67 protein-coding genes, 1 pseudogene and 2 riboswitches are annotated in these 49,196 nt (G+C 41.9%); of the genes and pseudogenes, 55 read left to right on the top strand and 13 right to left on the bottom strand.

Annotated elements, in window-relative coordinates; genetic code table 11:
* Positions 1 to 18: 18 nt before the first annotated feature.
* Positions 19 to 1,006 (bottom strand): annotated as a pseudogene (locus CHI10_RS19340) (IS1595 family transposase).
* Positions 1,007 to 1,375: 369 nt separating this feature from the next.
* On the opposite strand from CHI10_RS19340, the gene CHI10_RS22150 reads away from it, so the two are divergent.
* The 8 genes from CHI10_RS22150 to CHI10_RS19300 all read left to right on the top strand — a co-directional run bounded on the left by CHI10_RS22150 (position 1,376) and on the right by CHI10_RS19300 (position 7,326).
* Positions 1,376 to 1,516, top strand: a complete 141-nt coding sequence (locus CHI10_RS22150) for a cytochrome c oxidase subunit 2A (RefSeq protein WP_142301785.1) — start codon at positions 1,376 to 1,378, stop codon at positions 1,514 to 1,516.
* A gap of 12 nt (positions 1,517 to 1,528) precedes the next feature.
* The gene (locus tag CHI10_RS19330) at positions 1,529 to 1,993 is read left to right on the top strand and encodes a cytochrome c oxidase subunit II (RefSeq protein WP_061793109.1); all 465 of its coding nucleotides are present in this window, start codon (positions 1,529 to 1,531) and stop codon (positions 1,991 to 1,993) included.
* 14 nt (positions 1,994 to 2,007) lie between these two features.
* The gene (locus CHI10_RS19325) at positions 2,008 to 3,702 is read left to right on the top strand and encodes a cbb3-type cytochrome c oxidase subunit I (RefSeq protein ID WP_095245813.1); all 1,695 of its coding nucleotides are present in this window, start codon (positions 2,008 to 2,010) and stop codon (positions 3,700 to 3,702) included.
* A 60-nt stretch (positions 3,703 to 3,762) separates the two neighbouring features.
* Entirely contained in the window at positions 3,763 to 4,395 is a 633-nt protein-coding gene (locus CHI10_RS19320; RefSeq protein WP_095245812.1) for an SCO family protein, read from the top strand.
* Positions 4,392 to 4,952: a hypothetical protein gene (locus CHI10_RS19315; RefSeq protein ID WP_095245811.1), complete on the top strand. Its 561-nt coding sequence runs from the start codon at positions 4,392 to 4,394 to the stop codon at positions 4,950 to 4,952. The genes CHI10_RS19320 and CHI10_RS19315 overlap by 4 nt, the downstream gene beginning before the upstream one ends.
* 128 nt (positions 4,953 to 5,080) lie before the next feature.
* The gene (locus CHI10_RS19310; protein WP_095245810.1) at positions 5,081 to 5,875 is read left to right on the top strand and encodes a DUF2935 domain-containing protein; all 795 of its coding nucleotides are present in this window, start codon (positions 5,081 to 5,083) and stop codon (positions 5,873 to 5,875) included.
* A gap of 208 nt (positions 5,876 to 6,083) precedes the next feature.
* Positions 6,084 to 6,953, top strand: coding sequence for a cation diffusion facilitator family transporter (locus tag CHI10_RS19305; RefSeq protein WP_095245809.1), 870 nt, complete (start codon positions 6,084 to 6,086; stop codon positions 6,951 to 6,953).
* Positions 6,954 to 7,050: 97 nt separating this feature from the next.
* Positions 7,051 to 7,326 carry a hypothetical protein gene (locus CHI10_RS19300; RefSeq protein WP_095245808.1) on the top strand — a complete coding sequence of 92 codons (276 nt, stop codon included), beginning with the start codon at positions 7,051 to 7,053 and terminating at the stop codon, positions 7,324 to 7,326.
* A gap of 190 nt (positions 7,327 to 7,516) precedes the next feature.
* Here CHI10_RS19300 and CHI10_RS19295 read toward each other — a convergent pair whose 3' ends face one another.
* On the bottom strand, positions 7,517 to 7,936 hold the full coding sequence (locus CHI10_RS19295) for a hypothetical protein (protein WP_095245820.1): 420 nt from the start codon (positions 7,934 to 7,936) through the stop codon (positions 7,517 to 7,519).
* Between the two features lie 222 nt (positions 7,937 to 8,158).
* Here CHI10_RS19295 and CHI10_RS19290 point away from each other — a divergent pair, with 222 nt between their 5' ends.
* Positions 8,159 to 8,695 carry a DUF3267 domain-containing protein gene (locus tag CHI10_RS19290; protein WP_095245807.1) on the top strand — a complete coding sequence of 179 codons (537 nt, stop codon included), beginning with the start codon at positions 8,159 to 8,161 and terminating at the stop codon, positions 8,693 to 8,695.
* 6 nt (positions 8,696 to 8,701) lie between these two features.
* On the opposite strand, the gene CHI10_RS19285 is transcribed toward CHI10_RS19290, so the two are convergent.
* On the bottom strand, positions 8,702 to 8,935 hold the full coding sequence (locus tag CHI10_RS19285; RefSeq protein WP_095245806.1) for a hypothetical protein: 234 nt from the start codon (positions 8,933 to 8,935) through the stop codon (positions 8,702 to 8,704).
* 105 nt (positions 8,936 to 9,040) lie between these two features.
* The gene (locus tag CHI10_RS19280) at positions 9,041 to 10,660 is read right to left on the bottom strand and encodes a bifunctional metallophosphatase/5'-nucleotidase (RefSeq protein ID WP_095245805.1); all 1,620 of its coding nucleotides are present in this window, start codon (positions 10,658 to 10,660) and stop codon (positions 9,041 to 9,043) included.
* A gap of 136 nt (positions 10,661 to 10,796) precedes the next feature.
* On the opposite strand from CHI10_RS19280, the gene CHI10_RS19275 reads away from it, so the two are divergent.
* From CHI10_RS19275 to CHI10_RS19235, 9 genes are all read left to right on the top strand, one after another.
* Complete coding sequence (locus CHI10_RS19275) at positions 10,797 to 11,081, top strand: hypothetical protein (RefSeq protein WP_095245804.1); 285 nt, start codon at positions 10,797 to 10,799, stop codon at positions 11,079 to 11,081.
* A gap of 454 nt (positions 11,082 to 11,535) precedes the next feature.
* A complete protein-coding gene (locus CHI10_RS19270) occupies positions 11,536 to 12,315 on the top strand; it encodes a nitroreductase family protein (RefSeq protein ID WP_095245803.1) in 780 nt (259 codons plus the stop codon).
* Between the two features lie 237 nt (positions 12,316 to 12,552).
* Positions 12,553 to 12,667: riboswitch (TPP riboswitch) on the top strand.
* Positions 12,668 to 12,793: 126 nt separating this feature from the next.
* Positions 12,794 to 14,575: a phosphomethylpyrimidine synthase ThiC gene (thiC, locus tag CHI10_RS19265; protein WP_095245802.1), complete on the top strand. Its 1,782-nt coding sequence runs from the start codon at positions 12,794 to 12,796 to the stop codon at positions 14,573 to 14,575.
* Between the two features lie 22 nt (positions 14,576 to 14,597).
* Positions 14,598 to 14,708: riboswitch (TPP riboswitch) on the top strand.
* An 85-nt stretch (positions 14,709 to 14,793) separates the two neighbouring features.
* Positions 14,794 to 15,402, top strand: a complete 609-nt coding sequence (gene tenI, locus CHI10_RS19260) for a thiazole tautomerase TenI (RefSeq protein WP_095245801.1) — start codon at positions 14,794 to 14,796, stop codon at positions 15,400 to 15,402.
* Positions 15,402 to 16,523, top strand: coding sequence for a glycine oxidase ThiO (gene thiO / locus CHI10_RS19255; protein ID WP_095245800.1), 1,122 nt, complete (start codon positions 15,402 to 15,404; stop codon positions 16,521 to 16,523). Before tenI ends, thiO begins: the two co-directional genes overlap by 1 nt.
* Before the next feature lie 15 nt (positions 16,524 to 16,538).
* Positions 16,539 to 16,742, top strand: a complete 204-nt coding sequence (gene thiS, locus CHI10_RS19250) for a sulfur carrier protein ThiS (RefSeq protein ID WP_095245799.1) — start codon at positions 16,539 to 16,541, stop codon at positions 16,740 to 16,742.
* Position 16,743: 1 nt separating this feature from the next.
* Positions 16,744 to 17,511: a thiazole synthase gene (locus tag CHI10_RS19245; RefSeq protein WP_095245798.1), complete on the top strand. Its 768-nt coding sequence runs from the start codon at positions 16,744 to 16,746 to the stop codon at positions 17,509 to 17,511.
* Positions 17,508 to 18,527 carry a MoeB/ThiF family adenylyltransferase gene (locus CHI10_RS19240; protein ID WP_095245797.1) on the top strand — a complete coding sequence of 340 codons (1,020 nt, stop codon included), beginning with the start codon at positions 17,508 to 17,510 and terminating at the stop codon, positions 18,525 to 18,527. The genes CHI10_RS19245 and CHI10_RS19240 overlap by 4 nt, the downstream gene beginning before the upstream one ends.
* Before the next feature lie 154 nt (positions 18,528 to 18,681).
* Entirely contained in the window at positions 18,682 to 19,038 is a 357-nt protein-coding gene (locus tag CHI10_RS19235) for a hypothetical protein (RefSeq protein ID WP_095245796.1), read from the top strand.
* Between the two features lie 25 nt (positions 19,039 to 19,063).
* Here CHI10_RS19235 and CHI10_RS22810 read toward each other — a convergent pair whose 3' ends face one another.
* The gene (locus CHI10_RS22810) at positions 19,064 to 19,195 is read right to left on the bottom strand and encodes a hypothetical protein (protein WP_286137496.1); all 132 of its coding nucleotides are present in this window, start codon (positions 19,193 to 19,195) and stop codon (positions 19,064 to 19,066) included.
* A gap of 290 nt (positions 19,196 to 19,485) precedes the next feature.
* Here CHI10_RS22810 and CHI10_RS19230 point away from each other — a divergent pair, with 290 nt between their 5' ends.
* The 3 genes from CHI10_RS19230 to CHI10_RS19220 all read left to right on the top strand — a co-directional run bounded on the left by CHI10_RS19230 (position 19,486) and on the right by CHI10_RS19220 (position 22,712).
* Positions 19,486 to 20,583: a serine hydrolase gene (locus tag CHI10_RS19230; protein ID WP_286137500.1), complete on the top strand. Its 1,098-nt coding sequence runs from the start codon at positions 19,486 to 19,488 to the stop codon at positions 20,581 to 20,583.
* A 102-nt stretch (positions 20,584 to 20,685) separates the two neighbouring features.
* A complete protein-coding gene (locus tag CHI10_RS19225; protein ID WP_095245795.1) occupies positions 20,686 to 21,354 on the top strand; it encodes a response regulator transcription factor in 669 nt (222 codons plus the stop codon).
* Entirely contained in the window at positions 21,351 to 22,712 is a 1,362-nt protein-coding gene (locus CHI10_RS19220; RefSeq protein ID WP_095245794.1) for a sensor histidine kinase, read from the top strand. Before CHI10_RS19225 ends, CHI10_RS19220 begins: the two co-directional genes overlap by 4 nt.
* A gap of 18 nt (positions 22,713 to 22,730) precedes the next feature.
* Here CHI10_RS19220 and CHI10_RS19215 read toward each other — a convergent pair whose 3' ends face one another.
* Complete coding sequence (locus tag CHI10_RS19215) at positions 22,731 to 22,910, bottom strand: hypothetical protein (protein ID WP_095245793.1); 180 nt, start codon at positions 22,908 to 22,910, stop codon at positions 22,731 to 22,733.
* 131 nt (positions 22,911 to 23,041) lie between these two features.
* On the opposite strand from CHI10_RS19215, the gene CHI10_RS19210 reads away from it, so the two are divergent.
* The 12 genes from CHI10_RS19210 to CHI10_RS19155 all read left to right on the top strand — a co-directional run bounded on the left by CHI10_RS19210 (position 23,042) and on the right by CHI10_RS19155 (position 33,389).
* The gene (locus tag CHI10_RS19210) at positions 23,042 to 23,953 is read left to right on the top strand and encodes an ABC transporter ATP-binding protein (RefSeq protein WP_095245792.1); all 912 of its coding nucleotides are present in this window, start codon (positions 23,042 to 23,044) and stop codon (positions 23,951 to 23,953) included.
* The gene (locus CHI10_RS19205) at positions 23,950 to 24,660 is read left to right on the top strand and encodes an ABC transporter permease (protein WP_095245791.1); all 711 of its coding nucleotides are present in this window, start codon (positions 23,950 to 23,952) and stop codon (positions 24,658 to 24,660) included. The genes CHI10_RS19210 and CHI10_RS19205 overlap by 4 nt, the downstream gene beginning before the upstream one ends.
* Positions 24,661 to 25,392 (top strand): ABC transporter permease, encoded by a 732-nt coding sequence (locus CHI10_RS19200; RefSeq protein ID WP_095245790.1) that lies wholly within the window; start codon positions 24,661 to 24,663, stop codon positions 25,390 to 25,392.
* Between the two features lie 159 nt (positions 25,393 to 25,551).
* On the top strand, positions 25,552 to 26,883 hold the full coding sequence (locus CHI10_RS19195) for a polysaccharide deacetylase family protein (RefSeq protein ID WP_095245789.1): 1,332 nt from the start codon (positions 25,552 to 25,554) through the stop codon (positions 26,881 to 26,883).
* Between the two features lie 130 nt (positions 26,884 to 27,013).
* Positions 27,014 to 27,679, top strand: a complete 666-nt coding sequence (yknW, locus tag CHI10_RS19190) for a YknW family membrane protein (RefSeq protein ID WP_095245788.1) — start codon at positions 27,014 to 27,016, stop codon at positions 27,677 to 27,679.
* Complete coding sequence (locus CHI10_RS19185) at positions 27,680 to 28,798, top strand: efflux RND transporter periplasmic adaptor subunit (RefSeq protein ID WP_095245787.1); 1,119 nt, start codon at positions 27,680 to 27,682, stop codon at positions 28,796 to 28,798.
* Complete coding sequence (locus CHI10_RS19180; protein WP_095245786.1) at positions 28,795 to 29,487, top strand: ABC transporter ATP-binding protein; 693 nt, start codon at positions 28,795 to 28,797, stop codon at positions 29,485 to 29,487. The genes CHI10_RS19185 and CHI10_RS19180 overlap by 4 nt, the downstream gene beginning before the upstream one ends.
* On the top strand, positions 29,484 to 30,677 hold the full coding sequence (locus CHI10_RS19175) for an ABC transporter permease (RefSeq protein ID WP_095245785.1): 1,194 nt from the start codon (positions 29,484 to 29,486) through the stop codon (positions 30,675 to 30,677). Before CHI10_RS19180 ends, CHI10_RS19175 begins: the two co-directional genes overlap by 4 nt.
* 60 nt (positions 30,678 to 30,737) lie before the next feature.
* On the top strand, positions 30,738 to 31,439 hold the full coding sequence (locus tag CHI10_RS19170) for a tubby C-terminal domain-like protein (protein ID WP_095245784.1): 702 nt from the start codon (positions 30,738 to 30,740) through the stop codon (positions 31,437 to 31,439).
* Between the two features lie 75 nt (positions 31,440 to 31,514).
* A complete protein-coding gene (locus CHI10_RS19165) occupies positions 31,515 to 32,516 on the top strand; it encodes an EAL domain-containing protein (protein ID WP_095245783.1) in 1,002 nt (333 codons plus the stop codon).
* A gap of 144 nt (positions 32,517 to 32,660) precedes the next feature.
* On the top strand, positions 32,661 to 33,176 hold the full coding sequence (locus CHI10_RS19160) for a GNAT family N-acetyltransferase (RefSeq protein ID WP_095245782.1): 516 nt from the start codon (positions 32,661 to 32,663) through the stop codon (positions 33,174 to 33,176).
* A 57-nt stretch (positions 33,177 to 33,233) separates the two neighbouring features.
* Positions 33,234 to 33,389, top strand: coding sequence for a DUF1540 domain-containing protein (locus CHI10_RS19155; RefSeq protein ID WP_095245781.1), 156 nt, complete (start codon positions 33,234 to 33,236; stop codon positions 33,387 to 33,389).
* Positions 33,390 to 33,465: 76 nt separating this feature from the next.
* Here the strand turns inward: CHI10_RS19155 and CHI10_RS19150 are convergent, their stop codons facing one another.
* On the bottom strand, positions 33,466 to 33,735 hold the full coding sequence (locus CHI10_RS19150) for a hypothetical protein (RefSeq protein WP_095245780.1): 270 nt from the start codon (positions 33,733 to 33,735) through the stop codon (positions 33,466 to 33,468).
* Between the two features lie 259 nt (positions 33,736 to 33,994).
* On the opposite strand from CHI10_RS19150, the gene CHI10_RS19145 reads away from it, so the two are divergent.
* From CHI10_RS19145 to CHI10_RS22485, 3 genes are all read left to right on the top strand, one after another.
* The gene (locus tag CHI10_RS19145) at positions 33,995 to 34,447 is read left to right on the top strand and encodes a GNAT family N-acetyltransferase (protein ID WP_095245779.1); all 453 of its coding nucleotides are present in this window, start codon (positions 33,995 to 33,997) and stop codon (positions 34,445 to 34,447) included.
* Between the two features lie 66 nt (positions 34,448 to 34,513).
* Entirely contained in the window at positions 34,514 to 34,675 is a 162-nt protein-coding gene (locus CHI10_RS22490) for a hypothetical protein (protein WP_179289088.1), read from the top strand.
* A 101-nt stretch (positions 34,676 to 34,776) separates the two neighbouring features.
* Entirely contained in the window at positions 34,777 to 34,920 is a 144-nt protein-coding gene (locus tag CHI10_RS22485; protein WP_179289087.1) for a hypothetical protein, read from the top strand.
* Positions 34,921 to 34,976: 56 nt separating this feature from the next.
* Here CHI10_RS22485 and CHI10_RS19140 read toward each other — a convergent pair whose 3' ends face one another.
* The 3 genes from CHI10_RS19140 to CHI10_RS19130 are packed head-to-tail and all read right to left on the bottom strand — an operon-like array spanning position 34,977 to position 36,399.
* The gene (locus tag CHI10_RS19140) at positions 34,977 to 35,276 is read right to left on the bottom strand and encodes a putative quinol monooxygenase (protein WP_095245778.1); all 300 of its coding nucleotides are present in this window, start codon (positions 35,274 to 35,276) and stop codon (positions 34,977 to 34,979) included.
* 21 nt (positions 35,277 to 35,297) lie between these two features.
* On the bottom strand, positions 35,298 to 35,933 hold the full coding sequence (locus CHI10_RS19135; protein ID WP_095245777.1) for a nitroreductase family protein: 636 nt from the start codon (positions 35,931 to 35,933) through the stop codon (positions 35,298 to 35,300).
* Between the two features lie 37 nt (positions 35,934 to 35,970).
* On the bottom strand, positions 35,971 to 36,399 hold the full coding sequence (locus CHI10_RS19130; RefSeq protein WP_095245776.1) for a MarR family winged helix-turn-helix transcriptional regulator: 429 nt from the start codon (positions 36,397 to 36,399) through the stop codon (positions 35,971 to 35,973).
* Between the two features lie 379 nt (positions 36,400 to 36,778).
* Here CHI10_RS19130 and CHI10_RS19125 point away from each other — a divergent pair, with 379 nt between their 5' ends.
* Complete coding sequence (locus CHI10_RS19125; RefSeq protein ID WP_142301784.1) at positions 36,779 to 37,156, top strand: hypothetical protein; 378 nt, start codon at positions 36,779 to 36,781, stop codon at positions 37,154 to 37,156.
* A gap of 50 nt (positions 37,157 to 37,206) precedes the next feature.
* Here CHI10_RS19125 and CHI10_RS19120 read toward each other — a convergent pair whose 3' ends face one another.
* The gene (locus CHI10_RS19120; protein ID WP_061793142.1) at positions 37,207 to 37,461 is read right to left on the bottom strand and encodes a YiaA/YiaB family inner membrane protein; all 255 of its coding nucleotides are present in this window, start codon (positions 37,459 to 37,461) and stop codon (positions 37,207 to 37,209) included.
* A gap of 290 nt (positions 37,462 to 37,751) precedes the next feature.
* Between CHI10_RS19120 and CHI10_RS19115 the strand changes: the two genes are divergently transcribed.
* The 6 genes from CHI10_RS19115 (at position 37,752) to CHI10_RS19090 (ending at position 41,307) form a co-directional block, all read left to right on the top strand.
* Complete coding sequence (locus tag CHI10_RS19115; RefSeq protein ID WP_095245774.1) at positions 37,752 to 38,018, top strand: hypothetical protein; 267 nt, start codon at positions 37,752 to 37,754, stop codon at positions 38,016 to 38,018.
* An 88-nt stretch (positions 38,019 to 38,106) separates the two neighbouring features.
* Positions 38,107 to 39,081, top strand: a complete 975-nt coding sequence (locus tag CHI10_RS19110) for a DUF2268 domain-containing putative Zn-dependent protease (protein WP_286137495.1) — start codon at positions 38,107 to 38,109, stop codon at positions 39,079 to 39,081.
* 15 nt (positions 39,082 to 39,096) lie between these two features.
* Entirely contained in the window at positions 39,097 to 39,225 is a 129-nt protein-coding gene (locus tag CHI10_RS22805; protein WP_286137494.1) for a hypothetical protein, read from the top strand.
* 283 nt (positions 39,226 to 39,508) lie between these two features.
* On the top strand, positions 39,509 to 40,126 hold the full coding sequence (locus CHI10_RS19100; protein ID WP_286137493.1) for a DUF6518 family protein: 618 nt from the start codon (positions 39,509 to 39,511) through the stop codon (positions 40,124 to 40,126).
* A 32-nt stretch (positions 40,127 to 40,158) separates the two neighbouring features.
* Positions 40,159 to 40,530, top strand: coding sequence for a hypothetical protein (locus CHI10_RS19095; protein ID WP_095245772.1), 372 nt, complete (start codon positions 40,159 to 40,161; stop codon positions 40,528 to 40,530).
* Positions 40,531 to 40,599: 69 nt separating this feature from the next.
* On the top strand, positions 40,600 to 41,307 hold the full coding sequence (locus CHI10_RS19090) for a DNA alkylation repair protein (RefSeq protein WP_095245771.1): 708 nt from the start codon (positions 40,600 to 40,602) through the stop codon (positions 41,305 to 41,307).
* Positions 41,308 to 41,428: 121 nt separating this feature from the next.
* Here the strand turns inward: CHI10_RS19090 and CHI10_RS19085 are convergent, their stop codons facing one another.
* The gene (locus CHI10_RS19085) at positions 41,429 to 41,884 is read right to left on the bottom strand and encodes a YusW family protein (RefSeq protein WP_179289086.1); all 456 of its coding nucleotides are present in this window, start codon (positions 41,882 to 41,884) and stop codon (positions 41,429 to 41,431) included.
* A 152-nt stretch (positions 41,885 to 42,036) separates the two neighbouring features.
* On the opposite strand from CHI10_RS19085, the gene CHI10_RS19080 reads away from it, so the two are divergent.
* From CHI10_RS19080 to CHI10_RS19070, 3 genes are all read left to right on the top strand, one after another.
* Positions 42,037 to 42,438, top strand: a complete 402-nt coding sequence (locus CHI10_RS19080; RefSeq protein WP_179289085.1) for a DUF4181 domain-containing protein — start codon at positions 42,037 to 42,039, stop codon at positions 42,436 to 42,438.
* A 19-nt stretch (positions 42,439 to 42,457) separates the two neighbouring features.
* Positions 42,458 to 42,877 (top strand): RDD family protein, encoded by a 420-nt coding sequence (locus tag CHI10_RS19075; protein WP_095245768.1) that lies wholly within the window; start codon positions 42,458 to 42,460, stop codon positions 42,875 to 42,877.
* A gap of 91 nt (positions 42,878 to 42,968) precedes the next feature.
* Positions 42,969 to 43,193: a hypothetical protein gene (locus CHI10_RS19070; RefSeq protein ID WP_095245767.1), complete on the top strand. Its 225-nt coding sequence runs from the start codon at positions 42,969 to 42,971 to the stop codon at positions 43,191 to 43,193.
* Positions 43,194 to 43,332: 139 nt separating this feature from the next.
* Here CHI10_RS19070 and CHI10_RS19065 read toward each other — a convergent pair whose 3' ends face one another.
* The gene (locus CHI10_RS19065) at positions 43,333 to 43,809 is read right to left on the bottom strand and encodes a VanZ family protein (protein WP_095245766.1); all 477 of its coding nucleotides are present in this window, start codon (positions 43,807 to 43,809) and stop codon (positions 43,333 to 43,335) included.
* A 316-nt stretch (positions 43,810 to 44,125) separates the two neighbouring features.
* Between CHI10_RS19065 and CHI10_RS19060 the strand changes: the two genes are divergently transcribed.
* The 9 genes from CHI10_RS19060 to CHI10_RS19020 all read left to right on the top strand — a co-directional run bounded on the left by CHI10_RS19060 (position 44,126) and on the right by CHI10_RS19020 (position 49,170).
* On the top strand, positions 44,126 to 44,308 hold the full coding sequence (locus CHI10_RS19060; protein ID WP_286137499.1) for a hypothetical protein: 183 nt from the start codon (positions 44,126 to 44,128) through the stop codon (positions 44,306 to 44,308).
* Between the two features lie 286 nt (positions 44,309 to 44,594).
* Positions 44,595 to 45,053, top strand: coding sequence for a LytTR family DNA-binding domain-containing protein (locus CHI10_RS19055; protein WP_095245764.1), 459 nt, complete (start codon positions 44,595 to 44,597; stop codon positions 45,051 to 45,053).
* Positions 45,050 to 45,463, top strand: coding sequence for a DUF3021 domain-containing protein (locus tag CHI10_RS19050; protein WP_095245763.1), 414 nt, complete (start codon positions 45,050 to 45,052; stop codon positions 45,461 to 45,463). Before CHI10_RS19055 ends, CHI10_RS19050 begins: the two co-directional genes overlap by 4 nt.
* A gap of 18 nt (positions 45,464 to 45,481) precedes the next feature.
* Positions 45,482 to 46,393, top strand: coding sequence for an ABC transporter ATP-binding protein (locus tag CHI10_RS19045; protein WP_095245762.1), 912 nt, complete (start codon positions 45,482 to 45,484; stop codon positions 46,391 to 46,393).
* Complete coding sequence (locus CHI10_RS19040; RefSeq protein WP_095245761.1) at positions 46,390 to 47,130, top strand: ABC transporter permease; 741 nt, start codon at positions 46,390 to 46,392, stop codon at positions 47,128 to 47,130. Before CHI10_RS19045 ends, CHI10_RS19040 begins: the two co-directional genes overlap by 4 nt.
* 91 nt (positions 47,131 to 47,221) lie before the next feature.
* Positions 47,222 to 47,668 (top strand): GNAT family N-acetyltransferase, encoded by a 447-nt coding sequence (locus CHI10_RS19035; RefSeq protein ID WP_095245816.1) that lies wholly within the window; start codon positions 47,222 to 47,224, stop codon positions 47,666 to 47,668.
* 194 nt (positions 47,669 to 47,862) lie between these two features.
* Positions 47,863 to 48,258, top strand: a complete 396-nt coding sequence (gene spxA, locus CHI10_RS19030) for a transcriptional regulator SpxA (protein WP_095245815.1) — start codon at positions 47,863 to 47,865, stop codon at positions 48,256 to 48,258.
* An 85-nt stretch (positions 48,259 to 48,343) separates the two neighbouring features.
* Entirely contained in the window at positions 48,344 to 48,757 is a 414-nt protein-coding gene (locus CHI10_RS19025) for an RrF2 family transcriptional regulator (RefSeq protein WP_095245760.1), read from the top strand.
* Between the two features lie 83 nt (positions 48,758 to 48,840).
* Positions 48,841 to 49,170 carry an IDEAL domain-containing protein gene (locus CHI10_RS19020; protein ID WP_095245759.1) on the top strand — a complete coding sequence of 110 codons (330 nt, stop codon included), beginning with the start codon at positions 48,841 to 48,843 and terminating at the stop codon, positions 49,168 to 49,170.
* Positions 49,171 to 49,196 lie beyond the last annotated feature (26 nt).

The raw sequence follows: 49,196 nt of genomic DNA, 5'->3' as shown, positions 1-49,196 counted from the left end.
TGAACAAGAAAATAATGCTTAAATCGTGAATTTAGATAACCTTAGTGTATCATATGTTTCCATATTTTGTATTAAATTCCCTTTAATCATCAAGTCATTTATAGTAACAGCATTCCTTTGATGTTGAATGGATTCTAACACTTGAAACCAAGCTAAGTAATTGTTCAGATATTTAGTTGCAACTCCATTAAAACGTTGTATCCATCCTTTAAGCCTACGGTGCTAATTGTTTACGTTCTGGAATTGATAAATATCCATCCCTTTTTCAGCAGCATATGTTTTAAAGACTCGCCAAGAATCGGTACATAAAACATTCGATAGCTTTGTCTAACTGCTCTTTTGTTAATCGACCCATTCCCAATGTTTGCGTAAAAGTCATCTTTTCACGGTCTCTTGCGACTAAAACACATACTTGTTCGTTGCTTATGCCCCGTTTCTTAGCGGAACCACCACGTTTGCGGGGTTTTCTGTCTTTAATTATTCTTTGTCCCTTTTCGGAGTATAGGAAATAGGTATCGTCCAATTCGACGATACCTTCAAAATTAGATTTTTCCATTTGTTTTAATGATGATAAGAGTTTGTGCCTCCAGTAGAACAATGTAACGTGAGTAACATTACCAACTAATTCAGCAGATTTACGAAGAGAATATCCTTCTATCATACATTCAACGAATTTAATCCATTGATTTAGATGGCGTGTTCGATAAAGAGGAGTATTTGTTAGGTCAGTAAATGTCTTTTTACACGCTTTACAACGATAACGTTGTTTTTCTACTTCATCTCCATCAACTCTTGTTGAGTATGTGCCATACCGAACGATATGCTCTGAATCACAATCAGGGCAATGATAACCGCGTTTATTTTTGCGTTCAGATATTTCTTGTAGAACAGTTCCTGTCGAGGGAGATGCAGTAAGAGCATCAATTAAATACTCTCGTAGTCGGTGTTTTTCTGCTGGATTTAGTTTTTGAATGGCTTTAAGAATATCAGTTGCTCTCACAGACATCACCACTTTTATATAGTTAAAACCATTACAGAACATATGTTCCTGTATATCAACAACAGCCTTTAACAAAGCCTTGTTTTTAGAAACTTTTTTAACGGCTCTCTCAAAGAGGAACAGGCTAGTCTACTGTAAATGCATATAACGAATGTGGAAGCGATGAGCTAAGTTGATACTTTGTGAATACTTTGTGAACCGTTATGCTTCCCAGAGCACCATTCCGTGGGGAAAACCCTTGATACTACAGAGTTTTAGCCAAAATTGCCCCCCTTTTGCCTTTGAGGAAATATGAAGAAAGTGTGATTCATTTCACTTTTATGAAAACCCTTCTCAACTATGATGTAAGTAACAAAGTAAAGGAGCTGATGGAAGGTGAATACACAAAAAGTGGACCAAAGCAGTTCAAAAGAACAAAACTCACTAAAGGGTACGTTCTTCTCAGTTACAGTTGTAGGCCTTGGGATCTTTGTTACGTATTTAATCTTGTACGGCCTGTATATGGCCAGAATATAGGGGGGATAAACAATGATGCATCGTTCTGAAAAGGTATGGCTTATTTTAAGCTTTGGAATGATTATTGGATTCATGTTAATCGCAGGCTACCAGGCATTCGCCTTTGAAATGGGGCCGCCAAGCTATGGAGAGCGAATTGATCCTCAGAAAGTGGATGAAACAGCACCGTTCGATAAGCCAGGAATTAAGAAAATTGGTGAGAATGAATATGAAGTAGTTATGACTCTTCAAGTGTTCAGTTTTACTCCGAGTGAGATAGAAGTGCCTGCAGGATCAACAGTTCATTTTACATTGACGTCAAAAGATGTCGTTCACGGGTTCCAGGTTGCCGAAACTAACTTAAATGCTATGGTTGTGCCTGGTTATGTACAAAAAATCACTCAGAAATTTGATAAGCCGGGCGAATATTTGGTTCTATGCAATGAGTACTGCGGTGCGGGTCATCAAATGATGAGCACGACCATTACAGTGAAATAAAGGGGGGATAGACAGTGGAAACAGTTATTAAGCAATCAGGAAAAACACAAGTTTTTAAGGATAAAGCAAATAAAGTTATGGGAATTAGCCTCGAGGATGCAAAATTAACGAAATCATATTTATCTGTTGCTTTCTTGGCCATCCTTCTGGGCGGAATACTCGGACTGGTGCAAGGCCTGAACCGGGCTGGAATGCTCGAATTGCCGGCATGGCTGAATTATTATCAGGTTCTGACAGCTCATGGTCTTCTGCTGGTAGTCGTATTGTCAGCGTTCTTCACAATTGGATACTTCTATGCTGGGTTATCCCATACACTGGGCGGCCTGCTTCCTAAGGTCAGAAAGATGGCATGGATAGGCTTCTGGATGAAGATTTTCGGATTTGTCCTAGCGGTAATCCCGATTTTAATGAATGAAGCATCTGTTATGTATACTTTCTATCCGCCAATGGCTGCTTCACCTATTTTCTATATCGGCTTAGTATTTATCGTATTGGGTGTATGGATGTGTGCCTTTGGTGCCTTTATCAATGTGGCCAGCTGGAGAAAGAGAAATCCCGGCAAGCATATCCCGATTCTTTCTTTCTTTGCAACCGGCGTTTTTGTTCTCTTATTCTTCGGAAGCATACCTGTAGCAATCGAGGTTTTTACTATAATTCCTTGGGCTTTTGGATGGGTTGAGACAATAAATGTTATGGTTGCACGTACGCTGTTCTGGGCGTTCGGCCATACGCTGGTTAACATCTGGTATTTAACGGCAGTCTCTGCCTGGTATGTCATCGTGCCGAAAATTATTGGCGGCCGAAGATGGAATGATCTCTTAACAAGAATTGTGGTTATTGCATTAGTAATTATGAATATTACCGGTGGCTTCCACCATCAAATTATTGACCCAGGTATCTCTGAATCTGTGAAATACATGCACGTGTTTATGAGTTTGGCAATTGGCTTCCCTTCATTAATGACTGCTTATGCAATGTTTGCGGTCTTTGAACGCACTGCGAGAAGGAAAGGCGGAAAAGGCATTGTTGGCTGGTATAAAAAGCTTCCTTGGGGAGATGTCAGATTCCTTGCGCCATTTATCGCAATGGCTGCTTTTATCCCTGCAGGGGCAGGCGGTATTGCTCAAACTACAAACCAATTGAACCAAGTAGTCCATAACACGATGTGGGTCGTTGGCCATTTCCACTTAACACTTGGCATGTCAGTAGTTATGACGTTCTTCGGCCTAAGCTATTGGCTCATTCCTTATGTATCTAAAAGAGTGCTGACACCGCAGATCAACAAACTTGGGGTTATTCAAACGATTATATGGACAATCGGTATGATCATCATGTCAGGTGCAATGCACTGGGTCGGCCTGCTGGGATCACCAAGAAGAACTTCTTATTCAACTTACTTTGACAATGCAACTGCCCTAAGCTGGGATCCATACCTGTTCTTCCTGGCTATTGGAGGAACACTTCTGATGATCGGAGTGTTAATGCAGGTATACGCAGTATTCTACCTAATGTTCTTTGCACCAAAAGGAAACACAGAGTTCCCTATTGCAGAAGTGGAAGAAGATGAAGCACCAACACCTAGATGGACAGAACGCTGGGGATTGTGGGTTGTGTGTATGATTGTCCTTGTCGGCATGGCATATGTCATTCCATTGGTCGATTTCATTGTCAATGCGCCTCCAGGTTCACCTCCATTTAAAACCTGGTAAGGAAAGAGAGATAGCTCGGCTGCTGGGCTGTCTCTTTCTTTTAAAAGGAAGTGATGAATCATGTTTCCAAAAAATAGAACGGTTTTATCAAGCTTGCTTGTACTGATGTTTGGCGTAGTCCTATTTTACATTGGCACAGATGGGTTTCAGGCTTTTACTGCTGAAAAAGCCAGGGTTAATCAGTTAATGGATGAAAAGCCCCAGTTCCCGGACGTAACACTTGAAGATAATAATGGAAGGACCTACTCTTTCTCGGAATTTGAAGGGAAGTATGTTTTTATTACTTTTTTATATACTTCATGCGGTACGGTTTGCCCTGAGCTTGAGGTTAATATGTCTGAAGTATATAAACGAATTCCGGAAGATTATATTGGTCACGACATTCAATTCCTTAGCATCAGTTTTGATCCGGAGAGGGATGATCCAAAAACATTGGATACGTACCGTCAGGCTTTCGGCAGTGACGGAGAAACATGGAGAATGGCAAGGATCCCGGATCAAAAGGAGCTTGAATCTTTGCTGGACCGATTTGGCGTTATTGTCATACCGGATGAATACGGCAACTTTGCCCATAACTCGGCTTTTTATCTGGTGAACCCAAAAGGACAGTTAATCGAAGTCATGGACTATACCTTGATTGAAGAAGCGGCTGATCGGGTAACGGAGATTCTGCACAGCGGGAGGGAAGAATGATGAAGTCACCAGTTTACGGATTGCTTCTGCTTCTTGCATTGATGCTCCCGCCAGTAGCTAATTTGCTGGAGTCCATTATGATTACCCATATGCACATGCAAATGCCCCTGCTCATGATCTCCGGATTATTCATGGCGAAGTTCTTTCAGAATCGTTTTCCGGAGTTTTTCTCAAAATGGAATGAAAATGGAGTGCCGGGTCTATTGCTGTTTTCAATCATTATGGTGTATTGGTCTCTGCCAAGGACGATGGATGAAGCTTTGACGCTTACAAGTGTAGAAGTCTTTAAGTTTATCTCACTGCCATTTTTGGCTGGGGTGCCATTGCGGGACAGCTGGCCAAAGCTAAGTTCATTTTGGAAGCATGCTCTCATTATATTCTTTACCATTCTTTTTCTAGCTTTGGGATGGCTATATATCTGGTCTCCTGTACAGCTTTGCAATAACTATTTGGTTATCGAGCAGATTACGCTAGGCTGGGGTTTCATCTCAACCGCGTTTGCGATGGTGGTTTACTTGATTTATAGCTATTTTATGGATTTTTCAAAATATGAATAAAAGAATGACTGCTTCCTCCTTGGGAGCAGTTTTTAAATTTTCAGCTGATTAATCTGGCTAATGAACATGGAATAACTCAGAAAATCAAAAATATATTTGAAGGAGTGAGTAATTAAGGAGGGGAAGACATGGCGGATCCAATTGTCGCTAGATCATTGGACGAAATTAAATTTTGGTCCAGGATTATGAAAGAACATTCCTTATTTTTAAGTTTGGGATTTACATATGAACAGAAACAGCTAATAACCGAAGCACAGCAGTTTATTGCTTTGTTTGAAAGAATCGAGGAAAAGCTGGCTAGGTTTAATGTAAACTCGGAACTTGGCCAGGTGCAAGCTTTTAATAACGAGGTTTATCAGGCTGCTGCCGCAATCTGGAGTTATAAAAGAAAGGTATTGGGTTTGACATTAAGATGCGAAATTCGTTCAAATAATTACCCTTTATTGATTGACCATATCAGCAGAGAAGCAGCTTATTTTGCTAATCGCTTAAAAGAGCTTAATTCAGGGGTGCTTGCTCCAAAGCCTGAAGCCATTATAGAGGAGAATGTATTTTTCCTGAAGATTATGGCTGATCATGCTAAGTTTATCGGCCATCTATTAGACCCATCTGAAAGAAAGCTGGTTGAACAGGCCAGGGAGTTCAGCCATGATTTCGATCAATTGCTATTCCAGGCTGTGGATCTGGAATCTATGCAGCCGCAATCTGAAACGAAACCGATTCTGAGCCAATTCTTAAACCAGAATAAAGTATCGGTTGCTTCATTAAGAGATTTTAAGAAAACTGCCAGAGAATTAATAGAGGCATGCCGGATCAAAAGCAATATTCATCCTCTTCTGGCTGACCATACATTTAGGGAAGCAGAGCGGTTTTTGGAAATAATCGATATGTTTGAGGCGAATCTCAAGAGGGCTTCGATTTGATTAGAAGGATGTTCAAATTCTATTTCCATTCTTTTTACACATTAAGGTGATGCAAATCAAGCCAGCCTTTTACGGGATGGCTTGATTTTTCATTGGTGCAACTTAATTGCACTTTGCTTATTTATTTAATAAAAGACAAAAAGATTGCTCTAGACCCACCCGAATGCCGCTTGGTAATATAAGCAAGGGTAATGTAGGAGGCTAGGGCATGGAAGAAGAAAAGTATCGAAACCTTAAGTTGGGTGAGCGTGCTGCGGTTATTAGCATTGCAGCTTATATATGTCTTTCTGTACTAAAATTAACAATTGGATATGTGAGTGATTCTGCCGCTTTGAAAGCGGATGGATTGAATAATACGACGGATATTATTGCTTCAATTGCAGTGCTTATAGGCCTTAGGGTTTCCCAGCGTCCACCTGATAAAAATCATGGGTATGGCCACTGGAAGAGTGAAACCATTGCTTCTATGGTAGCTTCCTTTATTATGGCTGCTGTAGGTATTCAAGTCCTGCTGAATGCTGTTTCATCCATGTTTGAAGGTGTTAATGAATCTCCTGATGTTTTTGCGGCATATACGGGAGTTTTTTCTGGAGCTGCAATGTACTATGTGTACCGCTACAACAAAAAATTAGCCATTAAAATTAACAGTAAGGCCGTAATGGCAGCGGCAAAGGACAATATCTCAGACGCCTGGGTGAGTATAGGCACAGCCATCGGGATATTTGGATCACAGCTGAACATGCCATGGCTTGATCCGTTAACAGCCATTATTGTCGGGCTTTTAATATGCAAAACGGCTTGGGATATTTTTATACAAGCTTCCCATGAGCTTTCAGATGGATTTGATGAAAAAAAGATTAAAGAATATCAGGATGTCATCAAAAAAGTAAACGGGGTTAAAGGCATAAAAGATATTAAAGGAAGAAGCTACGGCAATAATGAGGTGATCGATGTGGTCATCTTGGTTAATTCCACACTTGATATTAAGGAAGCCCATGATATTGCGACACATGTGGAAAAAGTGATGATGCATGATCATGGTGTTTATGATGTTCATGTCCATGTTGAACCAAATTGAGTCAAATGAAACTATCCAGAAATTAACTCTGATTAAAACGAATACGGTTCTTTTATTACTGAATCACGCGTATCCATAGAAAGAAGGAGTGGATGCGATGGAAATGCAGCAGGGAAAGATGGAGAGCAATGGAATGGCCGTAGCTTCACTGGTTCTTGGCATATGTGGGATTGTATTAGGCTTGATACCGTTTATTGGATGGTTTCTTCTTCCCGCCTGGATCCTCGCCATTGTTTTTGGTGCAGTGGGGCTAAAAAAGGGGCAGAGCAAAGGAATGTGCTGGACGGGACTTATACTGGGAATTGGAACATTTATATACAAGTTTGGCTTTTGGATATTGGTTGCCATCGGATCATCATCAGGAAGCGTATAGAAAGGACAGCGGAAGCTGTTCTTTTTTGTGCAAAGTTTTTGTCTCTAAACTACTCCTTCCAATGTTCTTGTACTGGTGTTTGCGGGCATTTATGACTTTTGCAAAAAAGGAAGAAGTATAAAGTTTTAGGGAACCTAGTGAATTAGAGGTTCCCATTATTATTAATAAAATCAAGATTTAAAAATCTTTTTTAACTGAACTCTTTAACCAATTCCCTAAAATGATCATAGGCATTGACCAGATGTTCAGGTACTATCTTTCTTCCGTAATCCCAGGAGTTTTTTTCGATTTCAGCCATGAGCTGTTCTTTCTCGTCATCTTCTCCATACATAAGCGTTCTGATGTCGTGTTTGTTTTTTTTGAAATCAAGGTAATAGCCGATTTCATGGTAAAGCATTAATTTTACCAGGTTCTCATCCGTCTCTTTTATTTTAAAATTGATTTTGGCTATGTAGCCGTTTACCTTCAGGTAGTTAAATTTTATTGTATTCGTTGAGACATTGTAGCTCATAGGCGAAGCGAGTGTATTGCTGAACTCGTAATTTATATTGAGGCGTTGTTCGTTCAATGTATGTAAAATGATTTTTTCAATATCCCAGATATACAGCACTTTTCTTATCACAGTCCTTTCATTTTTTCTTGCCTTGATTATACAAGTCTATCAGTGACGGTAACAGTGTTTTTCGCTACTTTAGGTCCATTTGGGCAGAAACTGTACATTATGAAAAAATGAGACTGAGGCAAAAGAAGGAGAGGAAATGGGAAAATCTGAAACTTCGCTGTTGCTTGATCCGTAGATATGGGTATTGACCAATTCTGATGGGGTGAAAAATTGGATAATAAAAAAGCAACAGTTGTTTCTGTTTCGATGATGAAGCTGCAGATTTATTTGTTTTTTGCAACGATGGCACTTATATTTGGGGTCTACTTTCTACATGCTGTGATTTATGGCGGCGGGGAAATAACTATTGATCTTATGGGTATGCTATTATTTTTAGCTGGCATGGTCGTTATCGTTATTTTGCATGAATCCATTCATTTGGCGGGTTTTCACTATATTGGCGGTGTTCCATGGAAGGAAATGTCCTGGGGAGTCAACTTGAAAATGGGTATAGCTTATGCTCATGCCAAACAGCCTGTGACGGTACAGCAAATGAAAAAGGTGTTAATGCTGCCATTTATTCCGACTGGCTTATTACCGCTTATTCTGGGGGTTGTGTTTAACATGCCTGGATTATCGTTCTTGGGAGCGATATTGACAGCTGGTTGTTTGGGAGATCTTGTTTTGTATCAAAAGCTATTAAAATTTCCGAATGAGGCTCTTGTCATTGACCATCCGACGAAACCGCAATTTACGGTATACGAATAGATTAAACTAGCTTCTGTATTTGCTGTCCCATATAATAAATAGCTGTGTGAAAAAGAAAGCAGCGAGGGCTGCCAGTGCTGATATAAGGAGGTTTCTCATGGAATCCAGACCATAAAGGCGGATCCCGATTAATTTAGAAGAAGTGGTGCACAATCTCCAGTTTTCATACACTATTGCTGTCTTATGGAATAATGGAAAGAAGACGCCGAACAGCATGAGAAAATAAATATATTTTTTCATTATCCTATTCCTTTCTTTCTGAATCTAATAGAAAGATATGAGGTTAATCCTGCTATTAGTATCAAATGGACAAGAAAAAAGGACAGTCGCGTGAGGCTGTCCTTTTTAGTCTATTCTCTTTATCCGACCATCAATTGCAGAACTAAACGGCTGGGGGATATTCTGTATATATTTCTCCAGTGCTTCAGTATCCATTGGTCCCGTCACTCTATTTATACCACTTCGGAATACAGTGAAAATATCTCCGCCATCAGCGAGATAGGTATTTACGGCAACTGAATATTTCTTATCCGAATCAAGCTTTGTTCCATCGGGCAGATAGATTTCTTGAATTTTACTGCCGGCAGGCTGTCTGTCATCCCAGCTGTATGTAAAGCCGGAGATCTGAAGAAATCTGGCAGTGTCAGGCTGCCATTGCTGATTGAGGACATCACGGATTTGGCTGCCTGTCAGGTTCATTTTAACCAATTGATTACTGAAAGGAAGGACGACATATAAGTTTCCCCATGTAATACGGCCGGCGTCAATGTCTGCGCGGATTCCTCCTGGATTGATGAAAGCAAAATCAGTGTTCATCGCTGCCCGTTCGGAATCGGCAATAAGGTTGCCCAGGGCGGACTCCCCGCTTCTGTTTCGGGCAGCTGTGATAGGTATAGCAGCAGTGCCAATATATCTGTTCACAGCAGGCTCTACTTTCCTTTCATATCGTTCGATCATCCTGGTTATGTCTCTGTCGGGCTGGATATTCTCTTGAAAAACATTCACTATTTCCGCGTGCTTGCGGACAATATCCTTTGTCCGGGGATCTATCTCGATATCCACATCAGAAAAGGCAGTGCCATATGAATAGGCCTGCACCAACAGCTTCCCATCCACCAAACTGTTCAGATAAGAATGGCTGTGGCCTCCAAACATAATATCCACTTCGTCATCCACTTGATGGGCCAATTCTATTAGCTGGCCCGTGGCTAGTTCTCCATTTGGTTTTGATTTGCCGGGAACATGGGCCAGTACCACAATGGCTCTTACTCCTTGCTTTTTAAGTTCCCGGGTATACGTATTGATTGCTTCTGCTTCATCCGTGAATGTAAGACCCTTCACATTATTTGGCATGGATAACCTTGGTGTTTCTTTCATGATCACACCGATAAACCCTATTGGGATCCCGCTGACATTTAATGTCTTATATGGGGGGAGAATGTGCTTGCCTGACTTCTGGCTGATAACATTGGCTGCAATCCATGGAAAGCGGGAACCGGGGTAACTCTTTACAGCGGAAGGGCTTCCGCCATTTAGTAAGCGAAGCAGTTCATCCAGGCCCCTGTCGAATTCATGGTTACCGATGGTGCCAATATCAAACCCCATCTTATTCAAAAACTCAATGGTCGGTTCATCCTTCAGGAGGGCAGATACAGGAGGACTGGCTCCTATCATGTCTCCAGTATGAAGCAGGATGGTATTTTCATTTTCTGCCGCACGCTCACGCAAATAGGCAGCGAGATAATCCGCACGTCCTGCGGGTCTGCCGTTAATCTGCCGGGTCACATTCAGCTGGCCATGGAAATCATTGATTCCAAGCAGCTGCACTTTCTTGTATGGCCCCTCTGAGCGATCTTCAATATGGCCATGATAATCTTCAGAGAGGCCCTGCCTATCCCATTGATCTTTCTCTCCCAGAGGCAATCCCAGGAAGCTAAATAATATAAGGGAGATAAGTACTTTCATCAATCAACCTCCAGTAATTGTGGCAGGGATAGTATTTGCAGATATTGGGGATTTAATCGTAGGAACAGTTTATCCAATTTAATAAAGGGTAAGGGTCATAATAGAAACATAATACTGCCAAAGGAGATGACAACAAATGAAATATAAGAAGCTTTTGCTTTCAGTCCCATTGGGTGCAGGATTATTGTTGGCAGGGTGCGGAACAGATGAACAGGAGCCGCCGCCGGAAACGGAAGATGTAGAATTGGAAGATAATCAAATGGAAGAAAACAATAATGGTGATAGTGAAATGCAGGATCCGGGAACATCAGAGGAGTCTGATATGGAGGAGCCTGGCATGAATGAAGAATCACCACAGGATGAAGAGAACATGGGTGAAAGTGATATGGATATGAACGATGAGGAGTCTGAAGAGAATTAGGAATGCTGATACACATCTAAAGCATGGAAAAAACGTCTGTTTATAGCAGGCGTTTTTCTGTGCTGTCTGTAAAATTAGTGATTTCGAGCCACGGCGGAACCGTCTCAGTGTTCTGAATAAAGGAGCAGGAATGGTCAAAAAGGAATTTTAGATTGCTTTGTTGAATGTATCGAAAAGCATATTTCGCTAGGAGCATAGAATCCAGGAGAATAGTGATATTACATACGAGGGAATATATCAAGGTAAAAGGCTCGCCGCAGTAACAGATACCGTTATCGTGCAAATGGGCGGCCACACTAGAAAATCCACACTGCTTTCACCTGAAAAAATAGAGCAATTAAAGCAATTTTCAGTTGGAATTCAATAAAACTATATTAACAAACTAGTGGTGGGTTCAAGTGTTTGAACCAGCGGAACTTGCTTATTTCTATAACAGATAGTGGGAGTGATTGTTTTGGAATTGAATGATGTGATACAGGGGCACAGATCCATTCGAGAATATGAAGATAGAGAAGTAAGTCAAGAATTGCTGGATCAAATTTTAGAGGCGGGTATTCGTGCCTCCTCAAGTGGTAATATGCAATCTTATTCGATTATCGTCACAAGAGACAAAGAACTAAAGAAAAAATTATACACTGCTCATATGGAGCAATCGATGGTTGTTGATGGACCTATTCTCTTAACTTTTTGCGCTGATTTTAATAGAATGCGAAAATGGCTTGCACTCAACGATGCACCTATACATTTTGATAATTACATGAGCTTTATGATCGGTGCCATTGATGCCACTTTGGCGTCACAAAACTGTGCACTGGCAGCTGAAAATGCGGGACTCGGCATTTGCTATATGGGCTCTACGCTTGCAAACTGTGACCAAATTGGCGAACTATTAAACTTACCCCCAAATGTCGTACCCGTTGTAGGTTATTCATTAGGATATCCCGCAGAAAACCCTGCCCCACGTGATCGATTGCCAAAGCATGGACTTGTTCACTACGAGCAGTATCGTGATTATTCGGATGAAGATATTCTGGAAATTTATAAAGATCGAAATGAAAAAGGATGGAACCGCTATATGGCCGTCCCAAAACTTAAAGAAATGACAGAACAATTAGGATTAAAAAATCTTGCCCAAATCTATACCAAAGCAAAGTATACGAAGGAATCACACCTTCAATTTTCACAAACAGTGCTGAATTACTTAGAGAGACAAAACTTTATGAATAATGAATGAAATTTCATGAAGGGGGGTTCTTCTGCTTCATGAGTGGTACCGACACAATATCGTGAAACACGGGAACTGTCCCTTATACAATCTCTTATTCCGCAATACCAGCTTCCAGGCTTTATAATAAAGTATCAAACATTGATTTTTATCCACATTTTTGAGCTGGAAAGCCTGCTTTAGGTGACAATTGAAAAACATCTTTCATTTATTTTCAGAATTATGTATACTGATAGTGAATTAAATAGCAATAACTAGGGGTGCCCAATAGCTTGGGCTGAGAAAGAAACGCGCTAAAGTTTCTTGACTCTTTGGACCTGATCTGGATTATACCAGCGTGGGGAAGTTAGATGTGCAAAGGTTTCTTTGTGCATAGACATCTACGGTTAAGCCGGTCCATCATTATGTGGACCGGCTTTTTTACATATCTTGCACTACCTCGGTTCCAGGTCTCGTCCTTATATTTTTAATAAGGGAGAGATGATCAATGACTGCAAGTTCTTTAAATCAGGAGAGTATTTCTATTATGCCGAGCTTTACTGGCAGCAAAAAAATCTATGTGGAAGGATCCAGACCGGATATCAAGGTTCCAATGCGGGAGATAGAATTAAGTCCCACCACCGGTACTTTTGGAGAAGAAATCAATGAGCCGGTTCGCGTATATGATACGAGCGGGCCTTATACGGATCCTCAATACACGTCCGATCTAAAAACAGGGCTTCCCGCTCTGAAAAGCCGGTGGATTCAGGAACGCGGGGATGTTGAAGAGTATGATGGGCGGGAAATTAAGCCCGAGGATAACGGGTTCCGCGATGAACATGATCCGCGTGCTAATCATAAAGTCTTTCCTGGCTTATCCCGCAAGCCATTGAGAGCGATTAAGGGGAAGAATGTCACCCAGCTTCACTATGCAAAAAAGGGAATCATTACTCCAGAGATGGAGTTTATAGCCATTCGGGAAAATATGGAACCTGAATTTGTCCGGTCTGAAGTAGCGAGGGGCCGGGCAATCATTCCTTCCAATATCAATCATCCTGAGACAGAGCCAATGATCATCGGAAGGAATTTTCATGTGAAAATTAATGCGAACATTGGAAACTCGGCTGTTTCATCCTCTATTGAAGAAGAGGTCGAGAAAATGACCTGGGCTACCCGCTGGGGAGCAGATACAATTATGGATCTGTCTACAGGCAAGAATATTCATACTACACGCGAATGGATTATTAGAAACTCCGCCGTTCCGGTCGGTACTGTTCCCATTTATCAGGCACTTGAAAAGGTTAATGGCATTGCCGAGGATCTTACGTGGGAAGTATACAGGGATACCTTAATTGAACAGGCAGAGCAGGGGGTTGACTACTTTACCATTCATGCCGGTGTCCTTTTACGTTATGTACCGCTTACTGCCAAAAGGCTGACCGGAATTGTTTCGAGAGGCGGATCCATTATGGCACAGTGGTGCCTGCATCATCATCAAGAGAACTTTTTATATACACACTTTGAAGAAATCTGCGAGATCATGAAAGCTTATGATGTGGCCTTCTCCCTGGGGGATGGACTGCGGCCGGGATCGATTGCAGATGCAAATGATGAGGCTCAATTTGCGGAGCTTGAAACACTAGGGGAGCTGACGAAAATTGCCTGGGAACATGATGTACAGGTAATGGTCGAGGGACCTGGCCATGTTCCAATGCATTTAATCAAAGAGAATATGGATAAACAATTAGAAATCTGTAAAGAAGCACCATTCTACACACTCGGACCCCTTACGACTGATATAGCTCCGGGGTATGACCATATTACCTCTGCAATCGGGGCTGCCATGATAGGCTGGTATGGGACGGCGATGCTTTGCTATGTTACCCCTAAAGAACATTTGGGTTTGCCAAATAGAGATGATGTGCGCGAGGGTGTCATCACGTATAAAATTGCAGCCCATGCTGCAGATCTGGCAAAGGGACATCCAGGAGCACAAAAAAGGGATGACGCCCTGTCAAAAGCCCGTTTTGAATTCCGCTGGAGAGATCAATTCAATCTCTCATTGGATCCTGAGCGCGCTTTGGAATTCCATGATGAAACCCTGCCGGCTGAAGGGGCAAAAACCGCTCATTTCTGTTCCATGTGCGGACCAAAATTCTGCAGCATGAGAATTTCTCAGGATATCCGGAAATATGCAATAGAGAATAAGCTTGACACGGATGAAGCGATACAGAAAGGCATGGAAGAAAAAGCTGAGGAATTTAAAAAGTCCGGGACCATTTATCAGTAAATGAATAGTAGCTTAATAGTTATGTATCCGCTGGGGGTGCCTGTTTGCAGGCTGAGATTAAAGCAAAAGCTTTAAGACCCTTGGAACCTGATCTGGCATGAATACCAGCGTAGGGAAGTGGGGATTGGGTCTGAATTCTATGGCCACATACCTCCGCTTTCTATTTAGAAGGTGGTTTTTTATTGCAGAAAATCTAAAAAAGCTTGGGGGCAGCCGCTATGAAAAAACAGCTTCATGTTATATCAGATGGAAAGCTTTCTCCAGAGTCCTTCGCTGAATTAGCAGTTGAATTGGAACCCTTTACAGATAGATTCCACTTACGGGAAAAACATCGAACCTCAAGAGAGATATATGAAGGAGTTCAGCTGCTTCTTAATAAGGGAGTTCCTGTTCATAAAATCGTTATAAATGATCGTGTGGATGTTGCCTGGGCGTTTAGAACGGGTGTGCATCTTGCTTTTCACAGCCTTCCAGTCCATGTTGTCAAAATTCATTTTCCAGATATACCCATAGGATGTTCCGTACATTCTCTTGAAGAAGCAAAAGAGGCTGCAAAACAAGGGGCTGATTATATCCTGTTTGGGCACATATTTGAAACCGATTCAAAGAAGGGAGTTCCGCCAAGGGGCACTGGGTCACTGGAGGCTCTTAAAAAGGCAGTAGATATTCCTGTATTGGCAATTGGGGGCATGGAACCAGAGAAAGTACCGGAGGTTTTGAAGGCGGGGGCAGACGGCATTGCTGTAATGTCGGCGATTTTGCAGGCAAAGGACCCTGTAGAAGAAGCAAAGCTTTTTGCAAAAAAATTAAATGAGGAGGGGAAATGATGAGGAAAATGTTTGATGCCGTTATAGTCGGAGGCGGCATTAACGGAAGCTCCATTGCTTTTCAACTGGCTAAAAGAGGGTATAAAGCGGCCGTTTTGGATATGGGGAAAATAGCCGGCAAAGCTTCAGGAGCAGCAGCTGGAATTTTAGGAGCCCAAACGGAACTGATAGAAGACGGCCCGCTATTTCAGCTGGCATGCAAAAGCCGCTCCATGTACCGGAGCCTGATTCCTGAACTGGAAGATTTATCACAGGTGCATATTGGCTATCAAAATAAGGGTGTATATAAAGTGGCGGCTAGTAAAGAAGAAGAGCAGGCATTAAAAAGATTGATAGAAAGACAGCAAACCGCGGATGAGCAGGCCGAATGGCTTTCGATTGATGACCTGATCAAACGTGAACCCTTCGTATCAAACAAATTGAGGGGATCCATGTATATACCGAATGACGGACAGGTACAGGCATATGAATTGTCTCTTGCTATTGCAAAAGCTGCAATAGCCCTCGGCGCAGAAATTTATGAGTATACACATGTAACAGATTTTATTTTAAAAGATGAAAAGGTTTATGGGGTGAGAACCAGCCAGGGAGAATTTCTTGCAGATTCCGTTATTGTTGCTTCGGGGGCCTGGAGCAGGGGGATTCTTGAGAGAACGGGCCTAACGCTCCCCATTAATCCCGTTAAAGGCGAGTGCTTCTCGGTCAAAATTGAAAAACCGCTTGTACAGGGGACGATCTTTTCACACGGATGCTATATCGTTCCTAAGAAATCCGGGAGGCTGGTAGTTGGAGCGACGGTTAAAGTTAATTCATTTGATGAGAAGGTGACCCTTGAGGGGATATCCTCGCTGATGGAAAAGGCGAAAAAACTGGTCCCGGATATAGTGAAGGCTGAATGGGAGCGTGCCTGGACAGGGATTCGACCCCAATCGGCTGATGGGCAGCCTTTTTTGGGAGAACATCCTGCTTATAGGGGGCTATATATTGCTGCGGGCCATTTTCGGAATGGGATCCTCCTTGCCCCGGCAACTGGAGTGCTGATGGCAGACATCCTCGAAGGCAAGACGGAGCAGTTTAATCCGTTTAAGCTGTCCCGCCTTGAATCTTTAGTTCACACGTAAACAAGGGGTGATATTATGAATGTTGTCATTAACGGAGATCCTATGGTGCTGCCGGCAGCAGTTAATTCTGTTTCAGCTCTGCTTAAGCATTTCAATTTGGAGCAAAAGGTAGTTATTGTCGAACTGAACCAGCATATTTTGGATAAAGCAGCGCATGCAATAACCATTCTGTCAGATGGGGATCGAATCGAAATTGTACACTTTGTAGGAGGCGGATGACTTGTTGAAAATTGGACCATATGAATTTAGCTCACGGCTATTGCTCGGAACAGGAAAATATCCAAACTTTGATGTGCAAAGCGAAGCTGTAGAAGCGTCGGGAACTGAGGTGCTTACGTTTGCTGTGCGCCGTATGAACATTTTTGAAGCGAACCAGCCCAACTTTTTGGAAAAGCTTGATTTAAAGAAATATAAATTACTCCCTAATACGGCAGGAGCAAGTACAGCCGATGAGGCTGTCCGAATTGCCAGGCTATCCAAAGCTTCAGGCTTATGCGACATGATTAAGGTTGAGGTGATTGGATGCAGCAAAACGCTTCTTCCCGATCCAATAGAAACTATAAAAGCAGCGGAAATCCTATTAGACGAGGGTTTTATTGTTCTCCCCTATACTTCTGATGATGTCGTGCTTGCTCGAAAACTTGAAGAACTAGGATGCCATGCTGTCATGCCATGTGCTTCTCCGATTGGCTCAGGACAGGGAATCATTAATCCTATTAATCTTCAATTTATTACAGAACAGGCTGATGTGCCGGTTATTGTTGATGCTGGAATTGGGAGCCCGGCAGATGTGGCATTGGCAATGGAGCTGGGAGCTGATGGAGTACTATTGAATACAGCCGTTTCCTCTGCTGATGATCCTGTTAAAATGGCAAAAGCAATGAAACTCGCCATTGAAGCAGGGAGGATGGGCTATGAAGCAGGCCGGATGCCGAAAAAACGGTATGCATCAGCAAGCAGCCCGGCGGAAGGAATGGTTTTTAGTTGAGTGAGCGATACTCCCGCCAGATGTTATTTCCCCCGATTGGCAAAGAAGGACAAAAAAAGCTGAGGGGAAAACACGCTTTGATTATAGGGGCTGGTGCATTAGGGGCTGCAAATGCTGAAACTCTCACAAGGGCAGGCGTCGGCAAATTAACCATTGCCGATCGGGATTATGTGGAGTGGAGCAACCTGCAGCGTCAGCAGCTTTATTGTGAAGAAGATGCTGTACGAAAAGTGCCAAAAGCGATAGCAGCGGCTAAACGCCTAAAAGCCATCAATTCAGAGGTGCAAATTTTCGCACGTATTATGGATGTAGGTGTACAGGAAATGGAAGAGCTGATTGAGGATGTTGATTTAATCATCGATTCAACCGATAATTTTGACATTCGCTTTCTGATCAATGATATTTCTCAAAAGCACCGGATTCCCTGGATATATGGAGGCTGTGTAGGGAGCTATGGTTTAAGCTATACCATCTTGCCCGGGGTGTCACCGTGCCTGAATTGCCTGATGGACAAATTGCCAATGGGGGGAATAACCTGCGATACGGCTGGTGTTATTCAGCCAGCTATTCAAATGGTTGCGGCTCACCAGTCTGTTGAGGCATTAAAGATATTGGCAGAAGACATGGAATCCTTACGCGCGACACTTGTTTCTTTTGATGTATGGAAAAATCAATTTAGTTCTGTGAATGTTTCTTCCTTAAAAGATCCTGAGTGCTTAACCTGTGGGACTAATCCAGCTTATCCCTTCCTGGCTTATGAAAATCAGACAAAAACAGCGCTGTTATGCGGAAGGGATACCGTTCAAATCAGGCCCCCAGCCCTTCAAAAAATGGATATTGCATATCTGGAAAAATTTCTGGTATCTCAAGGAATCAACGTAGAGAGCAATCCTTATTTGCTTTCATTTTCGATCGATGGCACCAGAGTGGCTGTATTCAAGGATGGAAGAGTGCTGGTGCATGGGGTAAGAGACATTCTACAGGCAAAGAACCTTTATCATCGTTTCCTTGGATAATGGGTTTTGCCTGTCCGCATAGCATTTGAAGGCTAAAAGAAAATAGACCTGTCCATTCTTTATTTGAAGGGCAGGTCTTTTTGGGTAATGGCAGGTTCGCTTGAATTTACTTCAGATTGGGGATAATTACTGTAAACATTGAGAGGAGAGAATTATGAACATTGATTCCATAAGGTTCACCGATCCTCCTGTCCATCATCAATTCCCGCCATTATATGAGAACCTGGGACTTCCTGAAGCATCTTCCTTTATTGAACAGAAATATGAATTTGATTTTACAATTGGAAAAACAAAAAGAACTGGGTATGGAAGTATTCGAATGTATAAGCAATATGGAGAGTATAAGGTGAGAATTTCTGAAAAATTAACCGGATTCGGGCCGAAAAGGCTTGAAAGGCTGGAGAGCCTGCTGATGGAGGAGGTTAAGGAACGATTTATCAGCAATATAAAATCTGAAACAAAAACGCGTAAAGTATACCACTTGCATTTTGGCCGTAAAGAGGGTGAATAGGGACAGTTTTCCTGTCCCATATAGCTTACTTGGTGTTATCTCTTTGCGCTTTTAAAGCAATTCTTTCAAGGCCATTTTCTCTATCACCCGCATATTCTGTTTCCTTTGGAAGTGCATTATTCTTATGATCTGATTTACTTTTCTTATTCTTTGCCACGATTTCACCCCCTTTTAGTCATTAGCATTGTGTTTAGTTTGCATTCTTTTTATGAGGCTATGCCTAAGTTTTTGAACCCATAAAATTCAATCAAACGTTTGATTGAATTGCAATATACAGCAAAAGAGTCACTCTACTCTTTTTTGTTAATTGACTTGCGGGAACATCTGAATGAGGATTTGCGGTTTGCTTTTTACAAAAATAAGTTTTTTTACCTTGATAATGAAACTTCCATGATTATCTTTCGTAATTTAAAGTACAAGATATTCATGGAGGTATCCTTTTTGAAGATGGTTTGGATCAGTACGGGAGTCATTCTAATGTTAGCAGCTGTTTTAGCTGGGTTTATGTATCTCAAGAGTAAGAGCAGCGGGGATCCTGAGTCAGTAATTGATTATGTGCAAAAACACAGAGGAACAGAAAATATGGCTTTGGTTATTCGCCATAACGATGAGGACTGGGTCAGCATCAATAAGGACGTGCCGCTGCCTTTGGCAAGTACGGTTAAGATCATAGTGGCAATCGAATACGCGCGGCAGGCAGCAGAGGGAAAAATAGACCCGCAGCAAAAAGTGGATTTAAAAACACTGGAAAAGTATCATGTTCCTAATACAGATGGTGGAGCCCACGAGGCTTGGATTAATGGCCTTGCAGATGATGCGGAAAATGTGCCATTGAGCGAAGTGGCTAATGGGGTGATCGCCTACAGTTCGAATGCCAATACCGATTATCTGTTACAAATTCTGGGGATTGAAAATGTGAATAAGCTCTCTGAGGATCTGCAGCTTTCCAGTCATGAGGAGATGTATCCGATTGTCAGTGCCCTATTTATCCCGATGGAGCTTATGGAGGATAAGGGATTGTCAAAAGAGGAAGCACTTAAGGAATTGAAGAGTATGAGTCTTGAAGAGTATCGAAAGAGATCGGGAAAAATTCATCAAAAGTGGGGAAGTAGCCCGCCGCAAGAAAAGGATAAGGAAGAAGTGCTGAAGGTTCTGGATATGGAATTTCAAAAGGTATGGTCTGACAGGCTTCCGCGTGCTTCTGCTGGTGATTATGCAGAGCTTATGAAGCTATTAAACAGTAAAAGCTATTTTTCCAAGGAAGTCCATTCTTATTTGGATCCCGTGGTGGAACAGCTGATGAAAAATCCGAGTAACCGGGAGTGGCTTCAGCATGCAGGGCAAAAGAGCGGCTCAACAGCCTTTGTTTTTACCATTAGCATGTATGCAGCCGACAAAGAGGGCAATCGTACAGAAATGACATTCCTTGCAAATGATTTGAGCGATAGGGAATTTAAGGAGCTTTCAAGGAATATGAACAGTTTTCAGCTTGAATTTATGAAAAACAGCGAATTCCGGGACTCTGTAAAAGAGAAACTGCATTAAGAGTATAGAAGAAGCATTCGTATATAAGGGCGGATGTTTTTTTGCCTAGCAAAATCTCCTGAAATAGCAGGTTAATAAAAGATAAGTTTAAGGGTGGAGAGTATGGCGCGAATCTTATACATAGAAGATGAAAGCGATATTGGCAGCTGGCTGAAAAATGATTTAGGGGAAAGAGGCCATGAGGTGTTCTGGCTGCAGTCCGGGGAAGGGATGGAAAGGTATCTTTCTGAAGCGGATATTGCGATTTTGGATGTGATGCTTCCCGGGCTTGACGGGTTTTCGATAGGGAAGCGGATTAAGAAAGTAAAGAATGACATGCCGGTACTTATGCTGTCGGCAAGGACGGCGGTGGAGGATAAGCTGGAGGGCCTGAGCTTTGCGGATGATTACTTGACAAAGCCTTTCCAGCCGGATGAGCTTGCTGCAAGGATTGAAGTATTGTTAAGGCGATTTCAAAAGAATGATCAGGTGCTGGAGCTTCATCACCTGCAGGTACATACAAAGGATATGCGGATTATCGACAGGGAGGCAGATGGTGAAATTCCATTGACAGGCAAGCAGTATCAGCTCTTTCAGTTCTTCATTCGCCATCTGAATCAGATTCTGACAAAAGAGCAGCTTTATGAAGGGGTTTGGGGAGAACAATACATGGAGGGTGACAAAACCCTGATGGTTCATATCCGCTATCTTCGTGAAAAGCTTGAGAAGAATCCATCGCGTCCTGAGATCATTGAGACCATTCGGGGAATCGGCTACAGGGTGAAAATATGAAAAGGTTTTTCCAATCGCTGCAGGCGAGGTATATGGCAATAATTCTGGTTGCCTTATTTCTGTTTCAGGCTGCTTATTTACTCGTGGCTATGCTGGCTATGGGTCTTCAGGAAGACCTTTCAGGGGAACATAACCAAAATGAAACGGATCCTAAGCAGATTGAAGAAAAATGGCATGCGGATGCAAAAGCACTGGAAAATAGCTCAAGAGAATCCATAAGCAGTCTGTTTGCTGAATGGAAAAAGACGTATCCTGATGCTTCGATGTTTTGGGTAGATGAAATGGGAAATCTGATGGAGGAGCGGGATGTGAAGGCGAATCTGCCTGCTCAGTGGACGCCTGCCTATACAGCGAAGTTTATTAAGGAGAGGTATGGGGGAGATCCTTATACAGTCATTAGCTTTATTGGCGGTGATGAAAAAAATGGTTTTATCGTTCTGGAAATACCACGGAATTTGTTTCTTCCGCCGCTGGTGAAGGCAGCAGAAAAATACGGAATCTTCCTAGGAGCGGGTCTGCTTTTGATCATTACCCTGTTTATCATCGTCTCCTTTTTATTTTTCCGGGGCATTCGCAAAAGGCTGCTTCATCTCCAGGAGGCAATGGAAAGACGGGATATGGACAGCCTGCCGATCGGTATTGATGTGCAAAAGAATGATGAAATCGGCCAGCTGGAGAAGACCTTTAATGAGATGGTCGAGGAACTTAAAGAAAGCAAGCGGCGTGAGCAGGAGGAAGAGCAGCTGAGGAGGGAGCTGATTGCCAATCTGTCACATGATCTGCGCACGCCATTGACAAAAATCAATGCGCACACCTACTCGATCGGAAAGGAGGATCTTTCTCCTGAAGGGAAACAGGCTGTCAAAACACTGGAAACCTCCATCGTCAATATTGATAGACTGATAGAAAATTTAATGAGCTACACGCTTTTAATGGCGAGCAAGCATAAGCAGGAACTGATCGAGCTGGACGCGGTCCGGTTTGTTCGTGAAAATATGGCGTCCTGGTATCCTGTCTTTGAGATGGAAGGCTTTGAAGTGAACATCGAGTTAGAGCCGTTTGAGAAGAAATGGCAGGCAGATCCCATGTGGCTTGGCCGTATTTTTGATAACATTCTGCAAAATGTGCTGCGGCATGCGAAGGATGGACTTTACCTTGAAGTGGCGACAGTATCCACCGGAGAGTGTGATGCTATTGTTTTTATCGATCATGGAAAAGGGCTGAAAAACAGTTCCAATGAAAAAGGAGCGGGGATTGGCTTATCCATTGTGGATATGATGGTAAAGGGTATGAAGCTGGAGTGGGATATTGAGTCAAGTGACAGTGGTACAGTGATTAAAATCATTAGAAAACATTAGAAAACATTAGGAGCAGCCTCATGAGGCGCTCCTTTTTTGCTTCAGTTTCCATAAGATAATCATTTGATAGGTGCCAAAAAGAACAGCCAGAGTTACCAGGACAACCCAGCCATAAGTGTAAGGAATAAAGAAATATACGAGTAAGCAGGCAAGCAGGAATACCGCGTACCCAATGTTAAACAGTTTCTTAAACGTCATAATGTTTACTCCTCTCTGCTGTATTAGACGCATAGCAGAGGGAAAAAGTGTCATTTTTTAAACGAATTTTAAACTTCCTTCCACCTTTGTTTTAACCTTTGCCGGATAAGATGGAAAGTGAGGTGAGAGGAATGGAGTATATCGTAAGAACAGAAAATCTATCAAAGCATTTTGGTCAGGAGAAAGCTGTATCAGGGCTGGATATGAAAATACCAAAAGGGGAAATATACGGATTTCTGGGTCCGAATGGCGCGGGGAAAACAACGACGATCCGGATGCTTTTGGGGCTGATGAAGCCCACTTCAGGCAGAATTGAAATTTTTCAAAGTGATTTAAAGAAAGAAAGGTTAAATATATTGAGACGTGTGGGCTCGCTTGTGGAGTCGCCATCCTATTATCCACATTTAACGGCAAAAGAAAATCTGGAAGCCATGAGAAAAATAGTGGGTGTGCCGAAACAGAGAATCGATGAAGTGCTGGAAATTGTCCGGCTGACAGCTGCCGGGAATAAAAAAGTAAAGGGCTTCTCGCTGGGGATGAAGCAGAGGCTTGGGATTGCTGCATCGCTGTTAAATAACCCGGAACTGCTGATTTTGGATGAGCCGACAAACGGTTTGGATCCTTCAGGAATTATTGAGATTCGCAATTTAATTAAAAGCCTGCCATCGGAATGCGGAATGACCGTGCTGATCTCAAGCCATCTATTATCGGAGATTGACCAGATGGCGACAACAGTAGGCATTGTGACAAAAGGGAAAATGATATTTCAGGATTCTATTGAAGCGATGCGCATGTTTGCACAGCAATCTATTCTATTAAAGGTAAGCGAGAGCGATAAAGCCTGGCGTGCCCTGCTTGGAAGAGGAATGAAGGCTGGTTTGGATAATGGCATCATTTCGCTGCCCCAGCAGTCCGATGAAAATGTGGCTGAAGCTGTACGCGGACTTGTGGCAGATGGGTTTTCCGTGTATAGGGTGGAAGAAGAAAAACGGTCATTGGAAGACATATTTCTGCAAATGACAAGAGAGGAGCAGGCCGGATGATGGGAAAATTGCTGTCAGCCGAATTTATGAAAATCAAACGGAAAGGAATCTGGTTCCTGACCGTCCTGGGTCCAATTGGGGTAGTAGCCATGCAGATGGTCAATTACGGGGTGCGCAAGGAGTATTTGTTCCGCCAGAATGATGACCGCTGGGGGTATTATCTGGACAATATCCATTCGTTCACACCGCTGGCGATTGTTCTGGGCATCGTCATCCTGACGTCATTCATGTCGAGCATTGAAAATGAAACGAATGCCTGGAAACAGCTGATGGCACTGCCGGTTTCGAAAATGAGTGTGTATTTATCAAAATTCACGGTGCTGTCAGTTCTGCTTTTGATTTCTTCTGTGCTTTTACTGCTGTTCACGCTTGCTTTTGGATTGTCTCTGGAGTTGGGTGGTGAGATTCCGTATGCCGGACTGCTGAAATATAGTTTTTATCCTTTTTTTGCGGCATTACCTGTTTTGGCGCTGCAGCTATGGGTAGCGACCGTGAGTGTGAACCAGGGTGTGCCAATCACTCTGGGCATTCTGGGTGTGATTTTGACCTATGCCGGCTATGCATTGCCGGATTGGCTGATCTGGAAATGGCCGCTGCTGCTTAATGACTGGGAGGAACCTCTCATCAACGTCCTGCTTGGTGGCGGAGCGGGCCTATTATTATACTTTTCAGGAATGATTGATTTTGTGAGAAGGGATGTGAAATAGATGCTTACTATTTTGAAATCGGAATGGTTTAAACTGCGCAAATCAAACATTATCGGCATCCTTCTAGCAGGGCCGCTGATAGGGATAGGTGCAGGGATTGGAGCAGATACAACTGAAGCAGCGGGGATGATGAATGAATGGTATATGCTTTTGATTTATATGAATTTACCTTATGCGGTTCTCTTTTTGCCTTTAATCACGGGAGTCCTGGCAAGCCTTGTCTGCAGGTATGAGCATCAGGCAGGGGGCTGGAAGCAGCTGCTGGCGCTGCCAGTCACAAGGGGGAAAGTGTTTGCGGCTAAATATGTTCTGATCCTTTTATTGGTATTGTTTATCCAGTTATTATATTTAGCCGCTATTGCAGGAGCAGGATTATATAAAGGCATAGCTGATCCCTTTCCTGCAGCGATTGTCTGGAAGAGCATACTGGGAGGCTGGGTCGCAGCGTTCCCATTAGTTGCTCTGCAGCTGTGGATGTCCGTCTGGTTCAAAAGCTTTGCGGCACCTTTTGCGGTCAACGTCGTTTTTACGCTGCCATCCATTCTGGCGATGAATTCCGAGAAAGTGGGTCCCTATTATCCGTGGGCACAGTCGTTTGCCATGATGTACCCCACATCAGATAGCGGTGACATTTTCTTTATTCCATGGGAGCAGCTTATGACTGTGATCGGGGGATTCTTTTTACTGTTTTATCTGGGTGGCTACTTTTATTTTCAGCGAAAGGCTGTGTAGGTATGATATCAGGGGAGAAACCTCCTGGAAAAATACAGAAACAAAAAAAGGATCTCTTTCGTCTAATAAACGAGAGGGTTCTTTATAATTCCACAAATCGTAGCGGCACCCTCGGATACAAAGAAAATACACTCATTAATTACAAAGGAGTGCCTTCAAATGAGAAAGTGTTTTGCTTTGATCGGAGCTATGCTCAGTCTCTTTATTATGGCAGGCTGTCAGAATTTTAAATCATCAGCAGTCATGGCGGCAGTAAGCTACCATTCTACTCAGGAGAGCGGCCTTGAAAAAAAGGCCATCCCCAGCAAGACGAGGGAAGAGAAAGAAAAGCTGTTAGCCGAGGCTAAGGTTTCATCCCAACAATATGATTACGAAAAAGCTATTACACTATTAAAGCAAGCAGGTATTTCTGGTGATGAAGACATACAGAGGGCTTTAGATGCTTACGAAAAACAAAGGAATCATCTCGTCAAATGGCATGATAACAGCAAGATTCCTCATTTGTTTTTCCACTCATTGATTGCAGATGCATCCAAGGCATTTGATGGTGACAGTATGACTCAAGGCTATCAGGATTACATGGTAACCATTGATGAATGTAAAAAAATCTTAAACGAATTATACAAAAGAGGATACATCCTTGTAAATCTTGATGATATTGCAAAACCCAATTCAGAGGGGGAAATGGTTTATCAGGATATTTTATTGCCTCCTGATAAAAAACCATTGGTGCTGTCGCAGGATGATGTCAGTTACTATGAGTACATGAGGGGAGACGGATTTCCCCAAAACTTAACGCTCGATGCTAATGGGGATATCACAAATACTTATCTAAATGACAAAGGGGAATCCATTCAAGGGCCTTATGACCTGGTTCCCATCGTGGATGACTTTGTTGAACAGCACCCGGATTTTTCCTATAAGGGATCAAAAGGAATTATTGCATTAACCGGATATAACGGAGTATTAGGATATCGAACTTCTGAGACCACCTATGGCCCGAATAGTGAAAAGCATAATCCAAATATAAAAAAGGATCGGCAGCAGGCGAAAAAAGTAGCAAATGCAATGAAGCAAAAGGGGTGGACATTTGCCTCACATACGTGGGGACACCTTGATGCAGGGAAGGCATCTCCAGAACATTTAGAAAGAGATCTGCTGAAGTGGAAACGAGAGGTTGAACCAATCACAGGACCTGTAAACACCATTATATTCGCGTTTGGCAGTGACATTGGAGACTGGCACAAGTATTCAGGTGATAAATATGATTTATTGAAAAGCCTGGGTTTTGCATACTATGCCAATGTTGATGCATCAAGCACCTCCTGGTCTCAAATAGGACCGGATTACTTCCGGCAAGCACGCATAAATCTAGACGGGATTCGTATGCGTGCAGCGTTAACTGGACAAAGTGATGTTTTAAAAGATTTTTTTGATGTTGAACGAGTTTTTGATCCTTCCCGGCCGGGTGCGAATAAGCTTTTACAATGAAGAACATGGGGGAAAACATGAGAACCGTCCCCATGTTTTTTAGGGTCAAAATGTAATTTTTTGAAACCTTTTCTATATATTTCCGTAATGCATAGTGGAATTATTTTTAACTAGAATAGGAGTGTTCTATATGGAACAGGAAGTAAAAACGAACAGTGCAAAACCGAGTTTGCTTGGGATGATTTGGAGTCCGGGGGAGCAGTTTGACCGAATCCGCCAGAATCCGAGGGTTTGGGTGCCGCTCATATTGGTGAGTATTATTTATGCAATCGGCATGTTTTTAATGGCCATGACGATGGATGCTTCTTATCTGGGCCTCGAAGGGATGAGTGACGCGGAAGCCGAAATGGTGATGATGTTTGCCAGGGGCGGAGTTGCCATTACAGGTATTTTCACTCCGGTATTTGTGGCGCTGATTTCAAGTGCTATCTATATGATTTTCACGAAGATTGCTGGATCTGATGCGACGTTTAAACAGCTATTCTCTATGAATGTCTATATTATTGTGATTGGCGGTTTTGGTCTTATCCTTAACATGGCATTGAGAGCCGCGATCGGCGGAAATCCGGAAATTTTTATTACCAGCTTAGCAGGTCTGATGAATAGTGAGAAGCCGGGAGTCTTAGGTTCTATTGAATTATTCAGCATATGGCAGTCGGTTATCACTGCGATAGGGCTGCAGCGGGTGGCAGGATTATCAAAAGGCTGGGCATGGGGGATTGCGATTGCGTTCTTCATTATTGGCATTTTGTTTGCCTTACTCAGCAACACCCTCTCAGGAATGACTGGTGTATAAATGAAAAAGAAAGTTTGGATTGCCACCGGAGTGACGGCTTTGGTTTTGCTGATGGCTGGCGTGAGCATCTACAGACAGGCGTTCGCTAAAGGGCCTGAAGTAAAAACCGCCCATCCGGTACAGGAGGAAATAACAGAACAGATCATGATTCCCGGAACAGTGAAGCTGGTGAATGAACAGAAGATATATGCTTCTCCTGAAAAAGGTGAAATCAAGGAGTTCCTGGTGGAAGAAGGGGATTCAGTCAAAAAAGGAGGGGTTCTGGCCAGGTTTGATAAACAGGCTTTAGCCTTGGAACTGGAAAAAGTTAAACTCCAGGCTGAATCAGGTTATTTAAAGATCAATCAGCTGGAAAAACAGGAAGATGAGCTGGTTGATAAGGAAAAAGAACTGCGCAAACAGGCTGGGAAAAAAGAAGCTGAAAAACAGATACAGCCTGAAAGGGATCAGCTTAAGCTGGAAAAGCGATTGGCCAATCTGGAGTTAAGCCAGGTGCTTCTGCAGAAGAAGGATATTGAAAAACGCCTGGAAGAATTAGAGATTAAGAGTGCGATGGATGGAGTGGTGCTCCAGGTGAATAAAGAAACGTCATCCGACCCGTCATCTGCAGGAAAGCCAGTCATTTATATTGGGGATTTGAAAGCGACCTTAGCATCAGGCCTGCTTTCAGAATTCGATTCATTGAAGGTCAAAGTGGGGCAGAAAGTGACCCTCCGTTCAGATGCAATTCCTGACAAGGAATGGAAAGGTGAAGTCAGTGAAGTGGCTGACATGCCTGAAGAGAACCAGGCAATAAACCCTGCGGAAAATAGTGCGCCTCAGTATCGGGTAGAGATTTCAGTGAAGGAGATGTCTTTGAAACCGGGTTTTCAGCTCATAATGGAAATCGAAACGGATAAGAAAAAGGCACTCACTGTTCCCGCAAACGCAGTGGTCACGGGAGACAGCAGTGTATATGTATTCGTGGTCAGGGATCAGAAAAGTTACAAACAGGAAGTGGAAACGGGTGTTGCTTCCGGGAATAAAATCGAGATAACAGGCGGACTTGAAGAGAAGGATTTGATCATTACGAATCCATCAGATCAGCTGAAAGACGGCGTGGAAGTGGATGCGGAATGATCAGCTTAAGAGGCATAATCAAGTCCTATCAGGTAGGAAAAGAAAGCATTGAAGTATTAAAAGGAATTAACCTGAGCATTGAACAGGGTGATTCTGTAGCCATAATGGGGCCATCCGGATCGGGCAAATCCACACTTATGAATATTATTGGATGCCTCGATCTGCCGACAGAAGGAATTTATGAACTGGATGGAGAGAATATATCCCATTACCCGGAAGCAGAGCTGGCTAAGGTCAGAAATCAGTCGATCGGGTTTGTGTTTCAGCAGTTTCATCTGCTTCCGAGGCTGACGGCTATTCAAAATGTGGAGCTGCCGATGATTTATAGCGGCCTTGCCAAAAAGGAACGATTGGAACGGGCGGAAGCAGCGCTGGTTAAAGTGGGCCTGACCGATCGGATGGGGCATTTGCCGAATGCCTTATCAGGAGGGCAGAAGCAGCGGGTTGCCATCGCCCGGGCGATTGTGAATGAGCCGAAAATCATCTTGGCGGATGAACCGACAGGTGCACTAGATACGAAAACGAGTGCCTCCATTATGGAGCTGTTCAGTGAGCTGAACCATGAAGGATCAACAATTGTAATGGTGACACATGAACCTGAGATAGCAGAATATGCTCATCACACGATTATGGTGAGGGACGGGCTGATCGTGAACGCTGAACCTTCCCGGAGGGGGGCGCCTGTATGAGCTTTTTAGAAAATATCAAAATGGCGCTCAGCTCATTGAAGGCGCATAAAATGAGATCGATTTTAACCATGATTGGAATCATTATTGGTGTTGGGGCGGTCATCATTGTAGTTGCCATCGGCCAGGGCGGAGAAGCGATGCTGAAGACGCAGCTGACAGGCCCGGGCAATACAGTGGAATTATTTTATCAGCCTTCTGAGGAGGAAATTCAGGCAAACCCGAACATATTTAATGAAGCTCCTTTTGACGGTGAAGATATCAAAGCACTGGAGCAGATTCCAGAGGTTAAACGGGTAGTTGCTTCAAGCTCACAGTTTTCACAGGCTTCATATGGAGAACAGACTGCAGAGACTTCAACGACAGGAGTAGGTCCTGCCTATTTTGAGCTGAACAATGTGAACCTGGAAAAGGGGCGATCCTTCACGGCTGCCGATTTCCTTGGCGGACGCCGGGTGGGACTTATCAGCTTTTCCATGCAGGAGGAGCTCTTTGACGGCAAGTCACCGGTTGGCGAAGTGATCCGGATTGGGAACCAGCCGATTGAGATTATTGGCGTTATGGAAAAGCCGACAGGGCTCTTTTCATTCGGTGTTCTGGAGATCTATGTGCCTACGAAAACATGGCAGACCATTTATGGCAAAAGTGACTTTACCCAGGTGACGCTTCAGGCAGAATCCGCTGATCTGCTTCAGACAGCTGGAAAGAAGGCTGCCAGCTTACTTAACAAGATGCACAATACAGAAGAATCTTATATGGTCATCAACATGGAAGAAATGGCAGAAGGAATCGGCCAGATTACAAAGGTCATGACGTTAATCATCGGCAGTATTGCCGGCATCTCGCTGTTTGTCGGCGGAATTGGCGTCATGAATATCATGCTCGTCTCTGTAACGGAACGAACGAGGGAAATCGGCATCCGTAAAGCACTCGGAGCGACCAGGGGACAAATCATGGGACAGTTTTTAATCGAATCTGTGACCTTGACCTTAATCGGCGGAGTGCTGGGAATCCTGCTGGGCTGGGGTTCAGCATCTCTCATTTCATTCTTTGCGGGCTGGCCATCGCTCATTTCGTGGCAGGTCGTGGCCGGAGCCCTATTCTTCTCAATGGCGATCGGCATTATATTCGGACTGCTTCCTGCTAATAAAGCTTCACGGCTGAGTCCGATTGAATCTTTGCGGTATGAGTGATTAGTAAAGAGGCTATCTTCGGCTGAGGCTGGGGGTAGTCTTTTATTTGAGGTGAACATAATGATTCAATTAAATATTATTTTTGTTTTGTTTATATTGACCTTGCTTGCGCGGTACTTGGTGTTTGGAGCATTCGAACCCGCTATGTTTGCTGCTGCCTTTTTGTTTCCTGCTGCATCTGTCGTGATTTTTTTCATTAGTAAGAGACTTGCAGACAGGGAGCGGGCTTATCAGCCGAAATTCAATGATGGCTGGTCATTTTATCATATCCAAAAATCGTTAATGATTGAAAAGCCGCTTTTTAAAGGACGAAATATGAGAGGATACGTAAAACGGTATTTTCCTCAGAGATGGCAGTATGCTTTAGGAGATAGCTTCGGTTTAAATTGGTATTTGTCTTTTGAAGTACGCATTGACCAGGATTTGTATGATGTACGCTGGTATCGTAAAAAGTGGATAAGCCAACAGGATCAATGGAGGATCTATAAGAACGGAACGCAAATAGGGGAAGCTCATACAGTCATCACCTTAAAGAATTCGGCAAAATTAAAAGAAGCTATTGAATACAGACTTCATGACGTTTCTTATATTTCCTCTGCCTCATCGGTTATGTCTGCCATTACTTTAACTAGAGAAACAGAAGTGCTTGGCAGATTAAAACGGAGTCATATTATTAGCGGCGTTCAGGTAATCAATGTGGAGGACAGCAATCACGACTATCTTGTTGCATTAATCATTCATTCTTTTTATTTTAAAAACTGATTCAATGCGTTTCACCTATAAGCAATCCGGTAATATAGTAAAATAGAACTATTATATAATAAGGGTGGGCTTAGGATGAGCTGTAATGCTTGTAGGGTGGAGGATTTGCGCTTTGAGGTAAAAGCAGATGGAGAACAAAATTGCCGGATGCTTACAAGCGTGATTGAACATTTGGAGCGAAAAGGCGTTTTGGTGGAAGCTGATTCAGACCGGTTTGTGCTGAAGGAAGACGGCATGCGGGATTTTCTTGATTTTTGCAGGGACCATATGGAAGCTGAGAGTGTCAGCTTCAGATCGGCCGATGAGGGGTGGCGCCCCATTGCGGATGCTGCTGAGATCCTGGATAGGCAGTGGATTGATGAAGTGATTGCCAATGGGCTGGTTACGTGTCATGCACAGCCGATTCTCAATGGAGATGAAGAAGTGTTCGCCTATGAGATGCTGGCGAGATTTTACCGGGAGGATGGGTCTGTGATTTTCCCTGGAGAAATATTTGGTGCAGCCAGAAAGCGCGGGAGGCTGTATGCGCTCGATCGCTTGTGCAGGATGACGGCGGTCAGATTTGCTTCGTTTATCGATAAAAAGGCATTTATCAATTTTATTCCTACAAGCATTTACTCGCCGGAGTTCTGCCTGAAATCAACGGTACAGCTTGCTGACCGCTTAGGTGTGGATCCGAATCGGCTTGTATTTGAGGTAGTGGAAACAGATAAAGTGGAGGATACGGATCATTTGAAAAGGATCCTCGCTTATTATAGGGAAAAAGGATTCCGCTATGCACTGGATGATGTGGGCGCCGGGTTCAGCACCATCGAGTTATTGAGCGAGCTGCAGCCGCATTATATGAAGCTGGATATGAAATATGTTCAGGGCGTGTCAACAGATCCAGAAAAACAGAAAACAGCGGAAGCTTTTTTACAGCAGGCAATGAAGATGGGGTCCGTCCCGCTTGCTGAAGGGATTGAAACCCGGGAAGACTTTGAGTGGCTTAGAGACAGAGGATACCAGCTTTTTCAGGGATATTTGTTTGGAAAACCTGCGCCGATAGCTGAAAAAGACAGAAAAATAATATCCTAGTGCTGAGTTAGCAGGAATGGACCAGTATTTTTCGAATAAAAGGTGTGCCGGGAAAACTTCTGTGCGCTCAGTAAATTTTAAAGGAAATACGGCTGAAATCAACGAACATACATAGGATGAAAACAGCTGAATAGGGGTTAAGAAATGGAGCTTAAAACAGAGAGGCTAATAATCCGTAAGTTTAAATCAGAAGACTGGCAGGCAGTTTATGAGTATACAGCAAACCCGGAAGTGATGAGATACATTCCGGAAGGGGTATTCACAGAAGAAGCTGCAAAAGAGTTTATCCGCAAAAATATCGAGAAAGCTGACCATTTCCCTGTTGTTATAGAAGGGGATATTCTGATCGGCCATATAGGATTTCATAAGTATTTTGGTAATCATACATATGAAATTGGCTGGGTATTCAATCCGAAGTTTTATAATAAAGGCTATGCATCAGAAGCAGCATATGCTGTTCTGAAATATGGCTTCGAAAAGCTTGGCCTGCACAGAATTATCGCAACCTGCCAGCCCGAGAACCCGCCGTCTTACCGTGTGATGGAGAAAATCGGCATGAGGCGGGAAGGCTTTTTCAAAAAGTGCATTCCACATGGAGATGAGTGGTGGGATGAATACTATTATGCGATTTTAAAGGAAGAATGGAATTCAAATAAATAAAGGGCCATGTATATCACCATCCTGATTTGAAGAAAATATGGCCAGGAGGTGATATACATGGCTAAAGATGTTCTTTGTGAAGTAAATAACTGCACTTATTGGGAACAGGGAAATAAGTGCTCTGCAGAAGCTATTTATGTTGTCAGCCATAAAGGCAAGCAGGCGTCCAACAGCAAAGAAACAGACTGTAAAACGTTTGAGCCGGAAATGTAAGCCAAAAGGGTAACCGAACTGGTTACCTCCCTGCTATTTATTATTGATAATAATTATCAGTTTCATTCAAAAAAATTTACCATGCTGATTCTTTTGTTTTTCGAAGTGGAGTCAGTTTTTTCATGTTTTTAAAGATTTTATAATGGGCAGTGCCTACTTTTTCTTCTACATAATCCAATGAATAATCACCCGATGGATCAGATAGTTCCCCAATCGCACGTGATAGGTGATCAATGACTGTTCTGTATGATTCATTCTTCTTAGGGTCTTCCTTTGAGTTCATTTCTAGCATAATGTCGTGAGCAAGGCTTTGAATTCTCCGTAAACGAATTTGCTTCGCTGGCATATGATCGCATCCTCCCCTTTTTTTGCTGAATCAATATATTATATATGGCCTTTCCATAGAAAAAATAACTGAAATCTGATGTGCACAACGATTGGAATAATATAGTATAATGAGTGTGTCTTGTTTTTTTTCAGACAATTTAGTAAAAGGAGGCGTTCAATATGCTAAATAAAAATTTAGTTATTATGGATCAAAATAAGGGGAGAACGCCTAATTAATAACAGCGTTTCCCCAAAAATGAGAAAAGGGGAAATTTATTTTGAATACTGGCAAAGTGAAAATTGAAGAGGTAACAGCAGACAATTGGTATGACTGCTGTTTATTAGAGCTTTCAGAGGAACAAAGAGCCTATATGGAGCCAAATGCTGTTTCCATTGCGCAATCTAAATTTGAAACAGCGCTGAAACCGTATGTGATTTACCTGGAAGATAAAGCTGTAGGCTTCTTAATGTTTAATACATGTTTAGAAGAATTGGATGCGTACTGGATTTACCGGATTATGATTGATAAGGCGCACCAAAGCAGGGGAATAGGAAAAAAAGCGACGGAACTGATGATTACGGAGATGGCGAAACTGCCAAATGCGAAAAAACTTGCAGTAGGTTACCATCCAGAAAACCTTGGGGCGCACCAGCTTTATGCAAGTTTGGGGTTTGAAGATCAAGGTCACCGTTTTGGGAAGGAAATGGCAGTTGTGAAAGATTTAGGCTAAGGTCTGATAATCGAAAGCTCGTCTTATTTCCTTGCGAAAACAGGGCAGAAGGCAGGTTGAGAAATAATGGAATTTATGATTTTCTTATTTGTTTTCTTTCTTTTTCTGGCAATCAGTTCCATAATGAATGTGTTATTCAAGATGACGGAAAAGAAGCATTGGGGCATGTCACTTCTGCTGAGCCTGGTGCTGGCTGTCATAACAATTGCCATTTTGGGAATTAAATAGGAAGAATGAAGTCCGGGGAAGATTCCCGGGCTTTTTTATGTGTATAAAAACGTTTGGTCAACAAAAACTTTAAGTATCTTACAATGAAAAGGTGATGAAAAATGGATAATGAATATCAATTTGCAAATTTGTCCGACGGGGATCTGCAGCAGGTGCATAATCTGGAAAAGCGCTTAAGTGAGGAAAAGGGAGAAGAAGTCATTCTAATCGCTTATCATGACCAGAAAGAGAATCAAAAGGATTAAAAACGATAAAAAAACGCTTGGGAATCTTCTTTCCCAAGCGTCTTTATGTCTATCATTTATTTTTTATCTACAGGTTTCGCATCATATACTTCCACCTGAGGAGGGGCTGCAAAATACTCAGGCGCTTTTCCAGTAAATGATGTAAAGTGTTCAGTCTGGTTGTGGAACTTCACAGCGTCCATATCCTTCCACAGTTCCACCATAGTATAAGCCCCCGCTTTTTCTGTATCTTTTACAAGGTCATAAGAGAGATTGCCTTCTTCTGCTCTGGAAGCCTCAATCAGCGGAAGGATTTCAACCAGAAAATCATCTTCTTTATCAGTTTGTATTTGGAAGCCAGCATGAATAATGATCATGTTGCATTTCTCCTTTGTGAGTTATTTCCACTCCGTGATATCTTCAACAGGCAGGCGGACCGATTTGTAGCCTTGATCAGCAGCTTTCCCGATGGAGATTAGCATGACAGGATAGTAGCGTTCCTTGTCCAAATCAAAGGCTTCGGCAATGCGGTCTTTTTCATATCCGCCAATTGGATTAGTATCATAGCCATGGGCGCGGGCTGCAAGCATTAGCTGCATGGATACAAGACCGGCATCAATCAGGTTCATTTCTTTCTTTTGCTCGAATGTCATATTTTCTGCTAAAACTTTGATGGCTGGAACCTGCTTGTCTCTTACATCAGCAGGCATGTATCCTTTTTCAACAGCTGTATCATAAATTTTTTCAATAAACGCTTCACTTTTCATATCAACAAAGACGGCAACAACAGCTGCTGATGTCTCTACCTGACGTTGATTGAATTTTGCGAGTGGTGCCAGTGTTTCTTTGCCTTCTTGTGAATCGATTACTACAAAACGCCATGGCTGAAGGTTTACAGATGAAGGAGCTAAAGAGGCTTCTTCCAGGATTTGAGCCATTTCTTCTCTGCTGATTTTCACAGTTGGGTCATAATTACGGATGGAACGGCGGCCTGTGACGATTTCTTTATAGTCGTTAATAGTTGTTTTTATCATGATGAACTCTCCTTTATGTTTTTTCTGGATGAAAAAATTACATATTATCTACATTTTCCTGGATGCGAGTGAGCATATTTAATAGTGTGCTTCGCTCAAGCTCCGAAAAGCCGTTCAGGATTTTGGAAATAAAATGCTGCTTTTCTTCACAGTAAGCAGCAATCTTCGTTTTGCCTTCCTCAGTCAGGCTGACATAAGTAAAGCGGTTATCTTCAGGATTTTTCCTGCGGATCACCATGCCTTTTTCTTCAAGTTGCTTAAGATGTCTTGTGACAGCAGCATGATCGATATTCACTTTTTTCTGCAGCTCACGCTGTGTAATTTCTTCCGCTTCAAAAAGCTCCCGGAGAATCTCAAGCCGCGACTGGCTGATGCCTGTACAGCGTTCAAACTTCGGCATTGTCTGCTTACTGAGCTCAAACAGCCGGGCCGCGATTAATTCTTCTTCCTTTGAACATTTGAACACAGCATCCCCCGCCTTTTTAGATAATTGATAGGTCAATGATTGATATGTCAATTAATATACTGCAGAAATTTTTATTAATCAACCGTCCTGCTCATCTGCGGATATTTTTTTGTTTTTATTTATAAATTCATCTTACTTTTATATACGAATATGGTAATATAAGGTAAAGGTGAAGGGGTGAAGTCCTATCCAGCTTGCTCATGAAAAAGGTTTAATACCAAAGATATTCAGTCTAGGACTGATTTACGTGTTAAGCGTAATTCCCATCAGCATCATTTGCGTTAACTTCATTCATAAATTCTACTTTCATCCTCCATTCTTCCTGGCATTTAGCACCAATAAACTTTCATATGTAATTTTTAGTGCAGGATTTTTTCTTTTGTTCGCTGTGGTTGGGGTTTTTCTGTATTCCAGGGAAGTTAAGTCCTCAAAGCGGCTGACTTTAGCAGCTGGTTTCTTATTAAGCCTGTCTCTTCTCATATTCTATATGTCTTTCGATGTGTACACCTATGTGGATGAAAAAGGGATACATATAAATAGCGCATCAGATGTAAGAGCTATTGATAGTTATCCTTGGGAAGAGGTGGTTTCAGTCACCCAGCTAAACATGAGAGGGGTGCCGGCTCAGCTTGAGATTGTTTTAGAAGGGGATAAAAAAATTGTGATGAATTTGCATGCTGACTGGTATGCCAAGAGAAGGGCATTTTACGAAGTGCTGCACGAGTATGAAATTCCGCTTAATGGAGTAGAAAAATAAGTGCCTGTCAACTTATCAGGCACTTATTTCTTCAACTCATGTGTTCTTATTTATTGATCAATTTTAGCTGATCTGCGCTCTTGCTCTGCAAGGATTTCTGCATCTTCAGCATTATCCCGTGTCACCTTTTGAGTCAGAATGGACCCAACTGCAACCAGAAGCATGACCGCAATATAATAACCTTTCTCGTTGAGCTGCATTTCGGCATTATAGAGGCCGATTAGAAATAAACCAACACCGGCAATCAATGTAAAGTAGGCCAAAAATGTAAAAGCTGGCGTGTTTCTCCTTCTATACTTTTGCATAAGTTTCAATCCCCTTTTTTCATAACGTTCTTTCTCGTTTTCTCTTTTCATGGATGTAACATTTTATTCTTTATGAATTAAAATTATCCTTTTTTATGAAAAAATGCAACAAATATTCATGGGTGCTTTTTACTGTTTTTGGATTTTGTTGAAAATTCATATATTTAATAAGTGAAAAAGGTTAGTTTTAAACTTGTATTTTTCTAAGGAGGTACATATGTTAGCAAATATTGGTGTCCCAGGACTAATTCTGCTTTTACTTTTATTATTTATAGCAAGCGGGATATTTTTTGTTACTTGGCTGCTTAAGAAATAACGGAGATGAGGTGGCTGAAGTGCGCTATATTTTGTTAATTGCTGTAATAGGCTTGTTGGTCTTTATTCTTTTTCGGATGTTCAAGTTCAGAAGAGGCATCTCAAACAGCAACTTTACCCCAATCGATGACATGGACAATGGGCTGGCTAAAGGCAGCGGCAAAAAGCCTCATAAGATTGAATTGAGAAGTGAGATTTCATATGAAGTAACACCAGATAATAAGAGCAGACAAAACAAGTGAGGTTCTAAGTATAAATTTTAGGAGATTGATATGAAAGATTCTGAAGAATACAATAAATTATGAAAAATATTTAATTGGAGGGATATATTTGAAGAGAATTTCACTTTTGAGGACAGGTGTGCTGCTGATGGTCATGCTGTTCACATTGTCAGCCTGTTCTGAAAAAGAGGAATCGAGTGCGGAACACGATAATGAGCCTGCAGGTGAGGATAAGGTTATTTACTCTTTTGAACATCCAGAGACAAAACAGAGGTTCAAGATTGTTAATGCATATAAGCTATTCAGCGGTTATTTGGATAAAGTGGAAAAGGAGCAGAACAGCTCAAAGTATTCAATCTATAAAGATGAAGTCATTTCTCCTGTTTATGACGATTGTTTCAAAAGTGGCGAATACTTACATATGGCAGATTCCATCCTGGATAGTGAACCTGAAAGTCTTAAAGAAATAAAGGGTGTTATTGAAAAGATTGATGAAGATCAAACAAATAAGATTATTAGAGAAGCCCTGCTTAAGTCATCAGATATTTTACCGGGCAAGAAAGAAACGGCTGTTTGTGTATTTCCTGTTGAACTGTCGGAGGATACACCTCTTATGGTCAACGTTGGAGCCGGGAAAATAACTGTTTTCTATAATAAGTATTATACCGAGGAAACGATTAGGATGGGTATTGCTCATGAATACCATCATAGTGTTTGGACTGAAGAATATCTGGATGGGAATCTGGACTTTACAGTTCTGGATAATCTAATCTTTGAAGGAAAAGCAGTCATGTTTGAAAAGCTGGTTTATTCTGATCTTCGGCAGCTTACTTCCATTAATCAAAGTTTTAATAAAACCTATTGGTCCAAGATTGAAAAGGACTTAGATAAGGTGGACGGATATCGATCCAGCCAAATTATTATGGGCGGCGGTGAGCTTCCGCGTCATTACGGATACAGTGAAGGCTACAAAATGGTCGAGTCGTATCTCAAGCTGCATCCGGATACTGCACCGGAAGAGTGGACAGCCTTGAGAGCGGAAGAGATCTTTCAAGAGGGGCAGTATTTTAAAAATTATCAATAGCACTGAGGAGGAGTTATGGTGAAAAAAATGCCTTTTGAAAGACCGCTGCCTGATCGTTTATCCGGGCTGGAATTCATTTTCAAAGTGAATAAAGCACCATTTAAGAAGAAGGCCGCAGAACTGGAGATCAGGATACGTTTATGAAGCAAAAGACTGATGTTTTCCCATTAATGAACTTGATGAGCATAAGTTGTTCAGCTGTATTGTTCCTTGCAGCATATAATTTTATAGGGAATCTATTGCTTTTTCTCGTTTTCAGCATTCCGATTTTCTGGGCAGTGGTGAAATTGATTCATAATCCGTTTGTTAAAAGAAAATTAATAACTGCTGCTGAAAAGTTCAGCCTGAATACCCTATATATAGTTTATTTTATTTTGTATGCAGTTCTATTTAGCTCGGTGGCTAGTGGATAGGAGGCTTATGAAATGTGCTGATAAAAGGTCCGGAGTATGTTAGAACTGAAAATAAAGAACAATGGGCAATAAAACGGAAAATGGGAATGGTTTTGGCCATATTCCTGGCGGGAGCTTTGTTAGGATTGCTTGCAAAATATACGGACGGCACAATTTTGGGGTTAATTGGCTCTGGGCTTGGATTCTGGATAGCAGCAGCTTCTTTGCTTGCAGCCTGGAGCCGAACGCCAATGGTTGCTGGTCTGCATGTGTTAGTGTTCTTTTCTGCGATGCTGTCGGCTTACTATTTGTATTCTATGATTCTGTTCGGATTTTTTTCAAAGTCCCAATTTATCTATTGGGGGAGCATTGCGTTGCTTTCTCCTGTTTGCGGCTATACTGTATGGTTTGCGAGAGGGGCAGGGTGGCTTGCAGCGTTTTGTGCTGCTATGCCGATCAGCCTGCTTATTGGTGAAGGGTTCAGCTTTATCTATACTTACTCCATCCCAAAAGGATTTGTTTTGCTGTTAGCAGTGTTTTTGTGGATTGTTTTGCCTAAAAATCATTTTCAGCGCATAAGGGTTATTCCGTTCACGGCTGTTCTCCTATTTATAATCGAACGGTTTGGACTTCTTTCTATATTGGCTGGATAAAGAAGCAGGAGTGCGCGCTTAAAGGAGCATTTATGAAAAAACTAATACCATTAGCGATTTTGGGAGTACTGATTATCCTGCTTCATTCAACCCCAAACATGGCATTAAGAACCCACGTCTTTTTCAGCGGATATCCTGCAGCTGCCATCGGTTCAGGGATTATTGAAGACGACTTTCATAATGAGGTGGATCGGGATAGGTTTGCTGAGTTAAATGCTAAAGCTTATACATTAACGGAACCTCCTGTAGAAAAAGCGACTCAAGGAAAGTTGAGAAACTATTTAGTTAGAAAATATGGATTCATCTATTTTGCTGAATACTACGGTGAGGGTAAAATATACAGGGTAATGACCATGCAGGCTGATTGCAGCCCATATGATATTCCGTTCTTAACGAACATATAAATCCCGGCTTAAAGTAAAGAATCAAAGCCAATAATGTATAGGAAGCATCTGGTTGAAAGGGTGAGGATCATGACTTATGAAGAAATCATGCAAAGGCTTGAGGAGCTTGGTACAGAGCAGACGAAGAAGACTTTTATGAATCACGGGGCGAAGGAGCCTTTTTTTGGTGTGAGGGTTGGAGATTTGAAAAAGCTGGTGAAGTTTGTAAAGAAGGATCAAGAGCTGGCACTTCAATTATATGAGTCAGGGAATCATGATGCAATGTATCTGGCTGGACTATCTGTCAATCCGAAGCTAATGACAAAAGAGACTTTACAGGGATGGGCTGAAAAGGCATATTGGTACATGGCTGCGGAGTATACAGTTGCCCAGGTGGCCGCGGAAAGTGAGTATGCTCTTGAATTGGCCCGGGAGTGGATCAAATCTGAGGATGAAATGGTTTCGGTCTGCGGCTGGAACACGTATTCAAATTATGTATCGATTACACCTGATAATGAGCTTGATATAAGTGAAATAAAAGCATTATTGACACAAGTTAAAAATACCATTCATGAAGAAAGAAACCGAGTAAGGTATGTGATGAACGGCTTTGTTATCTCAATAGGCACTTATGTACCTGAATTGAATGAAGAGGCAAAGAAAGTTGCTGAACATATCGGAAAAGTGCATGTGGATGTCGGAAAGACAGCCTGTAAAGTGCCTTTAGCCAAGGAATATATTGAAAAGGTGGAATCAAAGGGACGGGTCGGGCTTAAGCGGAAGACTTGTATATGTTGAGGTAAACAAAAGACTGGGGAAAATACGTCGAAATAAACTAATACAGCAGATTTTGGTGAGTGAGAAGCTGGTCTGCACGTCAAATGAGCTCAAAAGGCATGCTTTTGAGCTCATCTGATTTTTATTGAGTTTTCGTTTCTGAATATTCTTTTTCCGTCCCATCTGGGAAATTTACTTCCAATTCGAATTTTTGGTAATTGTCTTCTACTGAAAATGCGTTCTTTACCTGGTTAATGACCTCTTGATCTTCTGTATTTTGATCAAACGACAGCCCCTCAAAAATGGGAGTCAGCTTCTCCATCGCTTCATCCGATGTTAAATTCTGATCAGCAAGGTCATCCTGATATGCCGCCTCCATTCCGTTTTTTTCATTTTCATAATCCACATCAATGGTTTTATTGTCCTTGTATTCCACCTCAAGATCGAAATTCGTAAAATTAAATGCAGCCTCATCGGAAGTTTCTTTATTTTGATTTTCAGCAGGTGCATTTTCAGGCGGATTTTCTACTTTGTCATCATTGCAGGCTGTAAGCAATAATGCAGATAGAGATGCCGAGATTATAAGATTCAGTTTCATAAAGTCCTCCTTGGTCATGATGTTGATTTTAGTGTACCCAAAATTTTACTGAACCAATCTGTTAATAAATCTGAGGGGTATTTTGGTATAATAAGGAAAGGGTCAGGAGGGTAACCAATTGGCATCACACACAGATGAAATGGGGAAATGCAGTGTATTGGATAGCCATTTTCATATATTTCCTTTTAATAGGCAGTGCTTTTTGGCTGGAAAGGCTGCTGGAACGGAAGTTTAATATCCCAAAGAAGCGGGAGTATACAAAAAGGTTTAACAAACAGCAAACGGTAATAGAGTCGTTAATCTTCGTTGTATTTTTTTTTGGATGCATATTGGCAAGTATTACGGTTGAAGAGAACGGGGTACAAACTCCGTTAAATCCGATACCCTCTCATCTTTGGATGGCGTTACTTGTAATGGTTATAGGCGGATACAGAGGGTATATGATCAGAAAATTTGCAGGCCATTCTAATGAACATATAATGGAATTTGCTTTTGCAGTTTGGTGCCCCATACTGATTGTGATTGCTTATCATGCAACTGTTGCATATTTTTAATAGAGAAGGAGATAGATGAATGGAGAAACAGCAGGCGGGATTTGGCATAAGATTTGCAGCAGATTTTATTGATACTCTAATACTTACAATACCCATTTCAACGGTGTTCTTTCTGATAGCGGGAGATTCACCGTTTAACTGGATGATGGGATGGACCTGGCCAATCATCTATACTATCTATTTAACACTCGTTCCCCTTGTCTGGAGCGGTTATATTATTGGGAAGCGCATTTTTAGGATTAAGGTTAGAAGGATAGATGAAGAAGGCCTAACGTTGAAAACGATGGTTCTAAGAGAAATTATCGGTAAATTTCTATTGTCTAATGTGACGTTTGGTATATCAACATTAGTCAGTATGTTTATGATTATATTTAGAGAAGACAAGAGGGCAATTCATGATCTGATTGCCGGGACTTATGTCAGCAGAGAACAGGTATAGGATGATAGCAAATTATAGTTAAAGAAAACAAGCTTTCAGTTTCTTACCAATTTACATTTTGACTAGCTAATTATAAAGAGAGGCAATCTACATGAAACTGTATAATAAACCGATTAAAGCATATCTCCCTAACGATTTAACTGCTGTTGAGGAACATGACGGTGAACTCACTTATTTTTTTAAAAAGGGCTATGTGACAGTTCTTGGTGAATTTGAATGTGAGAAGTATGTTGGAGGAACAGCTTGTATTATTCTTAATCAGGAAGAGGTTATATCTATTGGAAAAGAAATGCTGCGGTTTGTTGACGATGAGTGATTATGAGGACAAACAATGTTTTCGTATGTGAATGGTGTACTTTAAATAACGGGTGCCTAATCCCAAATCTGCTGCTGGCTTGGTTCCGGGCTATGAGGATTTCTGAAGATGCCTGTATACCTAGATATACAGGCATTTATTATATATTCACAGCATTTTTCAGTGCTTTCCGGGCTGTCATCGCTTTCCATAAACCAAACCCTATTAACGCTCCGATAATATTTAGAATAAAGTCATCAATATCCAAACTGCCTCTTCTTGTGACCAGCTGGATAATCTCCACACTAACAATCATTACACTCATGGCAAAAGCAAATGGTTTAAGCTTGTTAAGCCTTTTAATAAAATAGGGCAGGAAAATTCCCATTGGCAAAAATGCAGCCACATTGCCGGCAAGGTTTTTTATTGGAATGATTAGATTCATGCTTTCATTGGCCATAGCCAATAGATACCCTTCAATGGTTTTAAAAGGCACCAGGTTTGAGGACTGCTTCATATATTCGATTAATGGCATGTCTGACCAGAATCCTCTCGACATGAAAAAAAGCAGTATCGTTAATACAAGCAAGTAAAAAAGAAAGCTTATTCCCATGAGTAATCTCATAATTTTCTTCATCTTTATCTCCCGCAAAATAGAGTCTTTGATAATAGTAATATAATTTTTCCATATTTTATTCAAGAGATTAAACCTGCCAGCTACTATAATGAGTCTATCGCAGTACATAAGGGGGATGTAATGAAAAAGAACTGTTGGTAGACTGCTGGCTATGATTCTGCAAAAGCTATCTCCTGATACAGCATATAATAATGTACCCCTTTGAGAATGGAATAGTACTTTGGTAAATTGTTGGTTAATTATTTGTTAGTTTACGATATTATTAAGCTATAGAAGTTCTTAAAATGTAAAAGAAGAGGTGTGCAGTGTGGGAATAATGCTTGGTCTGGTTCTGGTCATCTTAATTTTTGCTGTGGTTGCGACTTTGCTGCTGACAGGCAAGGCTGATGAGAACTACGAAAGTTCAACAAAACAGAACACAACCAATTTAACCTTAATATATGTGGTTATTATTTTTATCGGATTAGCTGCTCTTGGCATTTATATTTGGCGGATTTAGATACAGATGAAGATTGGGCAGAATCCTTTATTTCGCTGACTTGTATGCCTCATCGGGCAGATGTAGAAATTTAAACACGTTCAAGCAGTTCCACGGCCATCAGCGCCGGTTAAAATCAAGAAAACGCCTGGATCCTTAGTGGTTCAGGTTTTTTTATGCCTGCAGGACGGACGTGATTACGTGCCACTTACCGTCCCCATCCGGCGTGTCGCCTTTATGCTGGTGACAAATGGAAATTAGCCACCTATACTAAATCTATAAAGTTTAGAGAGGAGGAGCCAGCTGCATGAAAATCCTGCTAGACATCGATCCGCACAATGAAGAAACCTCTGTGACTATCCATTGTAAAGAAATCACCCCTGCCATCCAGGAAATCCTCGAGTATCTCAAGAAGAATGATACCGGCTTAATTGTCGGGAAGGATGGAGAGAACCAGCACTTATTTAAGCCTGATGAAGTCCACTACTTCCGATCAGAAGGCGACGCAGTTACAGCAGCCACTTCAGAAGGAATTTTTAAGGTGAAAGAAAAATTGTATGAACTTGAACAATCTCTCCCATCCCACAGGTTTATCAGGATATCCAAGTCTGTCATAGCCAACCTTTACGCCATGAGCCATTTCGAGCCATCTTTTAACGGAACACTATGTGTCCACTTCAAATCAGGGGAGAAGGAGTATGCTTCACGCCATTATGTCGGCCGGATAAAAGATATATTGAAAATGAACAGGAGGGAAACAAAGTGAAAACATTTTTGTTTCGAAGCATGATTGGCATATTATTTGGGGGATTCATTGCTACAGCGGCAGCCATTTGTTTAGTTTCTTTTGGCGATCAATCTACATTAGACGGACAGCTTTTTATTAAAAATGCATTGGGTTCAATTTTTTGCGGCTGGCTGTTTACCGTCACTCCACTTTATTTTGAAATTCGCTCCCTTCGCCTGCCTATGCAGACAGCGCTGCACTTTCTGACGGTCACGATTGTCTACTTCGCATTAGGTCTTTTTATTGGCTGGATTCCTCTTAGTGTCACCCACTTTTTCATATACCTGGCAATTTCAGTTTTAATTTATTCAATTATGTGGGTGGGTTTTTATCTGTACTTTAAAAACGTATCAAAAAAGTTAAATGAAGATTTGGAATGCATTGAGTAGAATGCTAGGAGGATTCGAATGGAAAGCGTCATTTCTGTTAAAAATTTATCTAAAAATTTTGGTGCCACCCGGGCAGTGAAAAACCTTTCTTTCACTGTTTACAAAGGTGAGATCTTTGGGATTATCGGGCCAAACGGCGCAGGAAAAACGACAACACTTGAAATACTTGAAGGAATTTCTATTCCAAGCGGGGGAGAGGTCGAAGTGCTTGGACTTGTGCCAAGCAAGCAGCTCCGTGAATTAAATAAGAAAATCGGCGTGCAGTTTCAAGCCACATCGATTCAGAAGAAAATGAAAGTAAAAGAAGCGCTGGATCTCTTTTCTTCCTTTTACGAAGGTCAGACGCAAAAAGACTATTTAATAGACTTGCTTGATTTAAACGAAAAAATGAACGTAAAGTTCGATGATTTATCAGGCGGCTGGAAACAGCGGGTAACGCTTGCCTTAGCCACCCTGCATGAACCGGAAATCCTTTTTCTCGATGAACCGAGCATGGGACTGGACCCTTCAGCAAGGAGAGAAATGTGGTCTTTGATCAGGCTGTTAAGAGATAGGGGCAGCACCATTGTGGTAACCACACACTATATGGAGGAAGCTGAGCAGCTTTGTGATCGGGTGGCAATGATCTACAGCGGTCAATTGAAAGCCCTGGATACACCACATGAATTGCTGAATGAAGGGACAGCAGACTGTCTGGCCTTTAAGAGTGCAGGACTTAGCCGTGAATATCTGCAATCCCTCCCTGGTGTTGAACGAGTTGAAAATAATCTGGACGAATACAAAGTGTACTGTGATGATCAGCAGACAACAGCTTATCACATTTTCACTCACTGCCAGGAAAAGGGGATAACTCTATCGGACTTCAAGTTTGAGAAGGGATCACTCGATGATTTATTTGTCCAATACGTAGAAAAGGAGAAAATCGGATGAACGCAATCGTAAAACTTGCCGGTCTTGAAACGAAAATGTTTTTTAGAGACCGTCTGAGCGTGTTTTGGACGTTCCTTTTCCCGGTAGTGATGATTTGGCTGTTCGGTTCCATGTTTGTCGGGAACAACATGAGCCAAAAGGCTTTTGCGGAATATTTTGTTCCTTCATGGATAGGCGTCAACATTGTAACCACATCCTTTTTTACACTCGGAACCGTTTTGACCAATTACCGGGAAACAGGTGTATTGAGAAGGTATCAGTCAACACCGCTGCAGCCATGGAAAATCCTCGCCGCCCATACCTTTCAAGGGACCGTTATCTTTGCCATATCCGCTTTGCTTCTCATGGTCTTTGGCATGCTTCTTTATGACCTTACTCTGCCGGTTTATATCGGCAGTACGCTGTTATCATTGCTGATCAGCATCCTTGCTTTTTTTCCGTTTGCTTTATTCCTGACATCGCTGGCTAAAAATACACAATCGGCAGCAGCAATCAGTTCACTGTTTCTGAACCTGATGCTTTTCCTCTCAGGAGCGACCTTTCCGCTTGAGATGATGCCGACGGTTCTTCAATACGCAGCTAAAGTTCTTCCGCTTTATTACGTGATTCAATTGCTGAGAGGGACATGGACGGAAGCACCTATTACAGAATATGGATTTGAGGCGGCTGTACTGATGGGGATTTCTATTGTGTCTGTTGTTCTTGCAGTGAGGTTCTTTCGGTGGAGCGGGAAATAAAAAATATCTTGGTGCCCTAAGAAATTAGGGCTATTTTATTTTGGTGTTTATAAATATTATTAATATTATAGAAGAAAGTGTGGTAACGAAGATGGAGATCTATCAAGCTTCACTGGATGATTTAGAAGGAGTGTCCGCTTTATTTAATTTATACCGTGTGTTTTATAAACAAGCAGCGAATACAGAAGCGGCAGCTGGGTACATAAAAGAACGCTTAACAAAACAAGATTCTGTCATATTTGTGGTGCGAAATGAAGGTAAGTATCTTGGCTTCACTCAGCTTTACCCGACTTTTTCATCAATATCTATGAAAAAGGCCTGGATCTTGAATGACTTGTATGTTGATGCAGAGGCGAGGAAGCAGGGAATAGGGGAAAAGCTTATAGACAAAGCGAAAGTGCTTGCTGATGAAACAGGGGCGGTGAGTATCATCCTCAGTACTGCTCCTGATAATTCCTCTGCTCAAAGTCTTTATGAAAAAATGGGATTTAAGCGTGATGAACAATTTTATCATTATGAATTGAATACAGCTGAATAATGCTGAATAAGGGCTTTCAAATAAGTAAATTCGAAAGCCCTTTTTGTATATAAGAGGTCTTGACTTTTTTAACTGTAATGATTATCATTACAGTATATCCTTTGAGGAAAGAAAAAAAGTTACTCTTGAATATTAACTGTAAAAAAAAATATTACATTTATAAAATATCATTAACAATCGAGGGAGTGTTTTTAATGGTGAATTTATTTTTATCATCCAGCTGCGGTTCCTGCCGAAAAGCACGTGCGTGGCTTGAGGAACATCAAATCGAATATGTGGAGCGGAACATTGTAACTGAGCCGCTTACAGTAGATGAAATAAAATCAATTCTTCGCCTTACTGAGAATGGGACTGAGGAGATTATTTCAACTAAATCAAAGGCTTACAAGGAACTGAACGTGAATATAGATTCCATGCCGCTGAAAGAGTTATATCAATTAATTATTGATAACCCGCAAATGCTGCGCAGACCGATTATTCTGGATGAAAAAAGACTGCAGGTCGGCTTTAACGAGGATGAAATCCGCAGCTTCCTTCCGCGGAAGTTTCGTACGTTTTCATACAATGAACTGCAAAGATTGGCTAACTAGACAGCGCCAGGCTGTGAATTCTTGACAAGCTAATCTGTAAAACTTAACATTACAGTATGACAGCAGAAAATATAGGAGGCCGGCCATGAATAGCGATTTTACTCTTGCCATTCACAGTCTAACTTATCTCGCTCTGCAGCTGGATCGCATGTCAACGAGCGATGTGATTTCTGAAAGTGCAGGTGTCCATCCGGTCCGCATCCGAAAAGTCCTGAGTTTATTAAAAAAACATGGATTTATTAAATCAAAAGAGGGAACGGGCGGCGGATTTATTTTTGCCCGGGATTTAAGTGAAGTGAATCTTTGGGATATTTATAAGATTACATCTGAAGGTGCCCTTCAGCCGAAGTGTCCGGATTCAAATGAAGCGTGTGTAGTGGGGGCGAATATGCAAAGAGTTCTGATCAGCATCTTTTTAGGTGCAGAGGAACATTTGGGTGAATATTTGAAGCACTATACCTTAAAAGATATTGTCGATCTCATCCATAAAGAAAAATAATTGGGAGCTTTCAGGCTTTCAGTAGCTTAAATGTAATAAAAAATGTTACAGTTTCAAAAAACTCTTCGAAGAAGGTGAATTGAATGATGGCCAACCATAAAGCCATTTTAAAAACGGGAGATTGGATTAAGGGGAAATCCCGAGAAGGGGAACTGATCATTGGCTATATCGAGAACCTTGAAGAAGGAATTATTAAGACAAAGGTGATTTCGAGTGATAATAAAACCATTGAAGGCAAAATCATTCCGTTGCAGAGCAAGCAGGTTAAGAAAATGCCGTCGGCAAAAGTGGCCAACAAGGAACAAATTCATTTTCTCATTGATCTTGCTCTTTCCACTGGAGATGAAAAATGGTTCTTTGAATTGACCTCGAAGCTGAACTCAATGAGAGAGCTTGTGAAAGGTGTTAAATAAAGGCTGTTTTCGCAAAGTTTGTTGCT

The organism is Bacillus sp. 7894-2 (assembly GCF_002272225.1).
Lineage (GTDB): Bacteria > Bacillota > Bacilli > Bacillales > Cytobacillaceae > Cytobacillus.
Note: the sequence above shows the minus strand (reverse complement) of the source record. Positions and strands in the feature narration are given on the sequence as shown.

Coding starts and splice junctions, on each gene's coding strand:
- thiS (WP_095245799.1), top strand. CDS start 16,539: ATGAATGTTGTCATTAACGGAGATCCTATGGTGCTGCCGGCAGCAGTT.
- CHI10_RS19035 (WP_095245816.1), top strand. CDS start 47,222: ATGGAGATCTATCAAGCTTCACTGGATGATTTAGAAGGAGTGTCCGCT.
- CHI10_RS19200 (WP_095245790.1), top strand. CDS start 24,661: ATGCTTACTATTTTGAAATCGGAATGGTTTAAACTGCGCAAATCAAAC.
- CHI10_RS22805 (WP_286137494.1), top strand. CDS start 39,097: ATGGTGAAAAAAATGCCTTTTGAAAGACCGCTGCCTGATCGTTTATCC.
- CHI10_RS19045 (WP_095245762.1), top strand. CDS start 45,482: ATGGAAAGCGTCATTTCTGTTAAAAATTTATCTAAAAATTTTGGTGCC.
- CHI10_RS19275 (WP_095245804.1), top strand. CDS start 10,797: ATGAAATATAAGAAGCTTTTGCTTTCAGTCCCATTGGGTGCAGGATTA.
- CHI10_RS19055 (WP_095245764.1), top strand. CDS start 44,595: ATGAAAATCCTGCTAGACATCGATCCGCACAATGAAGAAACCTCTGTG.
- CHI10_RS19185 (WP_095245787.1), top strand. CDS start 27,680: ATGAAAAAGAAAGTTTGGATTGCCACCGGAGTGACGGCTTTGGTTTTG.
- spxA (WP_095245815.1), top strand. CDS start 47,863: ATGGTGAATTTATTTTTATCATCCAGCTGCGGTTCCTGCCGAAAAGCA.
- CHI10_RS19215 (WP_095245793.1), bottom strand. CDS start 22,910: ATGACGTTTAAGAAACTGTTTAACATTGGGTACGCGGTATTCCTGCTT.
- CHI10_RS19225 (WP_095245795.1), top strand. CDS start 20,686: ATGGCGCGAATCTTATACATAGAAGATGAAAGCGATATTGGCAGCTGG.
- CHI10_RS19220 (WP_095245794.1), top strand. CDS start 21,351: ATGAAAAGGTTTTTCCAATCGCTGCAGGCGAGGTATATGGCAATAATT.
- CHI10_RS19025 (WP_095245760.1), top strand. CDS start 48,344: ATGAATAGCGATTTTACTCTTGCCATTCACAGTCTAACTTATCTCGCT.
- CHI10_RS22490 (WP_179289088.1), top strand. CDS start 34,514: ATGGAATTTATGATTTTCTTATTTGTTTTCTTTCTTTTTCTGGCAATC.
- CHI10_RS19170 (WP_095245784.1), top strand. CDS start 30,738: ATGATTCAATTAAATATTATTTTTGTTTTGTTTATATTGACCTTGCTT.
- CHI10_RS19020 (WP_095245759.1), top strand. CDS start 48,841: ATGATGGCCAACCATAAAGCCATTTTAAAAACGGGAGATTGGATTAAG.
- yknW (WP_095245788.1), top strand. CDS start 27,014: ATGGAACAGGAAGTAAAAACGAACAGTGCAAAACCGAGTTTGCTTGGG.
- tenI (WP_095245801.1), top strand. CDS start 14,794: ATGAAAAAACAGCTTCATGTTATATCAGATGGAAAGCTTTCTCCAGAG.
- CHI10_RS19160 (WP_095245782.1), top strand. CDS start 32,661: ATGGAGCTTAAAACAGAGAGGCTAATAATCCGTAAGTTTAAATCAGAA.
- CHI10_RS19075 (WP_095245768.1), top strand. CDS start 42,458: ATGGAGAAACAGCAGGCGGGATTTGGCATAAGATTTGCAGCAGATTTT.
- CHI10_RS19330 (WP_061793109.1), top strand. CDS start 1,529: ATGATGCATCGTTCTGAAAAGGTATGGCTTATTTTAAGCTTTGGAATG.
- CHI10_RS19180 (WP_095245786.1), top strand. CDS start 28,795: ATGATCAGCTTAAGAGGCATAATCAAGTCCTATCAGGTAGGAAAAGAA.
- CHI10_RS19060 (WP_286137499.1), top strand. CDS start 44,126: ATGCTTGGTCTGGTTCTGGTCATCTTAATTTTTGCTGTGGTTGCGACT.
- CHI10_RS19310 (WP_095245810.1), top strand. CDS start 5,081: ATGGCGGATCCAATTGTCGCTAGATCATTGGACGAAATTAAATTTTGG.
- CHI10_RS19140 (WP_095245778.1), bottom strand. CDS start 35,276: ATGATCATTATTCATGCTGGCTTCCAAATACAAACTGATAAAGAAGAT.
- CHI10_RS19175 (WP_095245785.1), top strand. CDS start 29,484: ATGAGCTTTTTAGAAAATATCAAAATGGCGCTCAGCTCATTGAAGGCG.
- CHI10_RS19165 (WP_095245783.1), top strand. CDS start 31,515: ATGAGCTGTAATGCTTGTAGGGTGGAGGATTTGCGCTTTGAGGTAAAA.
- CHI10_RS22485 (WP_179289087.1), top strand. CDS start 34,777: ATGGATAATGAATATCAATTTGCAAATTTGTCCGACGGGGATCTGCAG.
- CHI10_RS19085 (WP_179289086.1), bottom strand. CDS start 41,884: ATGAAACTGAATCTTATAATCTCGGCATCTCTATCTGCATTATTGCTT.
- CHI10_RS19305 (WP_095245809.1), top strand. CDS start 6,084: ATGGAAGAAGAAAAGTATCGAAACCTTAAGTTGGGTGAGCGTGCTGCG.
- CHI10_RS19090 (WP_095245771.1), top strand. CDS start 40,600: ATGACTTATGAAGAAATCATGCAAAGGCTTGAGGAGCTTGGTACAGAG.
- CHI10_RS19300 (WP_095245808.1), top strand. CDS start 7,051: ATGGAAATGCAGCAGGGAAAGATGGAGAGCAATGGAATGGCCGTAGCT.
- CHI10_RS19040 (WP_095245761.1), top strand. CDS start 46,390: ATGAACGCAATCGTAAAACTTGCCGGTCTTGAAACGAAAATGTTTTTT.
- CHI10_RS19065 (WP_095245766.1), bottom strand. CDS start 43,809: ATGAAGAAAATTATGAGATTACTCATGGGAATAAGCTTTCTTTTTTAC.
- thiO (WP_095245800.1), top strand. CDS start 15,402: ATGAGGAAAATGTTTGATGCCGTTATAGTCGGAGGCGGCATTAACGGA.
- CHI10_RS19155 (WP_095245781.1), top strand. CDS start 33,234: ATGGCTAAAGATGTTCTTTGTGAAGTAAATAACTGCACTTATTGGGAA.
- CHI10_RS19070 (WP_095245767.1), top strand. CDS start 42,969: ATGAAACTGTATAATAAACCGATTAAAGCATATCTCCCTAACGATTTA.
- CHI10_RS19120 (WP_061793142.1), bottom strand. CDS start 37,461: ATGCAAAAGTATAGAAGGAGAAACACGCCAGCTTTTACATTTTTGGCC.
- CHI10_RS19150 (WP_095245780.1), bottom strand. CDS start 33,735: ATGCCAGCGAAGCAAATTCGTTTACGGAGAATTCAAAGCCTTGCTCAC.
- CHI10_RS19095 (WP_095245772.1), top strand. CDS start 40,159: ATGAAAAAACTAATACCATTAGCGATTTTGGGAGTACTGATTATCCTG.
- CHI10_RS19285 (WP_095245806.1), bottom strand. CDS start 8,935: ATGAAAAAATATATTTATTTTCTCATGCTGTTCGGCGTCTTCTTTCCA.
- CHI10_RS19135 (WP_095245777.1), bottom strand. CDS start 35,933: ATGATAAAAACAACTATTAACGACTATAAAGAAATCGTCACAGGCCGC.
- CHI10_RS19235 (WP_095245796.1), top strand. CDS start 18,682: ATGAACATTGATTCCATAAGGTTCACCGATCCTCCTGTCCATCATCAA.
- CHI10_RS19205 (WP_095245791.1), top strand. CDS start 23,950: ATGATGGGAAAATTGCTGTCAGCCGAATTTATGAAAATCAAACGGAAA.
- CHI10_RS19315 (WP_095245811.1), top strand. CDS start 4,392: ATGATGAAGTCACCAGTTTACGGATTGCTTCTGCTTCTTGCATTGATG.
- CHI10_RS19280 (WP_095245805.1), bottom strand. CDS start 10,660: ATGAAAGTACTTATCTCCCTTATATTATTTAGCTTCCTGGGATTGCCT.
- CHI10_RS19230 (WP_286137500.1), top strand. CDS start 19,486: ATGGTTTGGATCAGTACGGGAGTCATTCTAATGTTAGCAGCTGTTTTA.
- CHI10_RS19195 (WP_095245789.1), top strand. CDS start 25,552: ATGAGAAAGTGTTTTGCTTTGATCGGAGCTATGCTCAGTCTCTTTATT.
- CHI10_RS19320 (WP_095245812.1), top strand. CDS start 3,763: ATGTTTCCAAAAAATAGAACGGTTTTATCAAGCTTGCTTGTACTGATG.
- thiC (WP_095245802.1), top strand. CDS start 12,794: ATGACTGCAAGTTCTTTAAATCAGGAGAGTATTTCTATTATGCCGAGC.
- CHI10_RS19210 (WP_095245792.1), top strand. CDS start 23,042: ATGGAGTATATCGTAAGAACAGAAAATCTATCAAAGCATTTTGGTCAG.